The sequence below is a fragment of the Massilia sp. 05N420 genome (assembly GCF_056397205.1).
Genome location: NZ_JBFTMX010000004.1, coordinates 114,769 through 169,691 on the forward strand (window position 1 = coordinate 114,769; position 54,923 = coordinate 169,691).

Genomic DNA, 54,923 nt, shown 5'->3' on the forward strand with positions numbered 1-54,923 from the left:
TCTTCAGCACAAAGAGCCAGACCTACATCAAGCCGGAAATCGTGGACCTGGCACGCGGCCTGGGCTTCGGCGGCGGCGACAAGATCGTGCGCCACGAATCGGCCGAGAAGTGGAAGGTCGATCCGCTGCGCTTCATGGCGCTCGCGGCCTGAGCGTGTAACCCGATATCAGAAGAATTCGGCGGTGTCGTTCGAGGCCACCGCCTGCAGCACGCCGTGCGAGACCAGGTCGTCGTAGTGGCAGGCCTGGTTGCGGCCATTGCTCTTGGCGTAGTACAGGGCCTGGTCGGCATGGCCCAGGGTCACCACCGGCGATTCGAAGGCGCTGATGCTCACGAAGCCCACGCTGACCGTGACCCGGCCCACCTGCGGGAAGTCGTGGTTCTCGACGTTGGTGCGGAAGCGCTCGATGATCTTCCAGGCGTTTTCCAGGGTGGTGGAACGCAGCAGCACGACGAATTCCTCGCCGCCGAAGCGGAAGACCCGGTCCTGGACCCGAAACGATGACTGCAGCAGGTTGGCGATCAGGATCAGCACCTCGTCGCCGTACAGGTGGCCGAACTTGTCGTTGACGGCCTTGAAGTGGTCGACGTCGACCACCGCCAGCCACTGTTTTTCCGGTCCGTGCGGCTGGCGCCTTTCCGCCAGGCCGGGCAGGCGCGGGTCGTGCTCGTGGGCGCCGTGCAGCATGCGGGCCAGCTGGTCGTCGAAGGTCTTGCGGTTGAGCAGACCGGTCAGCGAATCGCGTTCGCTGTAGTCGAGCAGGTTCTGGAAATTACGGTAGACGCCGACGATGCCGCCGACGGTGTGGATGGTGTCGCTGCAGAAGGGCCGGTCATTGCGCAGCTCCAGACAGGTGCAGGCCTTGTCGCCGAACCAGATCGGCAGCCACAGGGTGCGGCTGCCGTCGGCGCCGCAGGCTTCGGCGCTGCTGCGGTGTTCGGCGAGGCAGCGCGCCAGTTCCAGGCTGATGGGTTCGCCGAGTGCGCCTTCGGGCGTGTCTTCCAGGCGGGCTTCGCCGCCGGCACGGATCGATGCGCGCGAACGCAGGTACTGCTGTCCGGCCACGGTGGCGATGCTCAGGATGCGCGTCTGCGCAGCGCGGGCCAGCTCCTGCACTGCCGAGATCACGGAAATGTCGAGCATCGCGTGATCGCGGTGGCCGGTCATGTCCACCATGTGTTTCAGAAGCGAGTCCATGTCGTTCTCAGCAATGTAATCCACCGACCTGCGGACCAACAGCCGCCGTCGCGTTCGCAGGTATCTGGTATGTCACAAAGAGCAAGCGAAACAGCATATAGCTTTTTTGCAATATAAGCAATTATGCAAAAACAATTTTTTTGTCTTCAAGGGATTTTCTCAAGGATGTCGCCGATTCGCGTCCCCCAAGCGTGGGGGAATGATTCCCATCGACAAAAAATAGTTCCCTATGGAAAGCTTGTGTGCAGTCAACTTGCCGTGCGGCATCACCTTTTATAGTGAACTCACTGGCACGGAACTCGGCGCAGTCAGCCGAAAAGCGCAGCAGTCGACGTGGTTTTGCAGTTGCAGTCAGCACTTCCGGCCAGGGTTGTCTTCATTAACCTACCATATGGGAGTTTCACATGAGCACTTTCGCCTCTGCAGTCAAAACCTTCATGGCTGACGAGAACGGTGTGACCGCCATCGAGTACGGCCTGATCGCTGCACTGATCGGTGTCGTGGTTGCCGGTGGTGCTGCAGTCCTGGGCAACGGTATCAAGCAGCTGTTCACCGACATCAACGGCAAGCTGGGCGCTTCGGCACCGTCGGGATCGTAATGCGATAGAGCCCTCCGGACACGTCGTCCGGAGGGTTTTTTTCTTCTGGAGGAGGCTATGCCGATCGAACAGTACCTCGACGTGGTCCTGCTTCTGCTGGTGACTATTGCCGCCGTCAACGACTTGGCCACGCGCCGGATCCCGAACCGTCTGCTGCTGGCCGGGCTGGCCGGCGCGTTCTGCCTGCATCTGCTGTCGTCCGATCCCTTGTCCTCGCTGCTGGCGGCGCTCGCTGGGATGGGTGTCGGCCTGGCGGTGTTCCTGCCGTTTTACCTGGCGCGCGGGATGGCTGCCGGCGACGTCAAGATGATGGCGGTGGTCGGCACTTTCGTCGGGCCGGGCGATGCTTTCGAAGTTGCCGTGCTGAGCTGGTGCGTCGGCGGCGTGATGGCCTTGCTGCTGGTGCTGGTCAAAGGCCGCCTGCGCCAGGTCCTGGTCAATATCAAAGGCATTCTGTGCACGGTCTGGATGCCGGGCGCGCGCCTGGCGATGCCGGCGGCGCAGCCGAGTATCGGCGCGATGCCATATGGGCTGGCGATCGCGCTCGGAACGATTGCGGTCCTGGTCCGTCATTAAGGCCGAGTCCGCTTTTGGCCGAACGCAAGAGCGGCCCCGGGAGCGCTCGCTAGAATCAATCCGACCTGTTTCGGAAAACATGAAGGCTTCTAGGGGATTCCGATGCTTGAAACGCTATCGACTGGCAGTATCGCGACGGTGCCGCGCGCCGCGCACATGGCGGCGCCGGACCTTCCGGAGATCGCGCCCATCCTGCCGCGCCAGCCCAAGACGGTGCGCGACACCGGCCTGGAGCCGCGCTTCGTCACCGATCTGGTGCTGAAGGCGATCCAGGCCAGCGGCAAGGCGCCGCTGGCGGTCCTGGCCGGCAAGCTGCGCCTGTCCATCAACGTGCTGCGCGAAGTACTCAATCCCCTGATCGCCGAGCAGCAGGTGGAGGTGGCCTGGTGCGGCGAATCGGATATCGACATGCAGTACCAGCTGACCGCGATCGGCCAGCGTGGGGCGGCCGATGCGCTGGCGCGCTGCCGCTATGTCGGACCGGCCCCGGTGACGCTCGCTTCCTATCGCGTCGTGGTCGAGCGCCAGGCGCTGCGCCATGCCCAGGCCGAGCGGGTGACGCCAGCCCAGCTGGCGGCGGCGCTGGGCGAGGATGGACTGGCCACGGTCACGCGCGAGGTGCTGGGCGCTGCCCTGTACGCGCGCCGCTCGCTGCTGTTGTACGGTCCGTCCGGCAGCGGCAAAAGCCATCTGGCCGGCAAGCTCGGACGGCTGCTGCCGGGCCCGATCGCGGTGCCGTACGCGCTGACCGTCGGCCGCCAGGTGATCCGCCTGTACGATCCGGCGCTGCACGTGGCGCAGCCGCCGGCCGCGCGCCAGCAGGAAGAACGGCGCAGCTGCGACGCCCGCTGGACCGTCTGCCAGCGTCCGCTGGTACACGTCGGCGCCGAACTCGGACGCGAGATGCTCGACCTGCGCTACGACGCCGAGGAAGGCCTGTACCACGCGCCGCCGCACCTGCAGGCGAACAACGGCATGCTGGTGATCGACGACGTCGGCCGCCAGCGCATCCAGGCCGCCGAGCTCCTGAACCGCTTCATCGGCCCGCTCGATGCCGGCATCGACCAGCTCTCGCTGCAGGGCGGCCAGGCCGAGGCGGTACCCTTCGATGCGGCCGTGGTGTTCGCCACCAACCTGGCGCCGGACGCCATCCTCGATGACGCGGCCCTGCGCCGGATCGGCTACAAGGCCGCAATCGGTGCCTGGCCGGCAGGGGCTTATCGCGCCCTGCTGCGCCGCCAGTGCCGGCTGCGCCGCATCGAGTTCGACGACGTCGCCGCCGATCACCTGATCGAGCGCCTGCACGCGCAGTCTGGGCGGGCGCTGCTGGCCTGCTACCCGGGCGAGCTGCTCGACCGGATCGCCGATTTCGCCGGCTTTGCCGGGCACGATGCGCGCCTGACCGTGGCGACGGTCGAGCAGGCCTGGCGCAGCATGTTCATTGCTTGCGAACCGGAGGCGTAAATGAAGAACAAGCGTGCCCTCGCGATGATGGCAGTCGCGATCCTGTTCGGCCTGGCGGCCGTGGTGTTTGCCTCGCGCTGGCTCCTGAACCAGCCGGGCTCCGCTGCAGGACGGATCGCCGTGGCCGCGGTCGACATCAGTCTCGGCCAGCGCCTGACGCCGGAGATGTTCAAGCTGGCCGACTGGCCGTCCCACAGTGTGCCGAGGGGCGCCTTCACCGATCCGCAGAAGCTGGGCGGCCGCGTCCTGAAGAGCAACCTGGTGATGGGCGAGCCGGTCAGCGAAGCCAAGCTGGCCCCGGCCGGCACCCTGGGCGGGCTGTCGGCACTGATTACCGAGGGCAAGCGCGCCATCACCGTGCGCGTCAACGACGTGATCGGCGTGGCCGGCTTCGCCTTGCCGGGCAATTATGTGGACATCATCGTCAGCATGCAGAAGGACGTGCCGTCCGGTTCCGGCGCGCGTGAGCAGAACATCTCGAAGATCGTGCTGGAGCGCATCCTGGTGCTGGCTGTGGCCCAGGAAGTCAACCGTGACGAGACCAGGCCGAAGGTGGTCAATGCGGTCACGCTCGAGGTCACGCCGGAGCAGGCCGAAAAGCTCGACCTGGCGCGCAGCGTGGGCACGCTGTCGCTGGCCCTGCGCAACCAGGTCGATCCGGAATCGGCTTCCACCCTGGGCGCCACCAAGCTGACGCTGCTGCCGGAAGCGTCGCCGCCGCCCAAGCCCGCGCCCAAGCCGGTCGTGGTGGTGCGCCAGGTGCCGGTGGTGGTCAAGACCGCGGCCAAGGTGGAGCGTGATTGCGTCACCGTGCTCAACGGCCTGCGCACGGCGCAGGAATGCTTCTGAACCTATCCCGGGGTGATGCCATGAACGGAAGTCTGATGCATACGCCGATCGTCCGTGTTCTCTTCGCCGGCCTGGCCATGGCTGCGGCCGGGCCCGCGCTCGCCGCCGCCAAGACCGCCGCGCAGGCGAACGACAATCCGCCCGCGGTGCGCTCCGAGGCCGGCCCGCGCTGCCAGGGCGAAGCCGCGCGGCCCGCCCAGCTGGCCCTGCAGGTCGGGAAGTCCCAGCTAATGCACCTGCCGGAGGCGGTCCAGCACCGCAGCGTCGGCAACCCCGGGGTCGTGCAGGCCATCCTGGTGGCGCCGGACACGCTGTATATCGCCGGCGTCGACGTCGGCACCACCAACATGATCGTGCAGGGCAAGAGCGGCGTCTGCAGCATGCTCGACATCACGGTGGCGATGGATCCGTCCGCCGTACAGGCCACGCTGGCCGCCGCCCTGCCGGAGGAGCGCGACATCAAGGTGCTGGCTGCCGGCGACACCCTGGTGCTGAGCGGTACCGTCAGCGACGCCGATGCCGTCGAGCGTGCGGTCGCCCTGGCGACTGCCTATGTGCGCCGGCCCTTGCGGCCGCTGGCCATGCCGKACAAGGACGAAGCCGCGCCCGGCACCGTGGGCGGCGCCAACGGCAGCAATGCGGGCGGCACGTCGAATGCGAATCAGGCGGGAGCGCGGGTAATCAACCTGCTGTCGGTCCGCGCGCCGCAACAGGTGCAGCTCGAAGTGAAGGTCGCCGAGGTATCGAAATCCCTGCTCGAACGGCTGGAAGCCGGCGCCGCCTGGCGTTTCGGGGGCGGTAGCTGGGGTGCGGCCCTGCTGTCGAATTTCATTACCGGGAATGCCCACGGTTCGCTGCAGGCCGCCAAGGCCAAAGGCGGGGTCAACGTGAATGCGGAAAACCAGGATAGCCTGGTGCGCATCCTGGCCGAACCGAACGTGATGGCGATCAGCGGCCAGGAAGGCACCTTCCTCGCCGGCGGCAAATTCTACGTGCCGGTGGCCCAGGATAACAACCGCGTCACGCTGGAAGAAAAGGAGTTCGGCGTCGGCCTGCGCTTCACCCCCACTGTGCTGGGAGGAGGGCGCATCAACCTGCGCGTCGCGCCCGAAGTCTCGGAACTGTCGCGCGAAGGCGTGGGCATCTCGACCGGCGGTTTAAGCGGCGCCGCGATCCTGCCGGTCGTGACCACGCGTCGCGCCAGCACCACCGTACAGCTGTACGACGGCCAGAGCTTCGTGATCGGCGGCCTGGTCAAGAACAACCTGGTCACCAACCTGAAGGGACTGCCGGTGCTGGGTGAGGTTCCGGTGCTGGGAGCGCTGTTCCGCAGCACCGATTACCAGCTCGACCGTACTGAACTGGTATTCGTCATCACGGCCCACCTGGTCAAGCCGCTGCAGGGCCCGGGTTATGTGCTGCCGACCGACAAGGTGGGCGTGCCGTCGCGCGCCGCCGTCCTGCTCGGCGGCCGCCTGGACGGCCCGGCGCCGGAGGTCAGCACGGCCGCCGCCTCGACCCCGGTGCCGGCCGCGAATCCCTCGCAGAGCGCCGGCGGCTTCGAACTGAAATAGGAGGAAGCGATGGTCATCACACGCAATCGTCTCGCGGCCGCGGCACTGGCGGTCTTGCTGCTGCAAGGCTGCAGCGCGACTCCGCATTTCGAAGACAACTTCGGCGCCTCGGTGCGCGCCAACCTGGCGGCCCAGGTAATCGATCCGGCGGCAGCGGCGAATGCCAACCCCACCTCCGGCGTGGACGGCACAGCCGCCCTCGCGGCCCGCGAGCATTATCAGCGTTCGTTCAAGGAAGCCGATCGGCAGCAGCCGGTGCAGCTGCTGATTGGCGGGAGCGGCGCCAAATGATGCAGCGCTTGCCGGACTGGCTTCAGCGCGCACCACCCCAACCCGATATGGACCCGACCGATTGCTGTTCCGAGGAATCCGATGAAAGCCCTGCTGATCAGCCGCGATACCCAGCTTTACGCGGAGATCGCCTCCCAAGGAGCTGCGCGCGTGCCGCCGTTGAATGTCGCGGCCAGCCGCGTCAGCCTGCGCGACGCGCTCGACCGCCCGCTCGTTGAGGCGCCCAGCCTCGTCATCGTCGATACCAGCGAAGCCGAGGTCGCCGACGGCGACCTGCTCGAGCGCCTGACCCGCCATTACTCGGCAGCGCATTTCATGCTGCTGACCGACAATCACCACCCCGAGCTCCTGATCCGCGCCATGCGTGCGGGCGTGCGCGAAGTGCTGCAACTGCCGTTGGTGCACCGCGCGCTGCACGAAGCGATCGACCGCATTGCCGCCAGCGCCGGCGTCGCCTCTAGCCGCGACGGCAAGATCCTCGCCTTCATCGCCTGCAAGGGCGGCAGCGGCGCGACCTTCATCTCGACCAATTTCGGCTACGCGCTCGCCACGCTGGCCGACAGGAAGGTGCTGCTGATCGACCTGCACCGTCAGTTCGGCGACGCCACGCTGTACGTGTCCGACCAGAAGCCGGCGATGACGCTGTCGGACGTGTGCCAGCAGATCGCACGCATCGACGGCCCCTTTCTCGAATCCTGCCTGGTGCACGTGGCGCCCGGCTTCGGCGTGCTGGCCGCGGCCGACGATCCCGGCCAGACGACCGAAGCCAAGCCCGAACACATCGACACCATCCTGCGCGTGGCACGCCAGCACTACGACTACATCCTGCTCGACGTCGGCCGCCAGATCGATGCCGTCTCGCTGCGCGCTCTCGACAGCACCGATGCGATCTACCCGGTGCTGCAGCTGGCCTTGCCCGACATCCGCGATGCGCGGCGCCTGCTGGATATCTTCCGCTCGCTCGGTTATGTGACCGATCACATCCGCCTGATCGTCAACCGCTACGAGAAGGGCGGACGCCTGCGGCTTCAGGACCTGCACGCGGCGCTCGGCGCCGAGGTGCTGCATACCGTTCCCAACGATTACGTCGCCGTCACCGACTCGGTCAACCAGGGCATCCCCGTCCTGCAGCTCTCGCGCGGCAGCGCCGCGGCGCGCAGCCTGGCCGACCTGGTCGAAGTGGTGACCGCGCGCCGCGTAACCGAAACCAAGGGCCTGCTCGACCGCCTGTTCGGGCGCGGCGAAGGCGATGACTGAACTTTGAAGGAGACGATCCATGTCCCTGCGCGAGCGTTTGTCCGGAACCGACGAGGACCGCCAGCACCACTCCCTCCCGGAAGTGGCGCAACAGGCCTACCAGGAACTGAAGAAGACCATGCACCAGATGATCCTCGACCGGATCGATCTGGAGCGCCTGAAGCGCCTGACCAGCGAGCAGTTCAAGCACGAGCTGGCGCTGCTGGTCCAGCGCATCATCGAGGAAGAGCGCATCGTGCTGAACCAGCAGGAACGGCACCACCTGGTGCTCGACATCCAGCACGAAATGCTCGGCTTCGGACCGCTGGAGCCGCTGCTGAACGACCCGACCGTTTCCGACATCCTGGTCAACACCTGCAGCAAGGTGTACGTCGAGCGGCGCGGCCGGCTGGAGCTGACCGACATCAGTTTTCACGACAATGCCCACCTCATGAAGATCATCGAGAAGATCGTCTCGCGCGTGGGGCGCCGCGTCGATGAATCGAGCCCGATGGTCGACGCCCGCCTGCCGGACGGCTCGCGCGTCAACGCGATCATCCCGCCGCTGGCGGTGGATGGGCCGCTGGTATCGATCCGGCGCTTCGGCGCAACCCCGCTCACGGTGCAGAACCTGCTGGAGCTGAAGAGCGTCACGCCGCCGATGATCAAGGTGCTCGAAAGCCTCGGCCTGGCCAAGGTCAACATCCTGATCTCGGGCGGTACCGGCAGTGGCAAGACCACGCTGCTGAACCTGATCTCCGGCTTCATCCCCGGCAACGAGCGCATCGTCACGATCGAAGACGCCGCCGAGCTGCAGCTGCGCCAGCCGCACGTGGTGCGCCTCGAAACGCGTCCTCCCAACATCGAAGGCAAGGGCGAGGTGACGCAGCGCGCCCTGGTCCGCAACTCGCTGCGCATGCGGCCCGACCGCATCATCCTGGGCGAGGTGCGCGGCGCCGAGGCGCTCGACATGCTGCAGGCCATGAACACCGGTCACGAGGGCTCGCTGGCGACGATCCACGCGAACACGCCGCGCGACGCCCTGGCGCGTCTCGAGAACATGGTCAGCATGGCAGGCGTGAACCTGACGCCGCGCGCGATCCGCCAGCAGATCTGCTCGGCCATCACCGTGATCCTGCAGGCGTCGCGCCTGACCGACGGTACCCGCAAGGTGGTGAGCATGCAGGAAATCACGGGCATGGAAGGCGACATCATCTCGATGCAGGAAATCTTCCGCTTCGAGCAGACCGGGGTCGACGCCGACGGCAAGGTGATGGGCCATTTCTGCGCCACCGGGGTGCGTCCGCGTTTCGCCGAGCGCCTCAGGATGTTCGGCGCGCCGGTGCCCGAAGACACGTTCGACCCGGACCGGATCTTCACCTAGGTGCTCACGGAGCCTCGCATGGACATCCTCTTTTATGCTTTCGTGGTGTTCCTGTTCGCTGCCATCATTCTCGGCATCGAAGGCGTGTACCTGTGGTGGGTCGGCGCCCACGGCGCAGCGGCGCAGCGGGTGGCGCGCCGCCTTCAGCTGATGTCCGGCGGCGCCGGCCGTACCGGCGAACGCATATCGATCCTGAAGCAACGCCGCTTCAGCCGCCATGACCTCGCCGACCGCCTGCTGCACCGTGCCGCGCTCGCCCACCGGATCGACCAGTTGCTGCTGCAATCCGGGAAGAAGTGGTCGGTCGAGTCTTTCCTGCTGTGCTCCGGCGCCGCGCTGCTGGCGGGCGTCTTCCTGGTCGCGCAATGGCCCATGCCGCTGCCGCTGCAGGTCGGCGTGGCGCTGCTGTTCGCGCTGGTGCCGCTGACGCTGGTGCGGCGCGCCCGCGTACGGCGCCTGGCCCGCATCGAGGAACAGCTGCCGGAAGCGGCCGACTTCATCGCCCGCGCGCTGCGTGCCGGCCATTCGTTCACCAACGTGCTGCAAATCGTCGGCAACGAGCTGTCGGAGCCGCTCAGCGGCGAGTTCCGCATCGCGCGCGAAGAGATCAACTACGGCGTGCCGATGAGCGAAGCGCTGCACAACATGGCGGCGCGTATCCCGCTGACCGACCTGCGCTACCTGATCATCGCGGTGCTGATCCAGCGCGAGTCCGGCGGCAACCTGGCTGAAATCCTCGGCAACATCAGCCAGATCATCCGCGGCCGCCTGAAGCTGGCGGCCCAGGTTCGGGTGCTGTCGGCCGAAGGCAGGATGTCGGCCTGGATCCTGGGACTGCTGCCGTTCGGCGTGGCCGCCGTGCTGCTCCTGATCAATCCGGATTACATCAAGCCGCTGTGGACCGACCCGGCCGGCATCCGGCTGCTCTGGTATGCGCTGGTGATGATCATTTTCGGCGTGATATGGCTGCGCAAGGTAATCCGTATCCGCATCTGAGGAGGCATCGATGACGAGTGCACAGTTGATGTTTCTGCTGATCGTGTTCGCGATCGCCTGCGGCCTGGTATGGCTGGGCATGATGCTGTTCGCGCCGCAGGCCTTGCGTGCCCGCCTGGCGGAATCGACGGGCCGTCCGGACGACGGCGCAGACCGCCGCAGCGGCTGGATGGAGCGGGTGGTGCGCGCCGTGCGCCCGCTGACCAAGCTGTCGATCCCGGACGAGGGCTGGGAAAAGTCGGCCCTGCGCGCCCGCTTCATGAATGCCGGCTGGCGCAACCCGGCGGCGCCGACGCTGTACTTCGCCTCGAAGACCGTGCTGGCCCTGACCCTGCCCGCGCTGGCCGGCATCGCGATCGCGATCATGCCGGCTAGCCCGAGCGGCACCCGGATCATGTTCCTGCTGCTGCTGGCGGCATCCTGCGGATACTACCTGCCGAACGCGGTCCTGGCGCGCGTGGTCCAGCGCCGCAAGCGCGAGATCTTCGAGACGATTCCGGATGCGCTGGACCTGCTCACCGTCTGCGTGGAAGCGGGCCTGAGCCTGGAGCGGGCGCTGGTGAAGGTCGCCGCCGAAATCCACATCAAGAGCGTGACGCTGGCGCAGGAGCTGCAACTGGTGCTGATGGAGATGCGCGCCGGCTTCAGCAAGGAAAAAAGCCTGCGCAACTTCGCCTTGCGGGTCGGCCTGGACGACGTCGATTCGCTGGTCGCCATGCTGATCCAGTCGGAGCGTTTTGGTACCAGCATCGGCGACGCCTTGCGCGTGTATTCGGAGAATCTGCGCAACAAGCGCCGCGTGATCGCCGAGGAAGCGGCCGCCAAGATCGGCTTGAAGCTGCTGTTCCCGCTCATCTTCTGCATTTTCCCGACCTTGCTGATGGTCCTGCTCGGCCCCGCCGTGATCCAGCTCACGCGCACATTCAGCACCGTCCTCAGTCACTGATTTTTCGCGGAGATCGTCATGCGTACCCGAATCCTGACCCATACCTTGCCCTTGCTGTGCTGCGGCGCGATGCTGCTGGCCTGCAGCAGTCCCTACATGCGGCAGGAGACGGCGTCAGAGGCGGTTGCCGCCGCCGACGAGCAGTACGTGCGCGGGCGCAACCTGCATCTTGCGCGCCGCTACGACGAAGCCATCGCGGCCTACCAGGCGGCGCTGAAGTCCGATGCGAGCCATGTGAACGCGCGCAACGGCCTGGCGATCGCCTACGCCGAACAGCGCGATTTCGCGAAGGCGATCCCGATCTGGCGCGACCTGACGCGCGGCGCCACCATGGCCTCGGGCACCGCCACCGCCTTCCTGTTCGGGAACCTGGGCCATGCCTATTTCCTCAACGGCCAGTACGACGAAGCCCTGGTCGCGCTGGAAAAGGCCTGCCTGCTCGACCCGCTGAGCCACCGCACCTGGCAGCGCCTCGGCGAGACCCTGCAGCAGCTTGGCCAGGACGAGCGCGCAAAGCAGATGCTGCGCCAGGCCGGCGCCCTGCGCGAGCACGATTTCCGCGCCGATTACGCCGCTGCCGATGGCGGCGCCAGGCTGCCGGCGATCGAACAGGCGGTCAAGACGACCCATCGTCCCGACCAGGACTGGGCCTTCGTCGAAGTCGCCACCAAACCGAACGGCATGCTCGAGCTGCGCCGCGTGGTCCCGTCCCGCGGCGCGGTGCCGGCCGCACCGGCGCTGCCGGCTACGCCGCTGGCGCCGAAGACGGACCGGAACCTGCCCGTGGTCGCGGCGCTCGAGATCTGCAACGGCAACGGGCGCCAGGGTCTTGCAAAGCTGATGTCGCGCCAGCTGCGCGATCCGGACCTGAAAGTGGTGCGGCTGACCAATGAGAAAGGCTTCGCGGTGCGCCAGACCCGTATCGAATACCAGCCGGCCTTCCGCGGCGTGGCCGAGCGGCTGGCCGGGCGCTTCGGCGCCAGGCCGGTGGAGGTTGGCATGGGCGGCCGCGCCAACCTGCGGCTGGTGATCGGCCGCGACCTGTCGGCCGGCTTGATTGCCAGCCGTTCGAACGCCGTGCCGGCAGGGCAGGGAAGCGGCGCCGGCGCCCCTTGAGGCATATGGTGCCGTTTTCACAACAGTATCGGGCGACAGGCTAAACCGAAATTGGGAATAATAAAAATCTCAATCATTCGGGAGAATTGCCATGGCTTTTACTCGTCGCTTCCAGTCCGCTATCGCCCAATCCGTCATCGCCGGCACCCTGCTGGTATCGGTCGTCGCCTGCGCCCCGACCCCCACCCGTGAAGGCACTGGCGAATACATCGACGACTCCGTCATTACCGGCAAGGTGAAGGCTGCGTTTGCCGCCGATCCGACCGTCAAGGCGACCCAGGTTCAGGTGGAAACCTTCAAGGGTACGGTCCAGCTGAGCGGCTTCGTCGACTCGCGCGAAAGCGCCCAGCGCGCCGTCGAACTGGCGCGCGGCGTGAAGGGCGTGAAATCCGTGAAGAACGATACGGTGATCCGCTAAGCCCACCGGCAAGCCGGCGCTTACTGCCAGCTCACCTTCCCGAAGCCATTCGTGGTGGCGTTGCGCGTCGCCGGCTTGCCGTAGACGGTGGCCGAACCCATGCCGTTCAGGTTGACGTTGGCGGCGGTCCTGGCGAACACGCTGGCGCCGCCCAGGCCGGACATGTCCAGGTCGACCGAATMGGCGCGCAGCTGCTGGGCGTCGAGGCTGCCGACGCCGCCCAGGTGGGCGCGGAGCACCTTGGTCTGGCCGCTCACGCTGATCTGGCCGGCGCCGCCGAGCTTGACCTCGATACGGTCGGCCTGGCCCGTGGTGTTGAGTGTCAGGCCGCCGACGCCGCCCAGGCGGGCATCGATGTCGCGGTACTGGCCGCTGACCTTGACCGCGCCCGCGCCGTCCAGCGACACCACCAGCCTGTCGCCGCTGAAGCCCGAGACCTCGCTCTGGCCCACGCCCTCCGAGACGAATTCCTGCAGGTTCGGCACCGTCAGGTCGGCGCGCAGCTCGCCCGAATTGCGCCCGAAGTTCACGTGATTGCCGCTTTCGGTATCGATCGACAGGGTATCGCCGCGCTGGGTGGTCGTGATCTTCGAGACGTAACGGCGGTCGCCCGACACCACCAGCGACGCCGTCGGCCCCTGGCGCACGTTCAGGCGGACGATGCCTCCCAGGTGGATCTTCGAGACCCTGGCGTCGACCGGACGGTTTTCGCGCACGATGTCGTCCGCCCAGGCGGCATGCGTCCCGATCGAGAAAGCGGTGGCCAGGAATGCGGTGCCGAGCAGTTTGTTCATGACGTATTCTCCAGTTGGTTTGCCGATGAATCCACTATAGGCTCGGGAAACCGGGAGAAACCGCGGATTGCGACAGACTGCAGCATCGGCGGTATGAAGCGCAGGATTCTTGGCCCTGCAGTTCTCTCCATTGTCCAAATCGAGGGATAGGCCTTCGCATACTCGGACAACACCCCATATACCTGTTTGAAGCCCTGGAGATCCCGATCCCGACATCGGGATCAGCGGGGCGAGCGACGATGAACAGGAAGAAATGAGATGAAAACCGAACACTACGATGTCCTGAACGTAGAAGGGGGCCGTCCGGTCAAGATGTGGACCCGCGGCGTGCCGGTCGAGGAAGAAGCCAAGCGCCAGCTGGCGAACACGGCGCGCATGCCCTTCATCTACAAGCACATGGCGGCGATGCCCGACGTCCACCTGGGCAAGGGATCGACCATCGGCAGCGTGATCCCGACACTGGGCGCGATCATCCCGGCCGCGGTCGGGGTCGACATCGGCTGCGGCATGATGGCCGCCAAAACCACGCTCAGCGCCAACGACCTGCCGGACAAGCTCGGGCAGCTGCGCAGCGCGATCGAGCGCTCGGTGCCGCACGGGATGTCGCCCAAGACGCGCGGCTTCAAGGGACGCGACAAGGGCTCGTGGGATTCGCCGCCGCAAGCCGTCGACACGGCCTGGATGGCACTGAAGGACGAATTCGACGTCATCTGCCAGAAGACGCCGCGGCTGCGCAACACGAACAACTACAAGCACCTGGGAACGCTCGGAACCGGTAACCACTTCATCGAGATCTGCCTCGACGAGCAGGGCTTCGTCTGGTTCATGCTGCACTCGGGCTCGCGCGGCGTCGGCAATGCGATCGGCACCCACTTCATCGAGCAGGCCAAGCAGGACATGCGGACCCACTTCATCAACCTGCCGGACCAGGACCTGGCCTATCTGCCGGAGGGGACGCGGCACTACGACGACTACATCGAAGCGGTCGGCTGGGCCCAGAAATTCGCCCGCATGAACCGTGAAGTGATGATGCGGAACCTGATCGCGGCGGTACGCACGGTGATCACGAAACCCTTCGAGACCCACGTGGAAGCGGTGAACTGCCACCACAACTACGTGCAGAAGGAGCACCACTTCGGCAAGGATGTGCTGGTGACCCGCAAGGGCGCCGTATCGGCGCGCGAAGGGGAGCTCGGCATCATTCCGGGCTCGATGGGGGCGAAGAGCTATATCGTGCGCGGCAAGGGTAATCCGGAGAGTTTCAACAGCTGCAGCCACGGCGCAGGCCGCACCATGAGCCGCACCGAAGCCAAGCGCCGCTATTCGGTGGACGACCAGGTCAAGGCGACCGAAGGCGTCGAGTGCCGCAAGGACGAAGGCGTGATCGACGAGATCCCGATGGCCTACAAGAACATCGACGCCGTGATGCAGGCGCAGAGCGACCTGGTCGAAGTGGTGCACACGCTGAAGCAGGTCGTGTGCGTGAAAGGATGAACATGATCGAACTGGATGGATCGACGGGCGAAGGCGGCGGCCAGATCCTGCGCAGCGCGCTGACCTTGGCGATGATCACCGGCCGGCCCTTCCGCATCCGGAACATCCGTGCGCGGCGCGCCAAGCCCGGCCTGATGCGCCAGCACCTGGTGGCGGTGCAGGCCGCCAGCCGGATCTGCGGCGCCGAGGTCAAGGGCGCGTCGGTCGGCAGCCAGGAGCTGGAGTTCGTCCCCGATAAAGTCCAGGGCGGCGACTACCGCTTCGCGATCGGCACCGCCGGCAGCTGCACCCTGGTGCTGCAGACCGTGCTGCCGGCGCTGCTCACGGCCGAACGGCCCTCGACCCTGAGGCTGTCGGGCGGCACCCATAATCCGATGGCGCCGCCGGTCCAGTTCCTGCAGCGCGCCTATTGCCGCGCCATGGCCGAGATGGGCGCGCGGATCGACGTGCGGCTGGAACGCTTCGGTTTCTATCCGGCCGGCGGCGGCGAGGTGGTCGCCAGCGTCAGCCCCTGCGCGCAACTGCGTCCGCACGAATGGATGGAGCGCGGCGAGCGCCGGGCCGCGTATGCCGAATGCTTCATCGCCGGCATCCCGGGGCGGGTCGCGCAGCGCGAGCTGGAGTGCGTCGGCAAGGCCATGAACTGGGGCGAGGACCAGCTCCTGAACCGCAGCCTGCCGGCGGAGCAGGGACCGGGCAATGCCCTGATGCTGACCTTCGACTACGCGCACACGACCGAGGTATTCACGGCCTTCGGCGAAAAATCCGTCTCGGCCGAGAACGTCGCCCGCCAGGTGGTGCAGCGCGCGCGCCAGTATCTGTCCTCGAACGCCGCGGTCGCGGAATACCTGGGCGACCAGCTGATGCTGCCGCTGGCGCTGGCGGGCGGCGGCTTCACGGTGGACGAGGTGTCCATGCATGCGCGCACCAATGCCGGGGTGATCGAGCTGTTCCTGCCGGTGCGCTTCGGTTTCGGCAGGCGCGACGGGGTCGACTGCTGCACGGTCGCGCCGCGCTGAGACGCTCTTATTCCGCGAACAGGTCGGGGCCGAAGACTTCGTAGTGCACGCGGGTCTCCCTGATCCCGCGCGCGATCAGCGCATCGTGCTGCAGGCGCATGAAAGGGATCGGGCCGCAGATGTAATAGTCGGCATCCGGCAGCAGGATGGCGCTGGCGATCCGGTCGATATCGACCAGTCCCGGAAAATCGAAGTCCCGGCCGGCCTGATCCTGCGGCAGCGGCTCGTTATAGAAGGTGAAGGTCCTGAAGTTCGGATGCCGCAGGGCCGTCGCGCGCAGATGGTCCTTCATCGCATGCACCGCGCTGTTGCGGGCGCCGTGCACGAACACGATCTCGCGGCCCGGCGACTGCAGCACGCGGTTCAGCATGCTGATCATCGGCGTCAGCCCGACCCCGCCGCTGATCAGGACCACGGGCGTGGTCGCGTTCACGTCGACGAAAAAATTCCCGTAGGGCGGCGCCAGCAGTACGCTGTCCCCCACCTGCACATGGTCGTGCAGCAGGGTCGACACATAGCCTTCCGAGGCCGGATCCGGCCCGCCTTCGCGCTTGACCGAGATGCGGTAGCTGCGTCCGTTCGGCGCGTCGGACAGGCTGTACTGGCGGATCTGCTGCAAGCCCAGGCGCGGCACCTGCACCGCCACGCTGATGTATTGTCCCGGCTCGAAATTCACGACCGGCTGGCCGTCGGCCGGCTCCAGCACGAAGGAGGTGATGACATCGCTCTCCGGCTGTTTGGCCCTGACGACGAACTCCCGCCATCCCGTCCAGCCGCCCGGCGTATCTGCCCGCTGCTCGCGCAATTCGGCCTCGCGTCCCATCAGGATGTCGGCCAGGTTGCCGTAGGCCTGGGCCCAGGCCGAGATGATGTCCTCGGTCGCGGCGTCGCCCAGCACGGCCTTGATCGACCCCAGCAGATGCTCGCCGACAACCGGATACTGCTCCGGCTTCACGCCCAGGCTGGCGTGCTTGTTGGCGATGCCTTCCAGCACCGCCGCCAGGCAGCTCGGATCCTCGATGTTGGCCGCATACGCATACACCGCCCGCGCCAGCGCCTGCTGCTGCTGTCCACGCTCCTGGTGGCGCATGTTGAAGACGTTCTTCAGTTCCGGATGGGTGCCGAGCAGGCTGCGGTAGAAATGCTTGATGATGTCGTAGCCGTGGGCCGCAAGGACAGGGGCGGTGGCTTTGACGGTGTCCTTGGTTTTCTGCGTCAGCATTGCTATTCTCCTTATGTTGGCCGATTGCGGGGACAGTACTCCAAGTCCGTCCTTCGGGCCGCGCGCAAGGTTTTTCTCTGACGGGAGTGGATCATGCGAAAGCACCAGTTTGCCGCCATGCTCGCCGGCGTCGGCGTCGGCGTCGGCGCCACCTTGCTGCCTGTCCTGGCGCCAACATCCGCCGAACGTCCGGACTTTGATCCCCTGTTCGCCGGCGTTGCGAACTGCACACAAGCCCCGCCCGGGCGTCCCGTGCTGCTGGTCAGCCTGCTGCAGGCCCAGCAGCCGCCTCAGCAACCCTACCCGACCGAGACCCGTCCTTTCCAGCCTGGCCAGCAATTGCCGGCCGTGCGCGACAGCTCGATGCCGCCGCTGTACGGGAATCTCGGCAAGCTGCACGTGCCGGTCAGCGCCGCCAGCCCGCGGGCCCAAGCCTATTTTGACCAGGGCATGCGCCTGATGTTCGCCTTCAACCATGCCGAGGCCGTGCGCGCCTTCCGCGCCGCATCGCGCATCGATCCGGGCTGCGCGATGTGCTACTGGGGCGAAGCGCTGGCGCTCGGTCCGAACATCAATGCGCCGATGTTTCCGGAGGCGGTCGCGCCGGCCCATGCCGCGGCCTCGCGCGCCCTGCAGCTGGCAGGCCATGCCAGGCCGCATGAGCAGGCGCTGATCCGCGCCGTCGCCCAGCGCTATGCCGATGCGCCGGTCGACGACCGCGCTCATCTCGACAAGGCTTATGCAGACGCCATGCGAGAGGCGGCACGCGCCTGGCCGGCCGACGACACCATCCAGGTCCTGTACGCGGAATCGCTGATGGACCTGTCGCCCTGGGATTATTGGCAGGCCGGCGGTACCCGGCCCAAGGGCAGGACCGCCGAGATGATCGCGGCCCTCGAGACGGTCCTGGCGCGCAATTCCAGTCACCCTGGCGCCGCCCACTACTACATCCACGCGGTCGAAGCATCGTCGAGCCCGGAGCGCGCCTTGCCCTATGCGCGCCTGCTGGCGAAGCAGATTCCCGGCGCCGGCCACATCGTGCACATGCCCTCGCACATCTACTATCGGCTCGGCATGTACAAGGAATCGCTGGCAGCCAATATCGACGCCGTCGCCACCGACGAACGCTACTTTGGCCGCTCCGCCAGCGACCCGGTCTACAAGGGCGCCTACTATCCGCACAACATCCACTTCGTGATGGTATCGGCGCTGATGGGCGGCGATGGCAAGACCGCCATCGCGGCGGCGGACAAGCTGGACAAGTCGCTGCCGCACGAACTGGTCGCGCAGTTCCCCCCGATCCAGCCGGTGAAGGCCGCACCGTATTTCTCTTACGTGCAGTTCAGCGATCCGGACACGCTCATCGCCTTGCCGGATCCTGGGCCAGACCTGGTACTGGTGAAGGCGATGTGGCACTACGCGCGCGCCGTCGGCTACGCGCGCAAAGGCATGGCCGTCGATGCCCGGCGCGAAATCGACGCGTTGACGGCGATCGAGCGCACGACCGACTTCAAGCCTTTCACGGACTGGAACGTGCCGGCCAAGGATATCGTCAGGACCGCCCGTTACGTCGCCACCGGCCGCCTGGCCGACGCGACGCGTGATGTTCCGCTGGCATTGGCCTCCTATCGCGAAGCCGTAGCGGCGCAGGACAGCCTGCCTTATATGGAGCCGCCGTACTGGTACTACCCGACGCGGCAGTCGCTGGGCGTGGCGCTGCTGCGTTCCGGTCGGGTCGATGAGGCCGAGACGGTGTTCCGGTCGGCACTGGCGCGTACGCCGAGCAATGGCTGGGCGCTGCGGGGGCTGATGGAGGTGTATCGGCAGCGCGGGGACGAGGTGTCGCTGCGGCTGGTGCGGCGGCGTTTCGAGACGACCTGGTTGGGCAAGGAGGGGATGCCCGCGTTGGCGCTGCTGTAAAAGAAAATGCCTTACGTGATCGACACGTAAGGCATTCTTTTATTGCTGTGTTCTGGTGCCGGCTGCAGGACTCGAACCCGCCACCTGATGATTACAAATCAACTGCTCTACCTGATGAGCTAAGCCGGCAATGTGGCCAGGATTATACCCTTATTTGATCCTGGTCAACGTCGGACGGCCACCTTTTTTGGGAGGCTCATTGTCGCCGTCGGGAAGATGCGACACCTCGGCGCTCGGCGCGCTGGACGTCTTGCCCGGCACGGCGGACAGCCCCGGTCCCGGTGCGGCGGCTGCTTCGGAAGAAGGGGCAGATGCCGGCGGCGCCATGTCGGCCGCGGTGGTGCTGACATCGAAGGCCATGCCTTGGCCGTTTTCGTTGGCGTAGATCGCCAGCACGTTTTGCACCGGAATATAGAGTTCGCGCGAGACGCCGTTGAAGCGTGCCCGGAAGGTGATTGCGTCGTTGTCCATCTTCAGCCCGGAGGTTGCGCCGTAGCTGATGTTGAGGATGATCTCGCCTTTCTTCACGTATTCCATCGGAACCGTGGTGGCGGCGTCGACCTTGACCGCCAGGTAAGGCGTGTAGCCGCTGTCCGTGCACCATTCGTAGATGGCGCGCAGCAGATATGGCTTGGTGGAGATGTCTGGCATGTTCAGGATCTATTTGCTTACAAGTTGTTACACGCCAGTGTAATCCGATTCGCCACAAGGCGTCGAAAACTGGCGTGCAACGGTGTCCGGTGTGCCGGACGAAGCTCGAAAGCGCCGTAGGCGCTTAGCGGCGCATGACCTTTTCGGACGGCGTCAGCGCTTCGATGTAGGCCGGACGCGAGAAGATACGCTCGGCGTACTTCATCAGCGGGGCGGCGGTCTTCGACAGCTCGATGCCGTAGTGATCCAGGCGCCACAGCAGCGGGGCGATGGCGACGTCGAGCATCGAGAACTCGTCGCCCAGCATGTACTTGTTCTTCAGGAACAGCGGAGCCAGGGTGGTCAGGCGATCGCGGATTTCGGCGCGCGCCTTGTCGTGGCTCTTGTCGCCGACCTTGCTGCGCTCGTTCTCGAGCGTGTTCACGTGCACGAACAGCTCTTTTTCGAAGTTGAACAGCATCAGGCGGGCGCGGGCGCGCATCAGTGGGTCGGCCGGCATCAGCTGCGGATGCGGGAAGCGCTCGTCGATGTACTCGTTGATGATGTTCGATTCGTACAGGATCAGCTCGCGTTCGACCAGGATCGGTACCTGGCCGTACGGGTTCATCGTCGAGATGTCCTCGGGCTTGTTGAACAGGTCCACGTCGCGCACTTCGAAGTCCATGCCCTTTTCGAACAGGACCAGGCGGCAGCGCTGGGAGAACGGGCACGTGGTGCCGGAGTAGAGAACCATCATGGTTTATAGTTCCTTCAAGAAACAAAGGGGTGAAGCGCCGAGCGGCTCACCCCAGATAATAATTGCCCGCATTATAACCGGGCAATCACATCACTTTACGTCTTTCCAATAAGAAGCGTTCAATCTCCAGGCAAGGAAAGCGAAAACAGCAAGGAACAGCAACACGATTGCGCCCAGCCGCTTGCGCAGGTCCTGCGACGGCTCGGCCATCCAGTTCATGTAGGCGACCAGGTCGGCCACCTGGGTATCGAACTCCTGCGGCGTGAGCTCGCCCTTGCTGACCTGTTCGAAACCGGCGAACTTGTGCACCGTCTTGCCGTGCTCGTGAGGATCGGCTTCCTCGACCATTTTGGCGGTGCGCACACCCTGCAGCTGCCACAGCACGTGCGGCATGGCGACGTTCGGCACCACCATATTGTTCCAGCCGGTGGGGCGGGTATCGTCCTTGTAGAAAGTGCGCAGGTAGGTGTACAGGTAGTCCGCACCCGAACCGGCGCCGGAAGCGCGGGCACGCGTGATCACCGACAGGTCCGGCGGCACCGCGCCGAACCAGGCTTTCGCGTCCGCAGGGCGCATCGCGATCGTCATCATGTCGCCTACCTTCTCGCCGGAGAACAGCAGGTTGTTCTTGATCTGGTCTTCAGACAAGCCCAGGTCCCGCAGGCGATTGTAGCGCATTGCCGACGCCGAATGGCAGTTCAGGCAGTAGTTGACGAACAGCTTGGCGCCGTTCTGCAGTGACGCAACATCAGTGCGTTCTGGTGCGCGGTCCAGCGGGAAGGTCCCTTCGTTCGCAAAGACGAATCCCGGCAGCAGGGCAAGGACCGCGAGCAGCTTCTTCGAAAAATTCATGGTTGTCCTTTTCCGTGGCGGTCAATGAGGAGTGAAGGTCACGCGGCTCGGTACCGGCTTGAACCGGCCAGAGGCGCTCCACCACGGCATCAGGAGGAAGAAGCTGAAGTAGATCAGGGTGCAGGCCTGGGCGATCAAGGTGTAGGCCGGGGTCGGCAGCTGGGTGCCGAGGTAGCCCAGCGCGACGAAGGCGATGGCGAACACCAGGTACACGTACTTGTGCCAGCTGGGGCGGTAGCGGATCGACTTCACCGGCGAGTGGTCCAGCCACGGCAGCAGGGCCAGGATCACGACGGAGGAGCCGAACAGCACCACGCCCCACACTTTCGCATCCAGGAACAGCATGCCGATTTCCAGTACCACGGCGATCGCGGTGATGGCCATCTTGGTCTTGTACGACAGGCGCGAACGCAGCCAGATGAACACGACATAGGCGGCCACGCCGGCCATCACGACCCACATGAAGTCGGAGGTGGTGGCGCGCAGCACCGAGTAGAAGGGCGTGAAGTACCAGGTCGGCGCGATGTGCGGCGGGGTCTTCATCGAGTCTGCCGGCAGGAAGTTGTTGTACTCCAGGAAGTAGCCGCCCATTTCAGGCGCGAAGAAGATCACCGCGCTGTAGATGAACAGGAATACCGAGACGCCGAACAGGTCCTTGGTGGTGTAGTAGGGGTGCGACGGGATCATGTCGACGCCATGGCCGTCCGGGCCGAGGTTTTCCTTGACCTCGATGCCGTCCGGGTTGTTCGAGCCGACTTCGTGCAGTGCGATCAGGTGGGCGGCCACCAGGCCCAGCAGGACCAGCGGGATCGCGATCACGTGGAAGGCGAAGAAGCGGTTCAGGGTCGCGTCCGACACCACGTAGTCGCCGCGGATCCACAGCGACAGGTCCGGGCCGATCAGCGGGATGGCGCTGAACAGGTTGACGATCACCTGGGCGCCCCAGTACGACATCTGGCCCCAGGGCAGCAGGTAGCCGAAGAAGGCCTCGGCCATCAGGCACAGGAAGGTGGCGAAACCGAACAGCCAGATCAGCTCGCGCGGCTTGCGGTAGGAACCGTACAGCAGCGCGCGGGTCATGTGCAGGTAGACCACGATGAAGAACATCGAGGCGCCGGTCGAGTGCATGTAGCGCACCAGCCAGCCCCACGGGACTTCACGCATGATGTATTCGACCGAACCGAAGGCCAGGGCGGCGTCCGGCTTGTAGTGCATGGTCAGGAAGATGCCGGTGACGATCTGCAGCACCAGCACCAGCATGGCCAGCGAGCCGAAGATATACCAGACGTTGAAGTTCTTCGGGGCGTAGTACTTGCCCCATTGATCGTTCCACAGCTTCGACAGGGGGAAGCGGTCGTCGACCCAGGCCAGCGCTTTCTGGCTCTTCGGCGCATCGGCCGGGAGTTTGGTTTCCTTGAAAGCTGCGCCCATCTTATGCCTCGCCTTTCTCGTCTTTGCCGATCAGGATCTTGTTATCGGACAGGTACATGTACGGGGGGACGTCGAGATTGGCCGGCGCCGGCTTGTTCTTGAAAACGCGGCCGGCCAGGTCGAAGGTCGACCCGTGGCAAGGGCACAGGAAGCCGCCGTGCCAGTCGTCCGGCAGGTTCGGCTGCGGACCTTCGGCAAAGCGGGAAGAGGGCGAGCAGCCCAGGTGGGAGCAGATACCGACCGCGACCAGCACTTCCTTGTGCTCCTGGCGCGACCGGGTTTCGTTCTTGGCGTAGGAAGGCGTCTCCATCTGGTACGGCTTTTCCGATTTCGGATCGGCGACCAGATTGTCGTTCTTCGGCAGACTCGCCAGCATTTCAGGGGTACGGCGCAGGACCCAGACGGGCTTGCCTCGCCATTCCACCACTTTCAGTTCGCCAGGCTTGACGTCGGAGATGTCCACCTCGACCGGCGCGCCGGCCGCCTTCGCTCGCTCCGAAGGCTGGAAAGTACTTACCAGAACTCCGGCCGTTGAAACACCGACAACGCCGCCCGCCGCGCATGTAGCCACGAGCAAGCCTCGCCGGCCTGTATCGACCTGCTTCTCATTACTCATACCAACTCCATTCGTCAAATGCGAAATGCTGCAATGCAATAGATTGCAAATAGGTAAAAACCTTTATTGCAACAGTCGATTATATGTGAACAGTTTTGCAAATTAAAGAAAAAACGTTCTTACGGTCATGATGACTTCCAAATGTGCATTTTCCCGTCTGCCTTGCCGGGGCAAAGCGAACATTCTGGGGCTGGAGCAACCCGGCCTTTCGGGTATCATCATTGGAGGATGTCCAACACGTAAAGGGAGGCGTAAATGGGAATGATGCAGGAGTTCAAGCAATTCGCGATGAAGGGCAATGTCGTCGACCTGGCCGTCGGCGTGATCATCGGCGGGGCGTTCGGGAAAATCGTCGATTCGCTGGTGCAGGATGTGATCATGCCACCGATCGGCAAGATCTTCGGCGGTCTCGACTTCGCCAGTTATTACTTGCCCTTGAACGGACAGGCCTACGGCCTGCCGCTGGCCGAGGCGAAGAAAGCCGGGGCGGTGCTGGCCTACGGTAATTTTCTGACCGTCTTGCTGAACTTCCTGATCCTGGCCTTCATCATCTTTCAGATGGTACGTTTGATGAACCGGATGCGTAGCACCTTCGTCAGCAAGGAAGAAGCGGCGGCAGCGGCCGCCACCGCGGAAGAAATCCTGCTGCTGCGCGAAATCCGCGACTCGCTGAAGAGCCGATAAAGTAGCTGGCATGCGGCGCACCTGGCTCCTGTTCGCGCAAACCGTCACGATCGTCCTCGGCATCTATGCCGTGATCGCGGCCTTGCGTCCGGAGTGGCTGGGAGCGCTGTCGGTGCAGCGGGCGCCGACCCAGGTCGGGATCGGCGGTCCCGGCCGCGGGGTGCCGGTGCTGCAGGCGCCCAATGGCGCGGCGCCGGGCAGCTACCGCGATGCCGCGGCGCGCGCGATGCCGGCGGTGGTCAATATCCTGACCAGCAAGGCCCTGCGCGAGACCCACCCGCTGCTGAAGGATCCCTTCTTCCGCCGCTTCTTCGGCGACAAGCTGCCGCCGCAGGAACAGATGGCCAGCCTGGGCTCGGGCGTGATCGTCAGCGCCGACGGCTATATCCTGACCAATTACCACGTGGTCGAAGGCGCCGACGAGATCGAGGTCGGCCTCGCCGATGGCCGCAAGGCCGCGGCCAGCATCGTCGGCACCGATCCGGAAACGGATCTCGCCGTGATCCGCATCAAGGCGGACAAGCTGCCGGTGATCGTGCTGGGCGATACGAATGCGGCGCGGGTCGGCGACGTCGTGCTGGCGATCGGCAATCCCTTCGGCGTCGGCCAGACCGTCACCCTCGGCATCATCTCGGCGCTGGGCCGCAACAACCTGCACATCAACCACTTCGAGAATTTCATCCAGACCGACGCCGCGATCAACTTCGGCAACTCGGGCGGCGCCCTGGTCGACACCCATGGCAACCTGCTCGGCATCAATTCGGCGATCTATTCCCAGACCGGCGGCTCGGTCGGCATCGGCTTCGCGATTCCCGTTTCGACGGCCAAGAACGTGCTCGATTCCATCGTCAAGCACGGCCAGGTGGTGCGCGGCTGGATCGGCATCGAATCCCAGGACATCACGCCGGAACTGGCCGACAGCTTCGGCCTCGGGCGCGACAGCGGCGCCATCATCGCCGGCGTGGTGCGCGGCGGCCCGGCCGACCGCGCCGGCATGCGCCCCGGCGACATCCTGCTGGCGGTGGACGGCAAGAAGGTGTCCAGCACCAACGACATGCTGAACCTGATCGCCGAGCTGCCGCCCGGCGGCAAGTCGAAGATGACGGTGATGCGCAAGAACCGCCAGTCCATCCTCGACGTCACGGTCGGCCGCCGCCCGCGCCAGACCCCCTGACTCCTTTTGTTGAATAAGAAAAACTTATGCATCTGCACGACCTGACGCAATTCCTTACCGAACTCAAGGACAACAACAACCGTCCCTGGTTCCTCTGGAACAAGCCCCGCTACGACATCCTGCGCGCCGAGTTCCTCGAGACGCTGACGCAACTGATCCGGGAGATCTCGAAGTTCGACCGCCAGGTGGCGGCCTGCGATCCGAAGAAGGCGATGTTCCGCTTCCAGCGCGATACCCGCTTTTCGCACGACAAGACGCCATATAAAACGCATTTCTCGGCCGGCATCGCGCCGGGCGACAAGCGTCGTCCCAGCGAAGCCGGCGGCCCGACCTATTACTTCCATATCGAAGCCGAYGGCACCCTGCTGTTCGGCGCCGGCGAATACCTGCCGCCGGCGCCGCGCCTGAAGGCGATCCGCGAACACGTGGTCAACGATGCGACAGGTTTCAGCAAAATGTTGAAGAATAAACATCTGCGCGAGACCTACGGCGACCTGAACCCGGAAGACAAACTGCAGCGTCCGCCGAAAGGCTTCGACCCGAACCATCCGCTGGTCGAATACCTGAAGCTCAAGAGCTATTTCGTCTGGATCGAGGTCAAGCTCGACGTCAACGCACCGGAAAAACTGGTGCCCCAGCTCGCGCAAGGTTTCAAGGACGCCACCGCGCTGGTCAACTGGCTGCGCGGGGTGCCGCAGACATTTGACGAGACAGCGTAATTAAGGAGAACACCATGGCCTTGCAGCATGCAAGATCCGGCGAATGCATCGCACTTGAGCGGGGCGAAGACGACATCGCGAACTTCACATCGATCGCACTGATCAAGACCGATCATATGGAACTGATCCGGCTGGTGCTGCCGAAAGAGAAGCCGCTGCCCGAGCACCGGGTCGAAGGGGAAATGACGCTGCTGTGCCTGGAAGGAGAGATCGCGTTCGACGCCCACGGCCGTACCACCATCCTGCGGCCGAACGAAATGGTCTACCTGGCCGGCGGCGAGCCGCATGCGGTGCGCGCCAACCAGGACGCCGTGGCCCTGATGACCATCCTGCTGCACCCGGGCGACAACAGCGGCGGGCCGACCCACCGCGACGCACGCCCGGCGTCGAACGGCTGAATTTTCACGGAACGCGGTGGGGCATCTCAGGCCAGTGGCCTGGGATGCGTGCCCACATACCAATCAAGCCAACTCGTTGCGCGGATCGCGCGCCAGCAACTGATCCACGGTTTCCTGCACCGAGGCGCCATCGAACAGCACGCCGGCCACCGCATTGGTGATCGGCATGTCCACGCCGAGCTTCGCCGCCAGTTCGCGCACGGCCTTGGCGCAGGGCACGCCTTCGGCCACGTGGCCGAGTTCCTTGACGATGGCGTCGAGCTGCTTGCCCTGGGCCAGCGCCAGGCCGACGCGGCGGTTGCGCGAGAGGTCGCCGGTGCAGGTCAGGATCAGGTCGCCCATGCCGGTCAGGCCCATGAAGGTGGCCGGCTGGGCGCCGAGGGTGATGCCGAGGCGGGTGATCTCGGCCAGCCCGCGCGTGATCAGGGCCGCGCGCGCGTTCAGGCCCAGGCCCAGGCCGTCGGCCGCGCCGGTGGCGATGGCCAGGATGTTCTTCACCGCGCCGCCCACTTCCACGCCAACCATGTCGTCGCAGGCGTACACGCGCACGCTGCCGCCGTGCACCAGGGAGACCACGCGTTCGCGCAGCTCGGCCGAGCTGGACGCCACCGTCAGTCCGCAAGGCAGGCCGCGCGCCACTTCCTGGGCAAACGACGGGCCGGACAGGGCCGCGCCGGGCACGCTGTCACCCAGCACTTCGCGCACCACCTGGTGCGGCAACAGGCCGGTGCCGTATTCGAAACCCTTGCACAGCCAGACGACGTTCGGGATGTTGCGGCCCTTGAGCTGTTCGAGCAGCGGGCGCAGGCCGGCCACCGGGCAGGCCGCGATCAGCAGCGGCGTGGTGCCGGGGGCGGCTTCGGTCACGTGGGCCAGCGCCGCCTCGAAATCGGCGGACACGCGCAGCGACGGCGGCAGCGGATGGCCGGGCAGGTAAGCGAGGTTGTCGCGCGCCGCTTCGGTGGCGGCCATCTGCTCGGGGTTGCGGCCCCACAGCAGGACGTCATGACGGGCGGCCAGCGCGATCGCGACCGCCGTGCCCCAGGCGCCGGCGCCGAGGACAGTGATGGGTTGGGATTGTTTGGTTTCGTGCATGTGGTGGGCAGGGTCAGATTCCCCAGACGTCGGACGCCCTGACGTAGCCGGCGATGCCGTCGCGGTGGCGCACGCGCACCCACGGGCCGGCTTCCGGATCGACCAGTTCGAGCAGGACGTTCTTATCGGCCGTCATCACGACGGGGGCATTGTCTTCCGGTGCGGCGCGGACGCGGGCGGAAGCCACGCGCACGATCACATTGCGTCTGGCGGACAGGCCGCGCGCTTCGGTCCAGGCGAGATCGCCGGCGGCGTCGCGCACCTTGACCCAGTCGCCATAACTGATCATGACCTCGACCGGCATGCCGCTCGGGGCGATGAACAGCTTGCCGCCCTTGATGGACGGGGCGTCGTACAGGATCACGGAATGCGCGCCCACCGTCTTGAAGTCGAATGCCGCGGCCGCACAGGACGCCAGCATCAGGATGCTGCCTGCGATGACACGGTAAGGGAAACGGACGCAGAGCATGACAGGCCTTTGGGAAAACGACACGCGCCAAAAGGCAGGACGGGAACAACAAGCTCCCGGCTTCGCCTGGTGCAGGCAAAGCCGGAAGCCCGGGAGGTATTACTGGTTGCCAGCCGGGGTGCCAGCCGCGGCAGCCTGTTCGGCCAGCGCCTGGCGGCGCTGCTGGTAGAACACTTCGAAGTTGATTTCAGCCAGGTGCACGGGCGGGAAGCCGGCACGGGTGATGAAATCGGCGATGTTGCTACGCAGGTAAGGATAGATGATGTTCGGGCAGCCGATGCCCAGCAGCGGATCCATCTGGTCAGCCGGGATGTTGCGGGCTTCGAAGATGCCGGCCTGCTTGCCCTCGACCAGGAAGGCGACCTTGTCCTTGACCTTGGCGGTCACGGTGATGGTCACGGTCGATTCGTAGATGCCATCGGCGATCCCTTCGGCGCCGACGTCCAGCGAGACCTCGATGGTCGGCGCTTCCTGCTCGAGGAAGATCGCCGGGGAATTCGGTTGTTCCAGCGACATATCTTTCAGGTAGATACGCTGGATTTGGAACACGGGTTGCAGGTTTTCGTCAGCCATGGAACGCTTTCGTTAATTATGTAAAGGGCAAGTCTCGCCCGTGCTTGAGTGTCAAGGCGTCGGCAATTGTATCAAAACCAACTCGGATTCAATAGCGTTGCCGGCGCCCCGCCGTCAAGTGCGTTTCAGGCTCGGGTTCAGGCTGCCTCGCCCTTCAGCAGCGGATCCAGGCGGCCGGCCTGGTCGAGCGCGTACAGGTCGTCGAAGCCGCCGACGTGGGTGTCGCCGACGTAGATCTGCGGCACGGTGCGGCGGCCGGTGCGTTGCATCATGATGGCGCGCTGTTCCGGGTCGAGGTCGACGCGGATGCGCTCGATGTCGGTCACGCCCTTGGCTTCCAGCAGGCGCTCGGCGCGCACGCAATAGGGGCAGGCCGCGGTGTGGTAGAGAACGACATGTGCAGTCATCGGTAATCCTTTCGAACAGTTATTTGGTCACGGGCAGGCCGGCAGCCGTCCAGGCCGCGATGCCGCCATCCAGGCTGTAGACGTCTTCGAAGCCGGCCGCCTTGAGCTGGCGCGCCGCCTTGTCGGCACGGGCGCCGCTCTGGCAGACCACGATCACGGTCTTGGTTTTCGACTTGTCCAACTCGCCGATGCGATTGGCCAAGTCTGCCAGCGGAATGTTTTTTGCGTCGCGCAAGTGGCCTGCGGCGAACTCCTCGCTGCTGCGCACGTCGATCACGGCCGTGGCTTTGCCACGGTTCATCATCTGGGTCGCTTGCAGGTGGGTGGCGCGGCGGCCGCGCGGAGCGATCGCGGGCCACAACAGGGCAGCGCCGGAAATCACGGCGATCGCAACAACGAAGATATGGTCAAGGATGAATTTCACGAAGTTTCCGTCGGTTGAACTGAATTGAATCGTCGCATTATAAAATAGAAGCTGGATCGATATTTCCCGCCAATTTTTTTATCTGAAGAGCCTATGTACAAAATCGTATTCATGCGCCACGGCGAATCCACGTGGAACCTGGAAAACCGCTTCACCGGCTGGACCGATGTCGACCTGACCGAGAAGGGCGTCAAGGAAGCCAAGACCGCCGGCCGCATGCTGCGCGAAGCCGGCTTCACCTTCGACCTGGCCTATACCTCGGTCCTGAAACGCGCCATCCGCACGCTGTGGCTGGCCATGGACGAGATGGACATGATGTGGCTGCCGGTCAAGAACGACTGGCGCCTGAACGAGCGCCACTACGGCGCCCTGCAGGGTCTGGACAAGGGCGAGACCGCCGCCAAGTTCGGCGACGAGCAGGTGCTGGTCTGGCGCCGCAGCTACGATACCCCGCCGCCGGCGCTGGAAGACACGGATCCGCGCACCTCGTTCAACGATCCGCGCTACGCCGGCCTGGACAAGGCACAGATCCCGCTGACCGAATGCCTGAAGGACACCGTCGCACGCGTGATGCCGGCCTGGGATGAAGAGATCGCGCCGGCCATCCGCGCCGGCAAGAAGATCCTGATCTCGGCCCACGGCAACAGCCTGCGCGCCGTGATCAAGATGCTCGACAACATCAGCGACACCGACATCGTCGGCCTCAACATCCCGAACGGCACCCCGCTGGTGTACGAGCTGGACGAGAACCTGAAGCCGATCCGCCATTACTACCTGGGCGACCAGGAAGCGATCGCGGCCGCCATGGCTGCCGTGGCCAACCAAGGTAAGGCAAAGTAACCTTGCAATTTCCTGCATTGAAGTCCGCCGGCAGTGCGCTGCTGTGCGGCCTGCTGGCCTGTGCGCTGTCCATAGTGACGGCCCAGGCCGCTCCGCGCCAGACCGTGCGCAGCAAGGAGAAGGCGCAAGCCGAGGCCCAGCGCGCCGGCATCCAGCAGAAACTGAATGCGCTGAGGAAGGACATCAGCCGCACCGAGAGCGAAAAGGACGACGCGGCCGACGAACTGGCCGAATCGGAAGAAGCGATCTCGGACGCCAACCGTTCGCTGCGCGAACTGGCCGGCGAACAGGCTGCGACCAATACCAAGCTGCAAGACCTGGCTGCCCAGCAGGAGCGCCTGGCGCAGACCATCGCCGCGCAGAAGCGGCAGCTGTCCAAGATGCTGCGCGAGCACTATATCGCCGGTAACGAAGACCGCATCAAGCTGCTGCTGTCGGGCGATAACCCGAACCGCATCAACCGCGACCTGCAGATGATGGCCTATGTGTCACAGGCCCAGGCCAGGCTGCTGACCTCGCTGCGCGAGAACCTGGCGGCGGTCGAGGCCAACCATGCCGAGACCCAGAACGCCAAGGACGAGCTCGAAGAAATCGCCCAGGAGCAGCGCGACCAGAAGGCGCTGCTGGAAAAGGAAAAGGCCAAGCGCGCCGGCCTGCTGTCGAACCTGTCGAGCAAGCTGGTGGCCCAGCGCAAGCAGGCGACCAAGCTGGAGCAGGACGAACAGCGCATGAGCGGCCTGGTCGACCGCCTGACCCGCCTGATCCACGAACAGGAACTCGCCGCCGCCGCCGAGCGCAAGCGCCAGCAGGAGTTGGCCGCCGCGCGCGCCAAGGCCGCGGCCGAAGCGAAGGCGCGCGCACTGGCGCGTGCCAAAGAACAACAGGCCGAACGCGAGCGCCTGGCGCGCGAAGCGGCCAAGCACGGCAAGCCGTATAAACCGCCGGCGCCGGTCAAGGAAGAGCCGCAGGTGGCCGAAGAGCCGGCCGAAACGAAGCCGGCGCCGCGCTCGGCCGACACCGCGCTGGCCGCCGACCTGCCGAGCGGCACCTTCGAGAGCCTGCGCGGCCGCCTGAGCGCGCCGATCTCCGGCACCATCGCGGCCCGCTTCGGCGCCAAGCGCGCCGACGGCCCGGTGTGGCGTGGCATGTTCATCAAGGCGCCGGAAGGCACCGACGTGCGCGCCATCGGCCCGGGCCGGGTCGTGCACGCGCAATGGATGCGCGGCTGGGGCAATATGATCATCGTCAACCACGGCGGCGAATACCTGTCGATCTACGGTTTCAACGAAACCCTGCTGAAGCACGTCGGCGATTCGGTCAAGGCCGGCGAGGTGATTGCGAGCGCAGGCAGCACCGGCGGTAACGGAGAATCGGGTCTATACTTCGAACTCAGGCATCTGGGCAAACCGATCGATCCGGCCGGCTGGGTCAAATTCTAGGGAACAGGAATGGGCAAGAAACTCAAGAACCTCGGTCTGGTCGGCATCGGCATGGTGGCCGGCATCGCGGCCTCGGTCCAGTTCTCGGCGCTGGCGCAGAAGGGCGCGCCGTCAGGTATCGCAGCGCCCCTGCCGCTGGATGAGCTGCGCCAGCTGGCCGACGTCTATGGCCTGATCAAGAGCGACTACGTGGAGCCGGTGGCGGACAAGAAGCTGCTGTCCGACGCCATCGCCGGCATGGTCGCCTCGCTTGACCCGCACTCGGTCTACCTCGACGAGAAGGATTTCGCCGAGATGCGCGAAACGGTGGCCGGCAAGTTCGTCGGCGTCGGCGTCGAGGTGGCGATGGAAGACGGCTACGTGAAGATCGTCTCGCCGATCGAGGACACCCCCGCCTTCAAGGCCGGCATCAAGGCCGGCGACCTGATCACCCGCATCGACAACGTGCCGGTCAAGGGCCTGACCCTGGACGAGGCGATCTCGCGCATGCGCGGCGAACCGCACAGCAAGGTGATGCTGACCATCGCCCGGCGCGGCGCCGACACGCCCTGGGTGGTGCCGGTCGAGCGCGAAGAGATCCGCGTGGCGAGCGTCAAGGCCAAACTGGTCGAGCCGGGCTATGCCTGGCTGCGGATCAGCCAGTTCCAGGAAGAGACCGTCGACGAGCTGGTCGAGAAGGTCAGGGGCCTGTATGCCCAGAACCCGAACATCAAGGGCCTGGTGCTGGACCTGAGGAACGATCCGGGCGGCCTGCTGCCGAGCGCGATCGGCGTGTCGGCCGCCTTCCTGCCGCAGAACGAGGTGATCGTCTCCACCAAGGGGCAATTGCCGGAATCGAACGCCACCTTCTACGGCCGCCGCGATTTCTACGCCAAGCCGGGCAGCGACCCGCTGGCGAAGCTGCCGGCGGCGCTGAAGACGGTGCCGATGGTGGTGCTGGTGAACACCGGCTCGGCCTCGGCGTCCGAGATCGTGGCCGGCGCCCTGCAGGACTACAGGCGCGCCATCGTGATGGGCAGCCAGACCTTCGGCAAGGGCTCGGTGCAGACCCTGCGCCAGCTGACCGAGAACACCGCGGTCAAGCTCACCACGGCGCGCTACTACACGCCGAAGGGCCGCTCGATCCAGGCGCGCGGCATCGTCCCCGACCTCAAGGTCGACGAGACCGCGGAGGGCGACGGCCTGAACGCGCTGCGCGTGCGCGAAGCCGACCTCGACCGTCACCTGTCGAACGAGGGCGATGCGAAAGCCGTGGGCAAGAACGGCTCGGTCAGCGCCAAGCGTGACGAGCTGGAGGAAGAGCAGCGCACCCTGGCCATGCTGAAGAGTGCCGCCCCGCCCGAATTCGGCGGCAAGGACGACTTCCAGCTGGCCCAGGCCATCAAGCACTTCAAGGGCCTGCCGGTCAAGCTGGCCAAGGCCGACCCGGCGGACGACGCCCCGGCGCCGGCCGCACTGCCGGGCACCGAGCAGAAGCCGCCCGAGGTGAAGGGCACGAAGAAGTGACCGGGAAGTAATGGACGACCGCCAGCTGCTGCGCTATTCGCGCCATATCCTGCTCGACGAGGTCGGCATCGAAGGCCAGCAGCGGGTGCTGGATGCGCGCGTCCTGATCGTCGGCGCCGGCGGCCTCGGTTCGCCGGCCGCGCTCTACCTGGCGGCCAGCGGCGTTGGCCACATCACCCTGGTCGACGACGACGAGGTCGATCTGACCAACCTGCAGCGCCAGATCATGCACACGACGGCGCGGATCGGCCGGCCCAAGGTCGAGTCCGGTCGCGAAGCATTGATGCAGATCAATCCCGAGATCGAAGTAACGGCCCTGCGCGAGCGCGTGCAAGGCGAGCGCCTGCGCGAACTGGTGGCCGCCAGCGACCTCGTGCTCGACTGCAGCGACAACTTCGCCACCCGCCAGGCCGTCAACCGCGCCTGCGTGCAGGCCGGCGTGCCGCTGGTGGCCGGCGCCGTGATCCGCTTCGACGGCCAGGTCTCGGTATTCGACGTGCGCGACCCGGCGTCTCCCTGCTATGCCTGCCTGTTCCCCGAGGACAGCCGCTTCGAAGACGTGGCCTGCAGCACCATGGGCGTGTTCGCGCCGCTGGTCGGCGTGATCGGCGCGGTGCAGGCGGCCGAGGCCCTCAAGCTGCTGGCCGGCTGCGGGCGGCCGCTGACCGGGCGCCTGCTGATGCTGGACGGCCGCGGCATGGAGTGGACCGAGGTGCAGGTGGGGCGCAATCCCGGCTGTCCGGTGTGCGACGGACGCGCCTGATCGTTCCAATAATAGAGGGGATGGGCACACTGACAAGCAGTGCAGTGCCCTTGCTCCTGGCTTACAATTGGAAAGTCTTCCGAATGCGGAGCTATGCGCATTCGGCCTTATACTAGATCGGTTCTTCCGACTACCATCCAACAATATTCTATGCAGAACATTACGCATCGCATGTCGCAGCGGCGCCGCCAGGGCGGCTTCACCCTCGTCGAGATCATGGTCGTCGTGGTCATCATCGGCATCCTCGGCATGCTGGTCGTGCCCAAGCTGCTGGGCCGTACCGGCGAGGCGCGCGTGACCGCCGCCAAGACCGACATCGCTACCATCATGCAGGCGCTCAAGCTGTACAAGCTGGACAACCAGCGCTATCCGACCACCGAGCAGGGCCTGCAGGCCCTGGTCCAGAAGCCCACCACCGGCCCGGCCGCGAACGGCTGGAAAGAGGGCGGCTATGTCGAGAAGCTGCCGAAAGACCCGTGGGGCAATAACTACCAGTACCTGTCGCCGGGCCTGCATGGGGAAGTCGACGTGTTCTCGCTGGGCGCCGACGGCCAGCCGGGCGGCACCGGCGAGGATGCCGACGTCGGCTCCTGGGACAAATAAGTCAAGCTGATAAACGGGCCCGGTCTATAAGCTCATCCGATAAATCGCCGGGCCAGCAGCCTGAGGAGATCAAGCCCGATGCCTAAGCACGCGCGCGCACGCGCCGGGATGGCGGTCCGTGGCTTCACGCTCGTGGAGATCATGGTCGTGATGGTCATCATCGGCATCACGCTGGGACTGGCCTCGCTCAACGCGATCCCCAGCCCGCGCCAGGACCTGCAGGCCGAGGCCCAGCGCCTGACCCTGCTGCTGCAGCTGGCGCGCGACGAGGCGATCGTGCGCAACCGCCCGGTCACCTTCGAAGCCACGCCCGAGCGCTACCACTTCCTGGTCCGCAACGAGACGCGCTGGGAACCGATCGGCGGCGGCGACGACCTGCTGCGCGAGCGCGATTTCAAGAACGCCCCGATCACCCTGCTGCTCGATCCGGCCAGCGCCGGCACCGTCAATCCGCTGCGCATCACCTTCGGCCGCGAGCCGGTCGACAAGCCCTTCGTGCTGGTGCTGGCCAGCGGCGGCAACCGGGTCGCGATCCGCGCCGACGGCGTCGGCCACTTCACGGTCGAATGAGAAGCATGAAAACGTCCCCCTCCCACGGTTTCACCCTGCTCGAAGTGCTGGTGGCGCTGGTCATCGTCGGCACCGCGCTCGGCGCCGGCCTGCGCGCGGTGGGCAGCCTGACCGCCAACAGCAGCGGCCTGCGCTCCTCGCTGATGGCGACCTGGTCGGCCGAGAACCGCCTCGTGCAGATCCGCCTGGGCAAGGAATTCCCGGAAATCGGCAAGCGCGGTTTCGACTGCCCGCAGGGCGATTTGCACCTGGTCTGCCAGGAAGAAGTGTTCGCCAGCCCGAACCCGCGTTTGCGCCGCGTCGAAGTCTCGGTATTCGACATCGACAATCCGAACCGGCGCATCGTCAAGCTGGTCCAACTTGTCCTAAGGCCGCGTCTACTATGAAACCCGGGTCCGTGAAATTCATGCGCCGACGCGGCTTCACCCTGGTCGAACTGCTAGTGGCGATCAGCATCCTCGCCATCGTCGCGGTGCTCGGCTGGCGCGGGCTGGACGGCATCATCCGCGCGCGCGTGGCGCTGACCAACCAGATGGAGTCCACGCGCGGCATGCAGCTGGCCTTCGCCCAGATGCAGAGCGACTGCGAGCACATCGCCGGACGCGACGTGCTCGACCGCCGTCCCTACCTGCTGACCGGGACCGACCGTTTCACGATGGTGCGCGAGGTGTTCACCGAGAACCAGCCCTCGCGCCTGCAGGTGGTGGCCTACCGCGTCATCAACGGCAGCCTGATACGGCGCGAGACCGCCGCCGTGCGCGACCTGGCCCAGCTCGACGGCATGTGGCAGGCCGCGATCAGCGACACCGACACCAGCGGCGCCGTCGCGCTGCAGGCCGGCGTCACCGGGATGCAGGTGCTGACCTGGGAGAACCACGCCTGGCGCCAGTCGACCAGCGCGGCCACCACCGGCGGCGCGGCGGCCGCCGCCGCCGCCGCCAACGGTACGCCGCCGGCACAGCAGGACCCGAATACCGTGCCGCTGCCGCCGACCGGGCTGCAGGTGGCGCTGCAGGTGCAGGGCCAGGATGTACCGATGACCAAGTCTTTCCTGCTGGGGGAACCATGAGACGGCCACGAATCGGGGGCATGCGTGAACGCGGCGTCGCCGTGATCACCGCGCTGCTGCTGACCACGCTGGCGATCTCGATCGTCGCCAGCCTGTTCTGGCAGCAGCAGGTGCAGGTACGCTCGATGGAAAACCAGCGCCTGACCCTGCAGACCAAGTGGATCCTGCGCGGCGCCCTCGACTGGGCCAGCCTGGTGCTGTTCCAGGACGGCCTCGACCACCGTGACTACACCGCGCTCGACCACGTCTGGGCCACGCCGCTGGCCGAAACCCGGCTCGACCAGTACATCGAACGCGAGCGGGTCCAAGGCGAAAATTTCGATGCTACGCTGTCGGGCAACATTATCGACGCATGCTCGCGTTACAATCTGCGCAACCTTGCCGACAAGGGTCAGGTGGACGCCGGCCAGATGGAGATCTTCGGCCGCCTGCTGCGCAACCTGCAGATGGACCAGCAGCTGGCGGCGCGGGTCGCCGCCTTCGTCGCCGCCGGCCAGCCGCTGGAGGCGGCCACGCCAGAGGGCGGGACACCGACCGGCGGCACACCGACCGGCGGGACCAGCGGCGAGGGCGGGAACATCGGACAGGGCGTGGCAAGCGGCGCGGCGGGCGGTACGGGCGGCACCGCCAATCCGCCGACCGGCAACCTGGCGCGCGCGTCGCGCAGCAGCGTGGCCGGCTCGCCGATGAAGTTCCTGGCGGTAGATGATTTGCTGACGGTGCCGGGCTTCACGCCGGCCATGGTCGAGCGCCTGCGGCCCTTCGTGATCGTGCTGCCGGACGTGACGCCGGTGAACGTCAACACGGCGCCGGCGGAAGTGCTGGCATCCCTGGTGCCGAACATGTCGGTGTCGGAAGCGAATTCGCTGGTCGTACGGCGGCAGCGCGCAGCCTGGCGAGACATTAATTATTTTTCGTCAGAAATTGGAGAGAGCAGGCCGATCACGCCGGGTGCTGCGAGCGTCAAGAGCGACTGGTTCCTGGTAGACAGCCGCATCCGCCTCGACCGTGCTGCCCTGGACGCCGAGGCGCTGATCCATCGCTTTCCGACCCTGATTGCCGGTGGCGGCGCGCAAGTGGTGTGGATCCGCCAATACTAAGACAAGAGCGGCGCTCTGAAAGAAAGAGAGACAGATTGACTACACTGTATATCCGGCATCCCGCCCGCGCGGAAGGCGAACATGCGCTGAGCCGCTTCGCCCTCGTGAACGACGGCGGCGTCATCGAGCAGCAGGGCGAAGGCCCGCTGCGCAACCTCGGCGACTTGGTCGGTGGTAACCGGGTCGTGCTGCTGCTGGCCGGCACCGATGTCAGCCTGCTGTCGGTCCAGGCCCCGCCGCTGACCGGCGCGCGCCTGAAGGCGGCGCTGCCCGGCCTGGTCGAAGAACACATCCTGGGCGATCCGGCCGACCACGTGCTGGTGGCCGCGCCCCAGCAGCCGGACGAGACCCGTCCGATCGCCGTGGTCGACCGCGACTGGCTGGAAGCCATCGTGCGCAGCCTGCTGGCCCAGGGCGCGCGCTCGGTCGCCGCCGTGCCGGCCCAGCTCTGCCTGCCGCTGCAGCCGGGCAGCGTCTCGGCTGCCATCCAGGGCGCCGAACTGACCCTGCGCCAGGGCCTGTTCCAGGGCTTCGGCCTGGCGCTCGACGCCGTCCCGGCAGTGGTGCTGCAGACCGCGCGCGCCTTCAGCGGCGACGCCCCGCTGGTGCTCTACGTGCCGGCCGGCCAGCTGGGCGAATACCAGGCCCTTGCTTCGGAAGCCGGTCCCGGCATCGCCCTCGAAACCGACGACTGGGCGCACTGGATCGCCGGCTCGAAGAGCACCGCGCTCGACCTGGTGAGCGGCCTCGGCGCCGCCGGCAGCCAGCCGCGCGACTGGCGCCGCTGGCGCTGGCCGATCCGCCTGGCCTTGCTGGCGCTGGCGGTCAACCTGATCGGCCTGAACATCGAATGGCTGCGCCTGAAGCGCGAAGCCGAGACCGTACGCCAGTCGATGACCCAGACTTTCCGCTCGGTGTATCCGAACGAGACCACGATCCTCGATCCGGTGGCCCAGATGCGCCAGAACATCGCGCGCGCCCGCGCCAGCACCGGCGACGTCGCGCCCGACGAATTCACCTGGATGGCATCGGCCCTCGGCGAAGCGACGCGGTCTCTCGCGCGTCAGCCCGGCATTGCGTCAATCGAATACCGCGAACGCGCGCTGTCGGTGAAAGTCAAACCCGAAACCGTCGACCCCGGTTTGACGGGCCAGTTGCGCAGCGCCCTGGCCGCCCGCAACATGAGTCTCGACGAGACCGCACCGGGCAGCTGGGTGATCCGCAGCACAGGAGTCAAGCAATGAGTTTCGCCACCACCATCGCCCAATACCGCGAGCGCGCCACCGCGCTCTGGCTTTCGCGCACCGAACAGGAACGGCGCTTCCTGGGCGTCGGCGGCGCCGTCGTGCTGCTGGCGCTGCTCTACCTGATCCTGGTCGACCCGGCCGTCGAGGGCCGCGCCCTGCTGAACCGCAGCCTGCCGCAACTGCGCCAGCAGGCCGCCGAACTGCAGGTCATGGCCCAGGAAGCGACCAAGCTGGCGCAGGCGCCGGCGATCCAGGTGGCGCCGCTCACCCGCGAGACCGTCAGCACCAGCCTCAGCGGACGCAGCCTGACGCCGCAATCGCTGTCGATGACGGGCGAGTACATCAAGCTGCAACTGAATAACGTGTCGTTCGCCAACCTGGCAAGCTGGCTCGACGAACAGCGCCGCAGCAACCGCGTGCTGGTGCAGGACGCCGTCGTGACCGCCTTGCCGGCGGCCGGCCAGGTCGATGCCAGCCTGACGCTGCGCCAGAACACCGGCAACGCTCAATGAGGCAGGCGCTGCTGTGGATCGGGCTGAGCGTGCTCGCGGTCGCCGTCACGATCCTCGTGTTCCTGCCGGCGGCGTGGCTGGGACCGATGGTCGAGCGCCAGACGGGCGGACGTTTGACTCTGGGGGATGCGCAGGGTACGCTGTGGCGCGGCTCGGCCTTCGTGGGCGGCGCCCCGGGCGAGGGCGGGGCGGTGACGCCGCTGCTGCCGGGCCGGTTCAGCTGGCGGCTGTCGCCGCTGGTGCTGTTCGGCCAGGTCAGCATGGAACTGGCAAACGACAAGGCGCTGGCGCAGCCGGTCAGGATCAGCGGCAGCTGGTCGCAATGGCAGGTCAGCGCCGGCGAACTGCTGCTGCCGGCCGAGGGCCTGGCCGGGCTGGGCGCGCCGCTGAACACGCTGGCGCCGTCGGGCGTGATCAGGCTGTCGTGGAATCTGCTGGACATCGCACGCCAGGGCCAGGCGGTGGCCGTGCAGGGACGGACCGTGCTGTCGCTGACCGATATGGGGTCGCGCATGAGTCCGGTAAAGCCGCTCGGCAGCTACGAGCTGGCGATGGACTGGCGCGGACAGCGGGCGGACTTGTCCCTGCGTACCGTGCGCGGCGCGCTTTTGCTCTCTGGTAGTGGTACGCTGGAAAACGGCCGGCTGCGATTCTCGGGCCAGGCGCAAGCGGCCGAAGGATACGAAGACTCGCTGGGCAACCTGCTCAACCTGCTGGGCCAGCGCCGAATGGTGAACGGCAAGAACATAATCGCATTAGAGTTCAGATAATGAAAAACACCCACCGTAGCACCCTGCAACTTCCGGCCCTGCGCCGCATCGTCGCCGGCGCCATGCTGTGCTGCGCCGTCGTGACGGCCGTTGCGCCCGCGCCCGCCTTTGCCCAGGAAGGCGGCGGCGCCGCGCTCAACTTCGTCAACGCCGACATGGAGTCGGTGATCAAGGCGGTCGGGCACTACACCGGCATGACCTTCATCATCGACCCGCGCGTCAAGGGTACGCTGACCCTGGTGTCGGAGCGCACCCTGAGCAAGGCCCAGGCCTTCGCCCTGCTGACATCGGCGCTGCGCCTGCAGGGCTATGCGGTCGTCACCGGCGACGGCTACGCGAAGGTGGTGCCGGAAGCCGAAGCCAAGCTGCAGTCCTCGCCGACCCAGGTCGGGGTCGGCGGCTCGAAGGCGCGCGGCGACCAGATCGCGACCCAGGTCTACCGCCTGCAGCACGAATCGGCGGCCAACCTGACGGCCGTGCTGCGCCCGCTGATCTCGCCGAACAACTCGATCATGGCCGATCCGGGCAACAACAGCCTGGTCATCACCGACTACGCCGACAACCTGCGCCGCCTGTCGAAGATCATCGCCGCGCTCGACGCGCCGTCCACCGGCGACCTCGACGTGGTGCCGATCCGCAACGGCATCGCCAGCGACGTCGCGACCCTGGTCACGCGCCTGATGGAGCCGAGTCCGGGCGGCGACGCCGGCCGCGTCACCGTGCTGGCCGATCCGCGCACCAACGCGGTGATCGTCCGTGCGCCCTCGGCGGCGCGCGCGAACATGGCGAAAAGCCTGATCGCCAAGCTCGACCAGCCGACTGCCGAACTCGGCAACATCCACGTCGTCTACCTGAAGAACGCCGACGCCAGCAAGGTCGCGCAGACCCTGCGCGCGGTGGTGTCGCAGGATGCCTCGGCGGTGCCGGTGCAGCAGCAGGGCACCTCGGGCGGTTCGATCCAGTCCGCCGGCGCCGGCGGCACCGGTGGCGCCGGCGGGCTCGGCGGCCAGCAGGGCCAGCAGAGCAGCGTCGGCATGGGCGGCACCGGCAATACCTTCGCCCAGCAGGGCCAGGCCACGGCGGCCGGCGGCGGCGGCGGCCAGGGCTCCGGCTTCATCCAGGCCGACGCCTCGACCAACAGCCTGATCATCACCGCGCCTGACGCGGTCTACCGCAACCTGCGCGCCGTCATCGACCAGCTCGACGTGCGCCGCGCCCAGGTCTACATCGAGGCGCTGGTGGTCGAGATCACCTCGAACAAGGCGTCCGAGTTCGGCGTGCAGTGGGTCGGCCTGTCCGGCGACAACACCAGCAGGTACCGCGTGGGTGGCCTGCAGTCCTTCAACAGCGGCCAGTCCAACAACATCATCAACCTGGCGGCGGCCGCGGCCGGCGGCCTGGGCGGCACCGGCACTACCGGCGGCACCAGCAGCAGCCTGCCGTCGCTGAGCGGCCTGTCGGTCGGTATCTTCCGCCAGATCAACGGCAAGCTGGGCCTGGGCGCGATCGCCAGCGCCCTTGAAAGCGACGGCAACGCCAATATCTTGTCCACGCCGAACATGATCACGCTGGATAACGAGCTGGCAACGATCAAGGTCGGCCAGAACATCCCGATCATCACCGGTTCGTTCACGACCGGTGCGAGCGGGGCCAGCAATCCGTTCCAGACGGTCGACCGCAAGGACGTGGGCCTGCTGCTGAAGGTGCGCCCGCAGATTTCCGAAGGCGGTACGATCAAGCTCTCGATCTACCACGAGAATTCGGGGATCGACAATTCGGTTCCGACCAACTCGGGCGGCATCATCACCACCGTCCGCGCGATCGAAAGCAACGTGCTGGCCGACGATGGCCAGATCATCGTACTCGGTGGCCTGATCTCGGATGACGAAGGCCACAACGTCGAAAAGGTGCGTGGCCTGGGCGACCTGCCGATCATCGGCAACCTGTTCAAGTACCAGACGCGCAGCCGCGTCAAACGCAACCTGATGGTTTTCCTGCGTCCCGTGGTGGTGCGCAGCAAGGAACAGAACACCAGCGTCTCGATGGACCGTTATGAGCTGATGCGTGCCACCGGCGAGGCCAGCCAGCCGGTCGACGATTCGGTCCTGCTGCGCAACCTCGGTGCGCCGATGCTGCCTCCATTAACCAATGGCCAGCCGCCCGCGGGCGGTGCGATGGCCACGATGCCGCCGCCGGCGCCGGTTGCGCCGCGGCCGGGCGCCGCCACCGGTCCGGGCACCAACCAGCCGGTCCGGCCTGGGCAGTCCCAGCAGCCGCAGTACCGCCCGGTGCAGCCGGCCCAGTCTCCGGCCCAGCAGCCCGCCCAGCAGCCCGAATACCGGCCGGCATCGCCGACCCAGAATTGATGAACCATGACTAACCTGTTGCCCTACGCATTCGCACGTGACTACGGCGTGCTGGCGCGTTCCAACGGCGACCCTTCGCAGGCCGTCGAAGTGCTGGTCTCGAACGCGACCAAGCCGGCCGCGATCGCGGAAGTCTCGCGCCGTTTCGGCCGCATCGCCCTGCACCGCATGGACCGCGCCGAACTGGAAGCGGCGATCGCCGCCGCCTACGCCAATGCCGGCGGCGACGCGTCCCAGGTGGCCGACGAATTCGATGCCGACCTTGACCTCACCAAGCTGCTGCAGGACGTGCCGGCCATCGAAGACCTGCTGGAATCGTCCGACGACGCCCCGGTGATCCGCATGATCAATGCGCTGCTGACCCAGTCGCTGCGCGAAGGCGCCTCCGATATCCATATCGAGCCCTTCGAGCAGACTTCCGTGGTGCGCTTCCGCATCGACGGCGCGCTGCGCGATATCGTGCGGCCGCGCAAGGCGATCCACGCCTCGCTCATTTCGCGTATCAAGATCATGAGCCAGCTGGACATCGCCGAGAAACGCCTGCCGCAGGACGGCCGCATCACCTTGCGGGTGGGCGGCAAGCCGGTCGACGTGCGCGTTTCGACCCTGCCGACCGGCCACGGCGAGCGCGCCGTGCTGCGTCTGCTCGACAAGGAAGCGGGCCGCCTCGACCTCGGCCACCTCGGCATGAGCGAGAGCCTGCTGCCGCAGTTCGACAGGATGATCAACCAGCCGCACGGCATCGTGCTGGTGACGGGCCCGACCGGTTCCGGCAAGACCACCACGCTGTACGCCTCGCTGTCGCGCCTGAACGCGACCACCACCAACATCATGACGGTGGAGGATCCGATCGAATACGACCTGCCGGGCATCGGCCAGACCCAGGTCAACGCCCRCATCGACATGACCTTCGGCAAAGCCCTGCGCGCCATCCTGCGCCAGGACCCGGACGTGATCATGATCGGCGAGATCCGCGACCTCGAAACCGCGCAGATCGCGGTCCAGGCTTCGCTCACCGGCCACCTGGTGCTGGCGACCCTGCACACCAACGATGCCGCCTCGGCCGTCACCCGTCTGCTGGACATGGGCATCGAGCCCTTCCTGTTGTCGTCATCTCTGCTGGGCGTGATGGCGCAGCGTCTGGTGCGCAAGCTCTGTCCCTACTGCAAGAAGCAGGATGGCAACGGCCAGTGGCAGGCGGTCGGCTGCGAGCGCTGCGGCCATACCGGCTACCACGGCCGGGTCGGCGTCTACGAACTGCTGGAAACGAACGAGCAGATCCGCGCGCAGATCCACAACCAGGTGTCGGAAGCCGAGATCCGCGACACCGCGCTGAAGTCCGGCATGAAGACCATGCGCGAGGACGGCGAACGCTGGGTCCGCGACGGCGTGACCACGGAAGCCGAGCTGGTCCGCGTGACGAAGGCTGACTGATGCCGGCATTCCGCTACGAAGCCGTCGATACCGGTGGCGTCATCCGCAAGGGCGTGCTGAACGCCGACAGCCCGCGCGCCGCACGCGCCGACCTGCGCCTGCAGGGCCTGACGCCGCTGAGCGTCGAGGCCATCGCGGCCCAGGTCGACGAGAGCGGGGCGACCCGTTCGCGCGGCTTCGGCGAACGCCTGTCCCAGGTCGAGCTGGCCCTGTTTACGCGCCAGCTGGCCAGCTTGCTGGAAGCGGGCCTGCCGCTCGAACAGGCATTCACGGCCCTGCTGGAACAGGCCGAGCGCCCCTACATGCGCGACCTGATCGCCTCGATCCGTTCCGAGGTGATGGGCGGCGCCTCCTTTTCCAGCGCGCTGTCGCGCCATCCGCGCGACTTCGCCGAGATCTACCGCGCGCTGGTCTCGTCCGGCGAGCAGATCGGCCAGCTGGCGCGCGTGCTGGCGCGCCTGGCCGACTATATCGAGCGCCGCAACGCGCTGGTGCAGCGGGTGCGGCTGGCGTTCACCTATCCGGCCATCGTTACCGTGGTCGCGTTCGCGATCGTGATCTTCCTGCTCACCTACGTGGTGCCGCAGATCGTCTCGGTGTTCGCCAACACCAAGCAGAAGCTGCCTTTCCTGACCATCATGATGCTGGGCGTGTCGAACTTTACGCGCGCTTACGGCATCTATGTGGGATTGGCCATCGTCGGGGCCTGGATCATGTGGCGCCGGGCGCTGCGCAATCCCGCGCTCAAGCTGCGCTGGCATGCCTGGCTGCTGGATGCCCCGGTCTACGGCCGCTTCGAGCGCAGCCTGAACACGGCGCGTTTCGCCAGCACCCTGGCGATCACCACCGGTTCCGGGGTGCCGATCCTGCGCGCGCTGGAAACCAGCCGCGACACGCTGTCGAACGTGGCCATGAAAGGGCTGGTGGAGGACGCGACCGCCAGCGTGCGCGAGGGCGTGAGCCTGGCGCGGGCCTTGTCGGTCCAGAAGTATTTCCCGCCGATGCTGGTGCACATGATCCGCGCCGGCGAGATCACCGGCGAATTGCCGGCCATGCTGGAGCGCGCCGCCGATTCCCAGCAGGCCGACCTGGAGCGCCGTGCACTGACCATCGCCGGCCTGCTCGAGCCGGTGCTGATCCTGGCCATGGGCCTGGTCGTGCTGCTGATCGTGCTGGCGGTGCTGATGCCGATCATTGAAATCAACCAGTTGGTGCGCTGATAAGGAAATTGATGAACAAGCGTTTGCCCCTCGTTTTGAGCCTGCTCGGCGTGATCCTGCTGGCGGCCTCGCTCGCCTACTGGATCATGCAGCTGTACAAGCCAGTGCAGCGCCCGATCGCCGCGGTGCCGCGCACGGGCATGCCGGAGCCGTCGATCGATGCTGCCGCAACCTTGTTCGGTGGACAGGCCGCCACCGCCAGCGCAAGCAATTACCAGCTGACCGGCATCGTTGCCGCAGGGCGCGACAGCGTGGCCATTATCGTGGCCGAGGGCTCGCCGCCGAAGGCGCTGAAGGTGGGCAAGGAAGTGGCGCCGGGCATTACCCTGGCCGAGGTGCATCCGCGCTATGTGATGCTGTCCGATGGCGGCGTCATGAAGCGGCTCGACCTGGCGGCCGACACCAAGCCGGCGGCGTCCATGGACGGCGCCGCCGTTCCTCCGGGAGCGCCGGCGGCAACACCCAATGCGCCACCGCCGCTACCGGTCGGCGCCACGCCGGAGCCGCCAATGGCGCCGGGTGCAATCCAGCAGTCGACCCAGAGCCAGGAGTTCGGCAACCAGGCCGAGCCCACCCAGCAGCATGAGGCGCCGCCGCCGGCCAACCCGAACGCCGCGCCCGCCAACCAGAACAATCAAAACAATCCGAACGTGAACAACCCGGCCCCGGCGCCGGTACAGATGCCGCCGCCGACCCGCTCGACCGGCAGCCCGGCCGGTGGCGCGGTGCCGACCACGCAATAAACCTTAACGGCGGAGTGCCGTAAAGGCGGAGAATTCCCAGGAGCGGAACCCCACCAGCAAGGTAAAACCGTCGCGTTCGCGCGGCGGCAGGCGGCGGTCGTTGCGGTGCAGGCGCGCCAGTTCGCCGGCCAGTTGGTGGATTTTTTCCACCAGTTCGCCGGCGCTGGCCAGCGACAGCCGCGCCGGCAGGCACATCAGCGCTTCTCCCGGGCCGTCGAAGCGGCCGTCGAAATAATCCCCCACCACATGCTCGCGGAAATAGCGCTGCACCGGGCCGTCCGGCAGCCAGCGGAAGGCGTTCGAGACGCGCAGGCTGTAGCGGTTCAGGGGTTTCAGTTCGATCAGTCCCAGCCGGTCCAGCTCGGCCAGCAGGCCGATGCATTCGGGCTCGGTCAGGCGGTAGGTCTCGACGATCTGCTCCAGGCTCCAGTGCCCGAGGCAGCAGATCGCCATCAGCAGCAGGCGCGGATTGGCGACCAGCGAGGTTTCCTGATTGAGGGTGAGGGTGTCGGCCTGGGGCCGGGCGTCGGCCGCGCGGCGCAGTACGTCTTCGAGGGCGATGCCGGCGGCCTGGCAGATCTGGGCCAGGCGGGATAGCGTCATGTCCTTCTGGCCGAACATGCGCTTGATGCTCGATTCGCTCATCGCGATGCGGTCGGCCAGCATCTTGTAGGTGATGCCCGCGGCGCGCAGCTCGGCGCGCAGGACGTCCAGCAGCATGTCGGGTGAGCTCATGGGCTTTGTCGTTTGTGCTTACTCGTCGTCGGCTTCCAGCTTGACCTTCTTCAGCGCGCGCTTGGCGGCCAGCCTTTCGCTGGCGACCGGCTTCTCGTGGGAGCCGGCCGAGCGCTGCTTGGCGAAGCCGGCGAAGGGGTTGCGCGGCTTGAGCGGTGGTGCCGGTTGGACACGCAGCATCATTCTCTGCCGGGTTGCAAGCGCCTTGTTCGCCATCTTCGCTCCTTTGATTACAACACGTAACGCGACAGGTCTTCGTTGACCGCCAGCTTGTCGAGCCGCTCGTTCACGTAGGCGGCGTCGATGACCAGGGCCTGGCCCGACTTGTCGCTGGCCGAGTACGAGATCTCCTCGAGCAGCTTTTCCATCACCGTGTACAGGCGGCGGGCGCCGATGTTCTCGGTGCGCTCGTTGACAGAATACGCGATCTCGGCCAGGCGGTGGATGCCTTCCGCTGCGAATTCCAGGCTCACGCCCTCGGTCGCCAGCAGGGCCTCGTACTGCTTGGTCAGGCTGGCGTCGGTGGAGGTCAGGATGCTCTTGAAATCTTCGACCGACAGCGCTTCCAGTTCGACGCGGATCGGGAAGCGGCCCTGCAGTTCCGGGATCAGGTCGGAAGGCTTGGACAGGTGGAACGCGCCCGAGGCGATGAACAGGATGTGGTCGGTCTTGATCATGCCATATTTCGTGTTCACCGTCGTGCCCTCGACCAGCGGCAGCAGGTCGCGCTGCACGCCGGCACGCGAGACGTCGGCCCCACCCTGCTCGGAGCGCGAGGCGATCTTGTCGACCTCGTCCAGGAACACGATGCCGTTCTGCTCGACGGTCTGGATCGCCTTCTGCTTCATCTCGTCTTCGTTGACGAGCTTGGCGGCTTCCTCGTCGATCAGGATCTTCATCGCGTCCTTGACCTTCATCTTGCGCGGCTTCTTGCGGCTTGCTCCGACGCCGGCGAACATCGACTTGATCTGCTCGGTCATCTCTTCCATGCCCGGCGGCGCCATGATGTCGACCTGGGGTGCGGCGTCAAGCACTTCGATMTCGATTTCCTTGTCGTCGAGGGCGCCTTCGCGCAGGCGCTTGCGGAAGGTCTGGCGGGTCGTGTCGCCATCCTTCGATTCGGTGCTGGCGACGTTGAAGCCGAAGTCGCGCGCCGGCGGCACCAGGATGTCGATCACGCGGTCCTCGGCGGCGTCTTCGGCGCGCTGGCGGTTCTTCTTCATTTCGCTGGCGCGGGTCTGTTTGACGCCGATGTCGATCAGGTCGCGGATGATGGTGTCGACGTCGCGGCCGACATAGCCGACCTCGGTGAACTTGGTCGCCTCGACCTTGATGAAGGGCGCATCGGCCAGCTTGGCCAGGCGGCGCGCGATCTCGGTCTTGCCGACGCCGGTCGGGCCGATCATGAGGATGTTCTTCGGCGTGATCTCGTGGCGCAGGGGTTCAATCACCTGCTGGCGGCGCCAGCGGTTACGCAGGGCGATCGCCACCGCGCGCTTGGCCTTGCCCTGGCCTACCACGTGCTTGTCGAGTTCCGAAACGATTTCGGCGGGGGTCATGTTCATGTGATGGTTGTTCATTGATCAGCTCAGTCCAGCGTCTCGACGATGTGGGACAGGTTCGTATAAATGCACAGCTCGCCGGCGATGGTGAGCGCCTTCTTGACGACGTCCGCCGGGGACAGGTCGGTGTTTTCCTGCAGGGCCTTGGCGGCCGACTGGGCGTACACGCCGCCCGAGCCGATCGCGCCGATGCCGTCCTCGGGCTCGAGCACGTCGCCGTTGCCGGTGATGATCAGGGTCTTCTCGCGGTCGGCGACCAGCAGCATCGCCTCCAGGCGGCGCAGGATGCGGTCGGTGCGCCAGTCCTTGGCCAGTTCGACCGAGGCGCGCAGCAGGTTGCCCTGGTGTTTTTCCAGTTTGGCCTCGAAGCGGTCGAGCAGGGTGAAAGCGTCCGCGGTACCGCCCGCGAAGCCGCACAATACCTTGCCCTGGTACAGCTTGCGCACCTTGCGCGCAGAGCCCTTCATGACGACATTGCCCAGGGTGACCTGGCCGTCGCCGCCGAGCGCGACTTGTTCGCCGCGCCGCACGCTCAGAATGGTCGTGCCGTGAAATTGTTCCATAATTGCCTCGTGGTTGATTGCCAACCGCAGGTGGGGCTACTCCATACAATTACAAGGTGAAACTGTCGGGTCCGGCAGCCGGCTTACGGTTCGATATTGTTCAGTATTTGTGTGCGTACAGGCGCGCGACTTCTCCCACGCCGAGCAGGCGCAGCAGGGCGGCCACGAGGTGGTTCAGGTCGCGCAGCTCGATGCTGCGCGGCGCATCGGCGTTGCCGCTGCCCTTGTCATGCGCGGCCAGCTGGCGCAGGCGGGCGCCGAACACGGTGGCCGCCACGTAGTCCATGCGCGCCAGGCGCGAGCAGTCCAGCACGAGGGAGGGATGCTGGGCGGCATAGGCATCGATCGCCGCCAGCAGCGCCGCGCTGTCGCCCTCGACCAGGCCCGGCAGCAGGAAGCGGTCGCCGGCGGCCGCGCTGCCGTCCGTGGTGGCGCCGACGCTGACGGCGGCCCGCGCCGGCGCCTCGAAGGAGGGCGGCGAGACCTCGAAGGTGACGCAGTAATCCATGGCCGTCTCTTCGAAATCCTTTTCGCGGTTCAGCAGCAGCAGCAGTTCGAGCAGCAGCAGCCAGGGCGCTTCGCCGGCGCCGCGCTCCCCGATCGCCAGCATCGGGCGCAGCACGGCGATCAGGTGGTCGGCGCCGGCCACGGCCAGTTCGCGGCCGCTGCGGCGCAGGGTCTGCAGGGCATCGAGCAGGACCGCGCAGCCCTCCGCGGTGGCGCTGGCGACGGCGCCGAATTCCAGGCGCACCAGCGGGCCGGCGGCGGGCGCCAGCACCCTTGCCAGCTGGACGCCGGCAGTGGCGTCGAGCCGGCCCGGCAGGGTGGCGGTCGGGGTCACGCCGGCGAAGGGCTGGCCGGCCGCCTGCGCCGCCGGCGGCGCGTTCGGCGGCAGCCAGGCCGGCGGCGAGGTCTCGAAATGGCTGGCGTAGTCGATCGCGATGCTCTCGAACGCGGCCTCGCGGCCGGTGGCCTGGTAGAGGTCGAACAGCATCCACCAGGGCTGGCGCTCATTGCGGCAGGGGTTGCCGAGGCAGGCGCGCAGGGCCGCTTCGGCAGCCTCGCCCTGGCCGTTGGCATACAGGATGGCCGCTTCCTCGACGGCCGGGGCGCTGGAGGGCATCGCGGCGGGGTCCGGCGTGCCTTCCTCGGCCAGCAGGCCTTCCGTGTTCAGTTCGAGCAGGGCGGCGCTCGGCAGGCCCGCGGCGACCGCCGGCGTGCGCCGGTTGCCGGCCCAGGCCTGGTCGTCGAAGATGTCGGAAGCCATCTCGAGTTCGATCTCGTCGATCTTGGCGGCGGTGGCGCGCGCGATCTCGCGCTGGCGCTCGCGCTCGGCTTCGGTGTCGAGCCGCATGCGGGTGGACGGCGCGAAGGCGCTGGCAGGACCGGTGCTGTCGATGGCGGCGCGCGGGCGTGCGCCGGCCTGCGCCTCGGGCGCATCGTCCTTTTTCTTGAGAAAGGAAAAGAATCCCACGTCGGTCCTTGTCTACCGTTTTTCACCGGTCGAGACAGTAGCACGACGGCCTGCGGCACGTGGCGCGCACGCCTGAGCTGCGTCAATCGACAGGCTAGCCGACGCTAGTGTATCCCATGGGAAATTTATCTGGCGTCCAAATAAAAAAAGCATGCGATGGGCGCATGCTTTTTTCAGGGCAGACCGTCACGGTTCAATCACCGTACAGTTTCTGCTTCAGTTCGCGGCGCTGCTGGGCTTCCAGCGACAGCGTGGCGGTCGGGCGGGCGATCAGGCGCGGAATGCCGATCGGCTCGCCGGTTTCCTCGCACCAGCCGTATTCGCCGGCTTCGATGGAAGCCAGCGACTGCTGCACTTTCTTGAGCAGCTTGCGCTCGCGGTCGCGGGTGCGCAGTTCGAGCGCGTGTTCTTCCTCGATCGTGGCGCGGTCGGCCGGATCCGGCACCAGCACCGTTTCACGCAGGTGCTCAGTCGTCTCGCCGGCGTTCTTCAGCAGTTCCTTCTCGAGTTCCTGCAGGCGGTTCTTGAAGAACGCCAGCTGGGCCGGATTCATGTAGTCGTCGTCGCTCATGGCCCGAATTTCCTCTTCCGTCAGGAGGCGGTCTTCGGGCTGCGCCACGGTATTCGGTTTCGTTGTTTTAGTCATGACTTCACTTACCTTTGATACGACAGAGTTTCCATTTTATCAGCTTACTCAGCGGTACTATTATGACAGTGTGCGCGCTGATTCGCTGCCGTGACGGCAGGGCTTGCTGCCCCGCCTGTCCCGCTGCCTGGCGGGACTGTTCAGTCGTTTGACTACCGGCCTGCACAGTCAGCTTGGCTGACCCGCAATACAGAACCGGAGTAGTTTATACCAAACATTGTTCTAATCCGCGGATAAAGACGTCTTTTGGTAAATTTTTACCAATAAAGACCATTTTGCTCCCGCGCGGCTCCTGATCGCCCCACTTTGCACCCAGGTCGCTGCCCATGATTTGATGCACGCCCTGGAATACGACCTTGCGATCCGCGCCGGCCATCGACAGCACACCTTTATAGCGCAGCATATTCGGGCCGAACACCTGCACCATGCTGCCGAGGAACTGGTCGAGGCGTTCCGGATCGAAGGCGCGCTCGCTCTTGAACACGAAGGCGGCGATGTCGTCGCTGTGGTGGCTGTGGTGATGGTCGTGGTGATCGTGGCTGTGGTCGCAGGCCTCGGTGTGGACGTGATCGTGGTCGTGCTCATGTCCGTGATCGTGGGCTTCGTCGGCGGTCAGGAAGGCCGGGTCGAGTTCCAGCTTGTCGTTCAGGTTGAAGCCGCGCAGGTCGAGCACTTCCTGGATCGGCGCGCGGCCGAAGTCGGAGGTGGAGATCGGCGCACGCGGATTGATGCGGCGGATGCGCGCCTTGAGTTCCTCGACGGCGGCGGCGTCGACCAGGTCGGTTTTCGACAGCAGGATCTTGTCCGCGAAGCCGACCTGGCGCTGGGCCTCCTCGTGGCGGTCCAGCTGGTCCATGCCGTGGCGGGCGTCGACCACGGTCACCACGGCGTCGAGCAGATAGTGAGCGCCAACTTCCTCGTCGACGAAGAAGGTCTGGGCCACCGGACCGGGATTGGCCAGGCCGGTGGTCTCGATCACCACGCGGTCGAACTGCAGCTCGCCGGCATCGCGCTTGCGCGCCAGGTTGCCGAGGGCGACGATCAGGTCCCCGCGCACCGTGCAGCAGATGCAGCCGTTGTTCATCTCGACGATCTGCTCGCCCGAATCCTGCACCAGGATTTCGTTGTCGATGTTTTCCTGGCCGAATTCGTTTTCGATCACGGCGATCCGCAGGCCGTGGTTTTCCTGCAGGATGCGGTTGAGCAGCGTGGTTTTGCCGGCGCCGAGGAAGCCGGTCAGGATGGTACTGGGGATCAATTCCATATTTCGCTATCCGATCAAAGTGGGGCCGGACGGCCGCCGAGAATCGGGGGATTATGCCGGAATTTATCGAATGTCACCACCGAGCACGGCCGTGCGTGCGCCCGCTTCGGTCCTTACTTGGCTTTGGCGCGCGGATGCGCCTTGTCGTAGACCGCCGCCAGGTGCTGGAAATCGAGCGAGGTATAGATCTGGGTCGAGGTGATGCTGGCGTGGCCCAGCAGTTCCTGGACCGCGCGCAGGTCGCCCGAGGATTGCAGCAGGTGCGAGGCAAAAGAGTGGCGCAGCACGTGGGGATGGACGTGGACCGGCAGGCCGGCCTTCAGCGCATGGGCTTTCAGGCGGTGCTGGACCACGCGCGGCGTGACGCGGGCGCCGCGCGCCGACAGGAACAGGGCCTGGCTGCCGTCGCTGCTGGGCGGACGCACCGCCAGCCAGGCCGCGATCGCTTCCAGCGCCGGGCCGCCGACCGGCACCCGCCGCATCTTGCTGCCCTTGCCGGTGACCACGACTTCTCGCGCCTCCAGCTCCAGCCAGCCGAGCGAGGCCGGCGCGCCATCCCTGGCGGCGACGAAGCCGAGGTCCAGTCCCACCAGTTCCGAGACCCGCAGGCCGCTCGAGTACAGCAGCTCGAACATCGCGCGGTCGCACAGTTCGGCCGGTTCGGGGTGGCCGCGGCGGTTCGCTTCCATCAGGCGCACGGCGTCGTCGACCGGCAGGGCTTTCGGCAGGCGCCTGGCGCGGCGCGGCGCACGCACGCCCTCGACGGGATTGGCGGCCAAGGCCGTGTGGCGGGCCAGCCAGTTGAAGAAGCCGCGCCAGCCGGACAGCTTGCGCGCGATCGAGGTCGGGCTCTGGCCCTCGGCATGCAGTCTGGCGGCGAAGCGGCGGATCTCGAAATGGCTCAGCCTGGTCCAGTCGCTGTGGCCGGCCAATGCGGACAGTTCGGCCAGGTCGCGCGCATAGGCGGCGATGGTATGGCTGGAGAGCTTGCGCTGGGTGCGCAGCTCGTCCAGGTAGCGGCCGGTCCAGTCGTCGGCGGCCGGGCTGTCCATCTCAGGCAGCGCGCAGGGGGCAGAGGGCAGCGCTGGCCGTCTCGCCGATGTGGACCAGAAAGTCGGTCGCCATGCTGGCGCCGAAGCGTTCGGCATCCGGCGAACCGAGCACCAGCAGGCCGAAGGCCGAGCCGCCGGCGCGCAGCGGCACCAGCACGGTCGAGCGTACGGAGGCGCTGTCCTCGAGCCAGCGCACGGCGTCGAAATCGCGGTTCGGGCCGCAATACGGCGCACGCAGGCCGTTGGCGAACAGGCGGACGTCGTCGGACACGTCGCTCGCATACCACTCGTCGGCATGGCCCGGACCCAGGTTCCACAGGCGCAGGGTCGCCTGCGGCACCACGAAATGCTTGATCAGGCCGTCGACCACGGCGCGCGGCATCGCGGCCGGCGCTTCGTCGGGAGCGCCGGCTTCCAGCAGCTGGCGGGTCCAGCCGTGGAAACGGTTGGCGATCGCCGCGTTTTCCTCGGCATGGCGCACCAGTTGCGACATGCGCAGTTCGAGCGCCTTGTACTTGTCGCGCATCACTTCCATCTGGCGTTCCTGCAGCGAGACGGCGCGGCCGGTCAGTGGGCTCGACAGTTTTACCTCGCCCAGCAGGCCGGCGTATTCTTCAAAAAACTGCGGGTGGTCGACCAGGTATTGGGCGATGGCAGCGGGATCCAGCGTTACGGTCATTGCACGGTCTTGCGAAAAAGGTGGACCGCTCATTTTACCTGACTGCAAACGCCGTAAGCAGATAAACATCGCCGTTCCGCCCGCCGCCGTGGTGCCGGCGTCAGAAGCGGTAGCGCATCCCCAGCTGGAAGGCGCGCCCGTCCTCGCCCGGCTTGGGCGTGAAGCCGCCCGGCGCCCCCGCCGTGGCCGGACTGTACTGGGCCTCGTTCCGGTTGCGGATGAAGGAGGCCACCGCGTAGATGTCGGTGCGCTTCGACAGGAAGTAGTTGTAGCCGAGAGCGAACAGGGTGGCATCGCTGTCGGACACCGTGCGGTCGTTCTGGTGCGCGACCGAGGCCAGGATGCGGCCCGGCCCGATGCGGTAGTGCAGCCCGACCTGGTAGCCCACCGCATCGATCTGGCTGTTGAAGCTGATGTTGTCGATGAACACGGTGCGCAGGGCGGCGGCGGTGGCCGGGCCGAGCGGCGCGAGCTGGGGCGCGATCTGGGCATCCCAGCCGGCGATATAGGTGGGCAGCAGGGTCGAATGACGGTTGCGCTGGTCGTGCCAGCCGGCGAAGAATTTCCAGTCGTTCCAGGCATACGAGCCGCCGATCGTCGAACTGCGCAGGCTGGGCGCGCCGTTCGGGTCGTAGCCGTGGTTGTGGCCGATGCCGACATCCCAGCCGTTCGCCTTGTAGGTGATGGCCGCGCCCCAGAACTTGTTGTACAGGCCGTAGTAGCCGGAACCCCGGCCCGCGATCATGACCGAGGCGCCGATGCCGGAGGGCAGGGCGATCCGGTACTGCAGGGAACGCTGGGAGCGGATGTCGGCGCCCAGCGCCTGGAAGCCGGCGGTGCCGCCGGTGATGCTGCCCCAGGTGCCGCCGGTGCCGACCTCGAAGGTGTCGGCGGCGGCGAAGACTTCGTAGCCCGGCGTGTACATGCGCCCGACCAGGACCGCGCCCAGCGGCGTGATCATGCCGACCATGGCGGTGCGGTCGAACAGGGCGTTTTCCGGATTGACAGCCGGGCCGCCGGGCGGCTGCAGCGCGCGGCGCACGGCGCTCAGGAGGTTGGGCGGCAGGGCGCCCATGCCGCGCGTCAGGTAATAGCCCTGGTTCTCGTTGATCAGGACCGGCTGCTGCTTGCCGGTGTCGAGTTCGACGCGCGCCTCCAGGTTGAACACGGCTTTCATGCCGCGGCCGAGGTCTTCGCTGCCCTTGAAGCCGAGCCGCGAGCCGTCTTCGCCACCACTGATGATCTTGGGGTGGGAGCCGCGCTGCCACATCAGGCCCGCATCGGCGATACCGTAGAACTGAACGCTGGTCTGGGCCAGCACGAGGGTCGGAACACAGGCGCCGGCGAGCGCGCCCAGCAGGATCTTCTTCATCGCATCTTCCATGGCAAATCGGACCGCATCGACATCATCGGATGCCCATCAATTCGCGCCGGCCAATA

General features: G+C 66.2%; 59 protein-coding genes and 1 tRNA gene (1 of these 60 running past the window's edge). 36 read left to right on the forward strand and 24 right to left on the reverse strand.

The features are described 5' to 3' along the window. A protein-coding gene (locus AC1DIX_RS03620; RefSeq protein ID WP_477322082.1) for an HD-GYP domain-containing protein crosses the window boundary here: on the forward strand, positions 1–152 show its final stretch. Its footprint begins 1,072 nt before the window's first position; 152 of the gene's 1,224 nt are visible here — the last part of the coding sequence; the start codon falls outside the window, past its left edge; the stop codon is at positions 150–152. A 15-nt stretch (positions 153–167) separates the two neighbouring features. On the opposite strand, the gene AC1DIX_RS03625 is transcribed toward AC1DIX_RS03620, so the two are convergent. Then, on the reverse strand, positions 168–1,199 hold the full coding sequence (locus tag AC1DIX_RS03625; protein ID WP_442122946.1) for a GGDEF domain-containing protein: 1,032 nt from the start codon (positions 1,197–1,199) through the stop codon (positions 168–170). Between the two features lie 404 nt (positions 1,200–1,603). Here AC1DIX_RS03625 and AC1DIX_RS03630 point away from each other — a divergent pair, with 404 nt between their 5' ends. The 12 genes from AC1DIX_RS03630 (at position 1,604) to AC1DIX_RS03685 (ending at position 12,648) form a co-directional block, all read left to right on the forward strand. Next, the gene (locus tag AC1DIX_RS03630) at positions 1,604–1,798 is read left to right on the forward strand and encodes a Flp family type IVb pilin (protein ID WP_442122947.1); all 195 of its coding nucleotides are present in this window, start codon (positions 1,604–1,606) and stop codon (positions 1,796–1,798) included. Between the two features lie 57 nt (positions 1,799–1,855). After that, complete coding sequence (locus tag AC1DIX_RS03635; protein WP_477322084.1) at positions 1,856–2,374, forward strand: A24 family peptidase; 519 nt, start codon at positions 1,856–1,858, stop codon at positions 2,372–2,374. Between the two features lie 102 nt (positions 2,375–2,476). Next, positions 2,477–3,838, forward strand: coding sequence for a P-loop NTPase family protein (locus AC1DIX_RS03640; RefSeq protein WP_477322086.1), 1,362 nt, complete (start codon positions 2,477–2,479; stop codon positions 3,836–3,838). Beyond that, positions 3,839–4,687, forward strand: coding sequence for a Flp pilus assembly protein CpaB (cpaB, locus tag AC1DIX_RS03645; RefSeq protein WP_477322088.1), 849 nt, complete (start codon positions 3,839–3,841; stop codon positions 4,685–4,687). It abuts the gene before it with no gap. Between the two features lie 20 nt (positions 4,688–4,707). Continuing rightward, positions 4,708–6,261: a type II and III secretion system protein family protein gene (locus AC1DIX_RS03650; RefSeq protein WP_477322090.1), complete on the forward strand. Its 1,554-nt coding sequence runs from the start codon at positions 4,708–4,710 to the stop codon at positions 6,259–6,261. Between the two features lie 9 nt (positions 6,262–6,270). Further along, positions 6,271–6,552, forward strand: coding sequence for a hypothetical protein (locus AC1DIX_RS03655; RefSeq protein ID WP_477322092.1), 282 nt, complete (start codon positions 6,271–6,273; stop codon positions 6,550–6,552). An 81-nt stretch (positions 6,553–6,633) separates the two neighbouring features. Then, a complete protein-coding gene (locus AC1DIX_RS03660; RefSeq protein ID WP_477322094.1) occupies positions 6,634–7,809 on the forward strand; it encodes a CpaE/TadZ family protein in 1,176 nt (391 codons plus the stop codon). Positions 7,810–7,828: 19 nt separating this feature from the next. Then, entirely contained in the window at positions 7,829–9,172 is a 1,344-nt protein-coding gene (locus tag AC1DIX_RS03665; protein ID WP_442122954.1) for a TadA family conjugal transfer-associated ATPase, read from the forward strand. Positions 9,173–9,190: 18 nt separating this feature from the next. Continuing rightward, positions 9,191–10,168, forward strand: a complete 978-nt coding sequence (locus tag AC1DIX_RS03670) for a type II secretion system F family protein (RefSeq protein WP_477322096.1) — start codon at positions 9,191–9,193, stop codon at positions 10,166–10,168. A gap of 10 nt (positions 10,169–10,178) precedes the next feature. Next, the gene (locus AC1DIX_RS03675) at positions 10,179–11,114 is read left to right on the forward strand and encodes a type II secretion system F family protein (protein ID WP_477252359.1); all 936 of its coding nucleotides are present in this window, start codon (positions 10,179–10,181) and stop codon (positions 11,112–11,114) included. Between the two features lie 18 nt (positions 11,115–11,132). Further along, positions 11,133–12,230, forward strand: coding sequence for a LytR C-terminal domain-containing protein (locus AC1DIX_RS03680; protein ID WP_477322098.1), 1,098 nt, complete (start codon positions 11,133–11,135; stop codon positions 12,228–12,230). 91 nt (positions 12,231–12,321) lie between these two features. Beyond that, entirely contained in the window at positions 12,322–12,648 is a 327-nt protein-coding gene (locus AC1DIX_RS03685; protein WP_442122958.1) for a BON domain-containing protein, read from the forward strand. 20 nt (positions 12,649–12,668) lie between these two features. On the opposite strand, the gene AC1DIX_RS03690 is transcribed toward AC1DIX_RS03685, so the two are convergent. Beyond that, positions 12,669–13,442 carry a GIN domain-containing protein gene (locus tag AC1DIX_RS03690; protein ID WP_477322100.1) on the reverse strand — a complete coding sequence of 258 codons (774 nt, stop codon included), beginning with the start codon at positions 13,440–13,442 and terminating at the stop codon, positions 12,669–12,671. Positions 13,443–13,700: 258 nt separating this feature from the next. On the opposite strand from AC1DIX_RS03690, the gene AC1DIX_RS03695 reads away from it, so the two are divergent. Together AC1DIX_RS03695 and rtcA are read left to right on the forward strand one after the other, a co-directional pair. Beyond that, the gene (locus AC1DIX_RS03695; protein WP_477322102.1) at positions 13,701–14,936 is read left to right on the forward strand and encodes an RtcB family protein; all 1,236 of its coding nucleotides are present in this window, start codon (positions 13,701–13,703) and stop codon (positions 14,934–14,936) included. A gap of 2 nt (positions 14,937–14,938) precedes the next feature. After that, complete coding sequence (gene rtcA / locus AC1DIX_RS03700) at positions 14,939–15,955, forward strand: RNA 3'-terminal phosphate cyclase (protein ID WP_477322104.1); 1,017 nt, start codon at positions 14,939–14,941, stop codon at positions 15,953–15,955. A gap of 7 nt (positions 15,956–15,962) precedes the next feature. Here rtcA and hmpA read toward each other — a convergent pair whose 3' ends face one another. Beyond that, positions 15,963–17,177 carry an NO-inducible flavohemoprotein gene (hmpA, locus tag AC1DIX_RS03705; RefSeq protein WP_477322106.1) on the reverse strand — a complete coding sequence of 405 codons (1,215 nt, stop codon included), beginning with the start codon at positions 17,175–17,177 and terminating at the stop codon, positions 15,963–15,965. 93 nt (positions 17,178–17,270) lie between these two features. Here hmpA and AC1DIX_RS03710 point away from each other — a divergent pair, with 93 nt between their 5' ends. Continuing rightward, entirely contained in the window at positions 17,271–19,097 is a 1,827-nt protein-coding gene (locus tag AC1DIX_RS03710) for a tetratricopeptide repeat protein (protein WP_477322108.1), read from the forward strand. 53 nt (positions 19,098–19,150) lie between these two features. Here the strand turns inward: AC1DIX_RS03710 and AC1DIX_RS03715 are convergent. The 6 genes from AC1DIX_RS03715 to petA all read right to left on the reverse strand — a co-directional run bounded on the left by AC1DIX_RS03715 (position 19,151) and on the right by petA (position 23,383). Next, positions 19,151–19,226 (reverse strand) — tRNA-Thr (locus AC1DIX_RS03715). Positions 19,227–19,247: 21 nt separating this feature from the next. Next, entirely contained in the window at positions 19,248–19,748 is a 501-nt protein-coding gene (locus AC1DIX_RS03720) for a ClpXP protease specificity-enhancing factor (RefSeq protein ID WP_442122964.1), read from the reverse strand. Positions 19,749–19,872: 124 nt separating this feature from the next. Continuing rightward, complete coding sequence (locus AC1DIX_RS03725) at positions 19,873–20,484, reverse strand: glutathione S-transferase N-terminal domain-containing protein (RefSeq protein WP_052234221.1); 612 nt, start codon at positions 20,482–20,484, stop codon at positions 19,873–19,875. A 90-nt stretch (positions 20,485–20,574) separates the two neighbouring features. Next, positions 20,575–21,336: a cytochrome c1 gene (locus tag AC1DIX_RS03730; protein ID WP_442122965.1), complete on the reverse strand. Its 762-nt coding sequence runs from the start codon at positions 21,334–21,336 to the stop codon at positions 20,575–20,577. Positions 21,337–21,357: 21 nt separating this feature from the next. Beyond that, entirely contained in the window at positions 21,358–22,767 is a 1,410-nt protein-coding gene (locus AC1DIX_RS03735; protein ID WP_442122966.1) for a cytochrome b, read from the reverse strand. Between the two features lies 1 nt (position 22,768). Then, on the reverse strand, positions 22,769–23,383 hold the full coding sequence (gene petA, locus AC1DIX_RS03740) for a ubiquinol-cytochrome c reductase iron-sulfur subunit (protein ID WP_442122967.1): 615 nt from the start codon (positions 23,381–23,383) through the stop codon (positions 22,769–22,771). A gap of 255 nt (positions 23,384–23,638) precedes the next feature. Between petA and mscL the strand changes: the two genes are divergently transcribed. Genes mscL through AC1DIX_RS03760 form a run of 4 tightly spaced genes read left to right on the forward strand, consistent with a single transcriptional unit; the run spans position 23,639 to position 26,358 of the window. Beyond that, positions 23,639–24,067 carry a large conductance mechanosensitive channel protein MscL gene (gene mscL / locus AC1DIX_RS03745; protein WP_442122968.1) on the forward strand — a complete coding sequence of 143 codons (429 nt, stop codon included), beginning with the start codon at positions 23,639–23,641 and terminating at the stop codon, positions 24,065–24,067. 10 nt (positions 24,068–24,077) lie between these two features. Continuing rightward, on the forward strand, positions 24,078–25,241 hold the full coding sequence (locus tag AC1DIX_RS03750; protein WP_477322110.1) for a Do family serine endopeptidase: 1,164 nt from the start codon (positions 24,078–24,080) through the stop codon (positions 25,239–25,241). A gap of 26 nt (positions 25,242–25,267) precedes the next feature. Then, entirely contained in the window at positions 25,268–25,960 is a 693-nt protein-coding gene (locus AC1DIX_RS03755) for a DUF2461 domain-containing protein (protein WP_477322112.1), read from the forward strand. 14 nt (positions 25,961–25,974) lie between these two features. Further along, positions 25,975–26,358, forward strand: a complete 384-nt coding sequence (locus tag AC1DIX_RS03760) for a cupin domain-containing protein (RefSeq protein ID WP_442122971.1) — start codon at positions 25,975–25,977, stop codon at positions 26,356–26,358. Positions 26,359–26,421: 63 nt separating this feature from the next. Here AC1DIX_RS03760 and AC1DIX_RS03765 read toward each other — a convergent pair whose 3' ends face one another. From AC1DIX_RS03765 to AC1DIX_RS03785, 5 genes are all read right to left on the reverse strand, one after another. Next, on the reverse strand, positions 26,422–27,453 hold the full coding sequence (locus AC1DIX_RS03765; RefSeq protein ID WP_442122972.1) for an NAD(P)H-dependent glycerol-3-phosphate dehydrogenase: 1,032 nt from the start codon (positions 27,451–27,453) through the stop codon (positions 26,422–26,424). 13 nt (positions 27,454–27,466) lie between these two features. After that, positions 27,467–27,922, reverse strand: coding sequence for an SH3 domain-containing protein (locus AC1DIX_RS03770; protein WP_477322114.1), 456 nt, complete (start codon positions 27,920–27,922; stop codon positions 27,467–27,469). Positions 27,923–28,021: 99 nt separating this feature from the next. Next, positions 28,022–28,495, reverse strand: coding sequence for a protein-export chaperone SecB (gene secB, locus AC1DIX_RS03775; RefSeq protein ID WP_442122974.1), 474 nt, complete (start codon positions 28,493–28,495; stop codon positions 28,022–28,024). Positions 28,496–28,632: 137 nt separating this feature from the next. Further along, positions 28,633–28,902 carry a glutaredoxin 3 gene (gene grxC, locus AC1DIX_RS03780; RefSeq protein ID WP_442122975.1) on the reverse strand — a complete coding sequence of 90 codons (270 nt, stop codon included), beginning with the start codon at positions 28,900–28,902 and terminating at the stop codon, positions 28,633–28,635. 19 nt (positions 28,903–28,921) lie between these two features. After that, positions 28,922–29,326, reverse strand: a complete 405-nt coding sequence (locus AC1DIX_RS03785) for a rhodanese-like domain-containing protein (protein ID WP_442122976.1) — start codon at positions 29,324–29,326, stop codon at positions 28,922–28,924. Positions 29,327–29,419: 93 nt separating this feature from the next. Between AC1DIX_RS03785 and gpmA the strand changes: the two genes are divergently transcribed. The 16 genes from gpmA (at position 29,420) to AC1DIX_RS03865 (ending at position 45,508) form a co-directional block, all read left to right on the forward strand. After that, the gene (gpmA, locus tag AC1DIX_RS03790; protein WP_442122977.1) at positions 29,420–30,166 is read left to right on the forward strand and encodes a 2,3-diphosphoglycerate-dependent phosphoglycerate mutase; all 747 of its coding nucleotides are present in this window, start codon (positions 29,420–29,422) and stop codon (positions 30,164–30,166) included. A gap of 2 nt (positions 30,167–30,168) precedes the next feature. After that, complete coding sequence (locus AC1DIX_RS03795; RefSeq protein WP_477322116.1) at positions 30,169–31,605, forward strand: murein hydrolase activator EnvC family protein; 1,437 nt, start codon at positions 30,169–30,171, stop codon at positions 31,603–31,605. Positions 31,606–31,614: 9 nt separating this feature from the next. Continuing rightward, complete coding sequence (locus AC1DIX_RS03800) at positions 31,615–33,111, forward strand: S41 family peptidase (protein WP_442122979.1); 1,497 nt, start codon at positions 31,615–31,617, stop codon at positions 33,109–33,111. Between the two features lie 10 nt (positions 33,112–33,121). After that, positions 33,122–33,874, forward strand: coding sequence for a HesA/MoeB/ThiF family protein (locus AC1DIX_RS03805; protein ID WP_477322118.1), 753 nt, complete (start codon positions 33,122–33,124; stop codon positions 33,872–33,874). Positions 33,875–34,024: 150 nt separating this feature from the next. Further along, on the forward strand, positions 34,025–34,477 hold the full coding sequence (gspG, locus tag AC1DIX_RS03810) for a type II secretion system major pseudopilin GspG (protein WP_442122981.1): 453 nt from the start codon (positions 34,025–34,027) through the stop codon (positions 34,475–34,477). A 78-nt stretch (positions 34,478–34,555) separates the two neighbouring features. Further along, entirely contained in the window at positions 34,556–35,047 is a 492-nt protein-coding gene (locus AC1DIX_RS03815) for a GspH/FimT family pseudopilin (protein ID WP_477322120.1), read from the forward strand. A gap of 5 nt (positions 35,048–35,052) precedes the next feature. Next, on the forward strand, positions 35,053–35,433 hold the full coding sequence (gspI, locus tag AC1DIX_RS03820; protein ID WP_477322122.1) for a type II secretion system minor pseudopilin GspI: 381 nt from the start codon (positions 35,053–35,055) through the stop codon (positions 35,431–35,433). A 20-nt stretch (positions 35,434–35,453) separates the two neighbouring features. Beyond that, positions 35,454–36,116, forward strand: coding sequence for a PulJ/GspJ family protein (locus tag AC1DIX_RS03825; RefSeq protein WP_477322152.1), 663 nt, complete (start codon positions 35,454–35,456; stop codon positions 36,114–36,116). 20 nt (positions 36,117–36,136) lie between these two features. Then, a complete protein-coding gene (gspK, locus tag AC1DIX_RS03830; RefSeq protein ID WP_477322124.1) occupies positions 36,137–37,216 on the forward strand; it encodes a type II secretion system minor pseudopilin GspK in 1,080 nt (359 codons plus the stop codon). Positions 37,217–37,251: 35 nt separating this feature from the next. Beyond that, positions 37,252–38,460, forward strand: coding sequence for a type II secretion system protein GspL (gene gspL / locus AC1DIX_RS03835; protein WP_477322126.1), 1,209 nt, complete (start codon positions 37,252–37,254; stop codon positions 38,458–38,460). Beyond that, entirely contained in the window at positions 38,457–38,975 is a 519-nt protein-coding gene (gene gspM, locus AC1DIX_RS03840) for a type II secretion system protein GspM (protein WP_442122987.1), read from the forward strand. The genes gspL and gspM overlap by 4 nt, the downstream gene beginning before the upstream one ends. Beyond that, positions 38,972–39,745, forward strand: a complete 774-nt coding sequence (gspN, locus tag AC1DIX_RS03845) for a type II secretion system protein N (RefSeq protein WP_442122988.1) — start codon at positions 38,972–38,974, stop codon at positions 39,743–39,745. The genes gspM and gspN overlap by 4 nt, the downstream gene beginning before the upstream one ends. Beyond that, positions 39,745–42,111 carry a type II secretion system secretin GspD gene (gspD, locus tag AC1DIX_RS03850; protein WP_477252387.1) on the forward strand — a complete coding sequence of 789 codons (2,367 nt, stop codon included), beginning with the start codon at positions 39,745–39,747 and terminating at the stop codon, positions 42,109–42,111. Before gspN ends, gspD begins: the two co-directional genes overlap by 1 nt. 6 nt (positions 42,112–42,117) lie before the next feature. Then, on the forward strand, positions 42,118–43,545 hold the full coding sequence (gspE, locus tag AC1DIX_RS03855) for a type II secretion system ATPase GspE (RefSeq protein WP_477322128.1): 1,428 nt from the start codon (positions 42,118–42,120) through the stop codon (positions 43,543–43,545). Beyond that, complete coding sequence (gene gspF, locus AC1DIX_RS03860; protein WP_477322130.1) at positions 43,545–44,765, forward strand: type II secretion system inner membrane protein GspF; 1,221 nt, start codon at positions 43,545–43,547, stop codon at positions 44,763–44,765. The genes gspE and gspF overlap by 1 nt, the downstream gene beginning before the upstream one ends. Positions 44,766–44,776: 11 nt before the next feature. Beyond that, the gene (locus AC1DIX_RS03865; protein WP_477322132.1) at positions 44,777–45,508 is read left to right on the forward strand and encodes a type II secretion system protein N; all 732 of its coding nucleotides are present in this window, start codon (positions 44,777–44,779) and stop codon (positions 45,506–45,508) included. Between the two features lie 3 nt (positions 45,509–45,511). On the opposite strand, the gene AC1DIX_RS03870 is transcribed toward AC1DIX_RS03865, so the two are convergent. The 10 genes from AC1DIX_RS03870 to AC1DIX_RS03915 form a co-directional block, all read right to left on the reverse strand. Beyond that, positions 45,512–46,243: a helix-turn-helix domain-containing protein gene (locus AC1DIX_RS03870; RefSeq protein ID WP_442122993.1), complete on the reverse strand. Its 732-nt coding sequence runs from the start codon at positions 46,241–46,243 to the stop codon at positions 45,512–45,514. A gap of 18 nt (positions 46,244–46,261) precedes the next feature. Then, on the reverse strand, positions 46,262–46,423 hold the full coding sequence (locus AC1DIX_RS03875; protein ID WP_442122994.1) for a hypothetical protein: 162 nt from the start codon (positions 46,421–46,423) through the stop codon (positions 46,262–46,264). Positions 46,424–46,473: 50 nt separating this feature from the next. Then, positions 46,474–47,808: an ATP-dependent protease ATPase subunit HslU gene (hslU, locus tag AC1DIX_RS03880; protein WP_477322134.1), complete on the reverse strand. Its 1,335-nt coding sequence runs from the start codon at positions 47,806–47,808 to the stop codon at positions 46,474–46,476. A gap of 23 nt (positions 47,809–47,831) precedes the next feature. Continuing rightward, positions 47,832–48,368, reverse strand: a complete 537-nt coding sequence (hslV, locus tag AC1DIX_RS03885) for an ATP-dependent protease subunit HslV (RefSeq protein ID WP_442122996.1) — start codon at positions 48,366–48,368, stop codon at positions 47,832–47,834. Between the two features lie 100 nt (positions 48,369–48,468). Further along, entirely contained in the window at positions 48,469–49,842 is a 1,374-nt protein-coding gene (locus AC1DIX_RS03890; RefSeq protein ID WP_477322136.1) for an STAS domain-containing protein, read from the reverse strand. A gap of 193 nt (positions 49,843–50,035) precedes the next feature. Then, entirely contained in the window at positions 50,036–50,488 is a 453-nt protein-coding gene (dksA, locus tag AC1DIX_RS03895; protein ID WP_442122998.1) for an RNA polymerase-binding protein DksA, read from the reverse strand. Between the two features lie 205 nt (positions 50,489–50,693). Continuing rightward, entirely contained in the window at positions 50,694–51,752 is a 1,059-nt protein-coding gene (locus AC1DIX_RS03900) for a CobW family GTP-binding protein (protein WP_442122999.1), read from the reverse strand. Between the two features lie 113 nt (positions 51,753–51,865). Continuing rightward, complete coding sequence (gene xerC, locus AC1DIX_RS03905) at positions 51,866–52,804, reverse strand: tyrosine recombinase XerC (protein WP_477322139.1); 939 nt, start codon at positions 52,802–52,804, stop codon at positions 51,866–51,868. A 1-nt stretch (position 52,805) separates the two neighbouring features. Continuing rightward, positions 52,806–53,483, reverse strand: a complete 678-nt coding sequence (locus AC1DIX_RS03910; RefSeq protein WP_442123001.1) for a DUF484 family protein — start codon at positions 53,481–53,483, stop codon at positions 52,806–52,808. Between the two features lie 100 nt (positions 53,484–53,583). Then, positions 53,584–54,855, reverse strand: coding sequence for a porin (locus tag AC1DIX_RS03915; RefSeq protein ID WP_442123002.1), 1,272 nt, complete (start codon positions 54,853–54,855; stop codon positions 53,584–53,586). Positions 54,856–54,923 lie beyond the last annotated feature (68 nt).

Excerpts from the sequence above, each read along its gene's own strand:
- AC1DIX_RS03625 (WP_442122946.1), bottom strand. The coding sequence starts at position 1,199 with ATGGACTCGCTTCTGAAACACATGGTGGACATGACCGGCCACCGCGAT.
- AC1DIX_RS03630 (WP_442122947.1), top strand. The coding sequence starts at position 1,604 with ATGAGCACTTTCGCCTCTGCAGTCAAAACCTTCATGGCTGACGAGAAC.
- AC1DIX_RS03635 (WP_477322084.1), top strand. The coding sequence starts at position 1,856 with ATGCCGATCGAACAGTACCTCGACGTGGTCCTGCTTCTGCTGGTGACT.
- AC1DIX_RS03640 (WP_477322086.1), top strand. The coding sequence starts at position 2,477 with ATGCTTGAAACGCTATCGACTGGCAGTATCGCGACGGTGCCGCGCGCC.
- cpaB (WP_477322088.1), top strand. The coding sequence starts at position 3,839 with ATGAAGAACAAGCGTGCCCTCGCGATGATGGCAGTCGCGATCCTGTTC.
- AC1DIX_RS03655 (WP_477322092.1), top strand. The coding sequence starts at position 6,271 with ATGGTCATCACACGCAATCGTCTCGCGGCCGCGGCACTGGCGGTCTTG.
- AC1DIX_RS03660 (WP_477322094.1), top strand. The coding sequence starts at position 6,634 with ATGAAAGCCCTGCTGATCAGCCGCGATACCCAGCTTTACGCGGAGATC.
- AC1DIX_RS03665 (WP_442122954.1), top strand. The coding sequence starts at position 7,829 with ATGTCCCTGCGCGAGCGTTTGTCCGGAACCGACGAGGACCGCCAGCAC.
- AC1DIX_RS03670 (WP_477322096.1), top strand. The coding sequence starts at position 9,191 with ATGGACATCCTCTTTTATGCTTTCGTGGTGTTCCTGTTCGCTGCCATC.
- AC1DIX_RS03675 (WP_477252359.1), top strand. The coding sequence starts at position 10,179 with ATGACGAGTGCACAGTTGATGTTTCTGCTGATCGTGTTCGCGATCGCC.
- AC1DIX_RS03680 (WP_477322098.1), top strand. The coding sequence starts at position 11,133 with ATGCGTACCCGAATCCTGACCCATACCTTGCCCTTGCTGTGCTGCGGC.
- AC1DIX_RS03685 (WP_442122958.1), top strand. The coding sequence starts at position 12,322 with ATGGCTTTTACTCGTCGCTTCCAGTCCGCTATCGCCCAATCCGTCATC.
- AC1DIX_RS03695 (WP_477322102.1), top strand. The coding sequence starts at position 13,701 with ATGAAAACCGAACACTACGATGTCCTGAACGTAGAAGGGGGCCGTCCG.
- rtcA (WP_477322104.1), top strand. The coding sequence starts at position 14,939 with ATGATCGAACTGGATGGATCGACGGGCGAAGGCGGCGGCCAGATCCTG.
- hmpA (WP_477322106.1), bottom strand. The coding sequence starts at position 17,177 with ATGCTGACGCAGAAAACCAAGGACACCGTCAAAGCCACCGCCCCTGTC.
- AC1DIX_RS03710 (WP_477322108.1), top strand. The coding sequence starts at position 17,271 with ATGCGAAAGCACCAGTTTGCCGCCATGCTCGCCGGCGTCGGCGTCGGC.
- AC1DIX_RS03720 (WP_442122964.1), bottom strand. The coding sequence starts at position 19,748 with ATGCCAGACATCTCCACCAAGCCATATCTGCTGCGCGCCATCTACGAA.
- AC1DIX_RS03725 (WP_052234221.1), bottom strand. The coding sequence starts at position 20,484 with ATGATGGTTCTCTACTCCGGCACCACGTGCCCGTTCTCCCAGCGCTGC.
- AC1DIX_RS03730 (WP_442122965.1), bottom strand. The coding sequence starts at position 21,336 with ATGAATTTTTCGAAGAAGCTGCTCGCGGTCCTTGCCCTGCTGCCGGGA.
- AC1DIX_RS03735 (WP_442122966.1), bottom strand. The coding sequence starts at position 22,767 with ATGGGCGCAGCTTTCAAGGAAACCAAACTCCCGGCCGATGCGCCGAAG.
- petA (WP_442122967.1), bottom strand. The coding sequence starts at position 23,383 with ATGAGTAATGAGAAGCAGGTCGATACAGGCCGGCGAGGCTTGCTCGTG.
- mscL (WP_442122968.1), top strand. The coding sequence starts at position 23,639 with ATGGGAATGATGCAGGAGTTCAAGCAATTCGCGATGAAGGGCAATGTC.
- AC1DIX_RS03750 (WP_477322110.1), top strand. The coding sequence starts at position 24,078 with ATGCGGCGCACCTGGCTCCTGTTCGCGCAAACCGTCACGATCGTCCTC.
- AC1DIX_RS03760 (WP_442122971.1), top strand. The coding sequence starts at position 25,975 with ATGGCCTTGCAGCATGCAAGATCCGGCGAATGCATCGCACTTGAGCGG.
- AC1DIX_RS03765 (WP_442122972.1), bottom strand. The coding sequence starts at position 27,453 with ATGCACGAAACCAAACAATCCCAACCCATCACTGTCCTCGGCGCCGGC.
- AC1DIX_RS03770 (WP_477322114.1), bottom strand. The coding sequence starts at position 27,922 with ATGCTCTGCGTCCGTTTCCCTTACCGTGTCATCGCAGGCAGCATCCTG.
- secB (WP_442122974.1), bottom strand. The coding sequence starts at position 28,495 with ATGGCTGACGAAAACCTGCAACCCGTGTTCCAAATCCAGCGTATCTAC.
- grxC (WP_442122975.1), bottom strand. The coding sequence starts at position 28,902 with ATGACTGCACATGTCGTTCTCTACCACACCGCGGCCTGCCCCTATTGC.
- gpmA (WP_442122977.1), top strand. The coding sequence starts at position 29,420 with ATGTACAAAATCGTATTCATGCGCCACGGCGAATCCACGTGGAACCTG.
- AC1DIX_RS03800 (WP_442122979.1), top strand. The coding sequence starts at position 31,615 with ATGGGCAAGAAACTCAAGAACCTCGGTCTGGTCGGCATCGGCATGGTG.
- AC1DIX_RS03805 (WP_477322118.1), top strand. The coding sequence starts at position 33,122 with ATGGACGACCGCCAGCTGCTGCGCTATTCGCGCCATATCCTGCTCGAC.
- gspG (WP_442122981.1), top strand. The coding sequence starts at position 34,025 with ATGCAGAACATTACGCATCGCATGTCGCAGCGGCGCCGCCAGGGCGGC.
- AC1DIX_RS03815 (WP_477322120.1), top strand. The coding sequence starts at position 34,556 with ATGCCTAAGCACGCGCGCGCACGCGCCGGGATGGCGGTCCGTGGCTTC.
- gspI (WP_477322122.1), top strand. The coding sequence starts at position 35,053 with ATGAAAACGTCCCCCTCCCACGGTTTCACCCTGCTCGAAGTGCTGGTG.
- AC1DIX_RS03825 (WP_477322152.1), top strand. The coding sequence starts at position 35,454 with ATGCGCCGACGCGGCTTCACCCTGGTCGAACTGCTAGTGGCGATCAGC.
- gspK (WP_477322124.1), top strand. The coding sequence starts at position 36,137 with ATGCGTGAACGCGGCGTCGCCGTGATCACCGCGCTGCTGCTGACCACG.
- gspM (WP_442122987.1), top strand. The coding sequence starts at position 38,457 with ATGAGTTTCGCCACCACCATCGCCCAATACCGCGAGCGCGCCACCGCG.
- gspN (WP_442122988.1), top strand. The coding sequence starts at position 38,972 with ATGAGGCAGGCGCTGCTGTGGATCGGGCTGAGCGTGCTCGCGGTCGCC.
- gspD (WP_477252387.1), top strand. The coding sequence starts at position 39,745 with ATGAAAAACACCCACCGTAGCACCCTGCAACTTCCGGCCCTGCGCCGC.
- gspF (WP_477322130.1), top strand. The coding sequence starts at position 43,545 with ATGCCGGCATTCCGCTACGAAGCCGTCGATACCGGTGGCGTCATCCGC.
- AC1DIX_RS03865 (WP_477322132.1), top strand. The coding sequence starts at position 44,777 with ATGAACAAGCGTTTGCCCCTCGTTTTGAGCCTGCTCGGCGTGATCCTG.
- AC1DIX_RS03870 (WP_442122993.1), bottom strand. The coding sequence starts at position 46,243 with ATGAGCTCACCCGACATGCTGCTGGACGTCCTGCGCGCCGAGCTGCGC.
- AC1DIX_RS03875 (WP_442122994.1), bottom strand. The coding sequence starts at position 46,423 with ATGCTGCGTGTCCAACCGGCACCACCGCTCAAGCCGCGCAACCCCTTC.
- hslV (WP_442122996.1), bottom strand. The coding sequence starts at position 48,368 with ATGGAACAATTTCACGGCACGACCATTCTGAGCGTGCGGCGCGGCGAA.
- dksA (WP_442122998.1), bottom strand. The coding sequence starts at position 50,488 with ATGACTAAAACAACGAAACCGAATACCGTGGCGCAGCCCGAAGACCGC.
- AC1DIX_RS03900 (WP_442122999.1), bottom strand. The coding sequence starts at position 51,752 with ATGGAATTGATCCCCAGTACCATCCTGACCGGCTTCCTCGGCGCCGGC.
- xerC (WP_477322139.1), bottom strand. The coding sequence starts at position 52,804 with ATGGACAGCCCGGCCGCCGACGACTGGACCGGCCGCTACCTGGACGAG.
- AC1DIX_RS03910 (WP_442123001.1), bottom strand. The coding sequence starts at position 53,483 with ATGACCGTAACGCTGGATCCCGCTGCCATCGCCCAATACCTGGTCGAC.
- AC1DIX_RS03915 (WP_442123002.1), bottom strand. The coding sequence starts at position 54,855 with ATGAAGAAGATCCTGCTGGGCGCGCTCGCCGGCGCCTGTGTTCCGACC.